This window comes from Pseudomonas sp. PvP100 (assembly GCF_017833055.1).
GTDB lineage: Bacteria > Pseudomonadota > Gammaproteobacteria > Pseudomonadales > Pseudomonadaceae > Aquipseudomonas > Aquipseudomonas syringae.
In genome coordinates this window covers 3,107,530-3,164,163 of the sequence record NZ_JAFIBO010000001.1, presented here as the reverse complement: position 1 = coordinate 3,164,163, position 56,634 = coordinate 3,107,530, and the positions used below count along the sequence as shown (strand labels likewise).

The window sequence follows — 56,634 nt, the reverse complement described above, 5'->3', positions numbered from 1 at the left end:
GACTACACGACGCAGGTGCTCATCGATGAAGACCTTCTCGCGATCGAATACGTCTATTTCGCCATGTGTCACTTCCCCGTGCACCAGCAGCAGCATGCCGACTTCGGCCATGGCTTCGAGGGCAGGGAAGATCTTGTCGATGCTGGTGACACCGGAATCGGAGTTGGTGGTCGCGCCGGCCGGATACAGCTTGGCCGCGTACACGAAGCCACTGGCCTTGGCGGTGCGGATGTCGTCGGGCGTGGTCTGGTCGGTGAGGTACAGCACCATCAACGGCTCGAAGCGGCTGCTGGCCGGGCGTGCAGCCAGAATGCGCTGGCGATAGGCATCGGCTTGCTGCGCGTTGCGTACCGGAGGCACGAGGTTGGGCATGATGATTGCGCGGCCAAAAGTTCGCGCTACGTCAGCAACGGTATGAGGCAAGACAGCTCCGTCACGGAGGTGAATATGCCAGTCGTCGGGACGCAGGAGGGTCAGGCGGTCAGACATTGGGGATTCCAGGCGGGTCAAACTCGCTGGGAATGCTACCGGAAAAGACTCTCTCAGGCATCCGCTATCAAGTTTTGCATGAAGTTACCGATAGCTCCCTTGTCAGTCGGTAATTTTCTGTTTCGCGTTCATTTCCAGTGGAGCCTCCCGTGCGCCAGCGATATTTAGCCCTGCTCAGCATGTTTGCCAGCCTCCCGGCGATGGCTATCAGTTTCCAGACGCGTCTGGAGAGCATCGAGTGGAAGGTCGAAGGTGATCAGTTCGAATGCCGCCTGACTCAACCGATCACCGACTTCGGTGCCGGTGAGTTCGTGCGCCGTGCGGGCGAGCAGGCGACGTTTCGCCTCAAGGCTTCATACAACATGCTCGGTAACGGCACTGCGACGCTGCTGGCCGCTGCTGCACCGTGGCAACCGGGCCGCGGCGATATCAATCTGGGGTCTGTGCGCGTCAGCAATGGCGATATTCCCTTCAATACCTCTCAGGCTCAGGCCGGACGTCTGATCAGCGGTCTGATGGACGGGCGCAGTCCGCTCATTCGCCACTACACCCGGGACGGCGGCCAGATGGAAGTGCGTCTGCTGCCGGTCAAGTTCAGCAAGGCCTTCAGCGATTACCAGGCATGCACTGCCAAGCTGCTGCCGATGAACTTCGATCAGATCAAACAGGCTGAGGTGGGTTTCCCGGGTGGCGGTATAGAGCTGGATGCCCGCGCCAAGGCGCGTCTGGACAACATGGTCGCCTATTTGAAGGCCGACCCGACCGTGAATCGTATCGAACTGGACGGTCATTCGGATAACAGCGGCAATCGCCTGACCAACCGTGACCTGTCCCGCCGTCGCGCGCTGGCGGTCATGGATTACTTCAAGGCGCAAGGTATACCCGAGCAGCAAATCACCCTGCGCTTTCATGGCGAGCGCTACCCGCTGGCGCCCAACACCAATGAAGCCAACCGTGCGCGCAACCGTCGGGTGAACGTGCACCTTGAGCGTGTTGCGCCCGATGAGCGCCCGGTGCCGGTTGCGTCTGCCAGCGCAGCGCACACTTCTTAAAGCCTGTAAAAAACATCTGTCAGACGTCGCCTTGTCGTCACAAGCTGTCGCGCCCCTGTAAATTTGCCGGTTTGAACGGTAGAATCAGCGGTTTTCCGTACAACCCGGTGGAGTGATGGCATGGCGGACGTAAACAAGGTAGTTCTCGCGTATTCCGGTGGTCTGGATACTTCGGTAATCCTCAAGTGGCTGCAAGATACGTACAACTGCGAAGTGGTGACCTTTACCGCTGACCTGGGTCAGGGTGAAGAAGTCGAGCCGGCACGCGCCAAGGCGCAGGCCATGGGCGTGAAAGAAATCTACATCGATGACCTGCGCGAAGAGTTCGTGCGCGATTTCGTCTTCCCGATGTTCCGTGCCAACACCGTCTATGAAGGCGAGTACCTGCTGGGTACCTCCATCGCCCGTCCGTTGATCGCCAAGCGTCTGATCGAGATCGCCAACGAAACCGGCGCTGACGCCATTTCCCACGGTGCAACCGGCAAAGGTAACGACCAGGTACGTTTCGAGCTGGGTGCCTATGCGCTCAAGCCAGGCGTCAAGGTCATCGCTCCGTGGCGCGAATGGGATCTGCTGTCGCGCGAGAAGCTGATGGACTACGCCGAAAAGCACAACATTCCCATCGAGCGTCACGGCAAGAAGAAATCTCCGTACTCCATGGACGCCAACCTGCTGCACATCTCTTATGAAGGCGGCGTGCTGGAAGACACCTGGACCGAGCACGAAGAAGACATGTGGCGCTGGACCAAGTCCCCCGAGGACGCGCCAAACGTTGCGACCTACCTTGAGCTGACCTATCGCAATGGCGATATCGTTGCGCTGGACGGCGTCGAAATGACTCCAGCCACTGTGCTCGCGACCCTCAACCGAATCGGTGGCGAAAACGGTATCGGCCGTCTGGATATCGTTGAAAACCGTTATGTGGGCATGAAGTCCCGTGGCTGCTACGAGACGCCGGGTGGCACCATCATGCTGCGTGCTCACCGCGCCATCGAATCGATCACTCTGGACCGCGAAGTCGCCCACCTCAAGGACGAACTCATGGCCAAATATGCCAGCCTGATTTACACAGGTTACTGGTGGAGCCCGGAGCGTCTGATGCTGCAGCAGATGATCGACGCGTCCCAGGCTCACGTGAATGGCGTTGTGCGCCTGAAGTTGTACAAGGGCAATGTGATCGTCACCGGCCGCAAGTCGGATGATTCGCTGTTCGACGCCAACATTGCGACGTTCGAAGATGACGCAGGTGCCTACGATCAGGCCGATGCAGCGGGCTTCATCAAGCTCAACGCATTGCGCATGCGGATTGCAGCCAACAAGGGTCGCAAGCTGTTCTGATACAGCAAGTTGTTCGACAAGTGCAGCCCGTTCAGGGCTGCACTTCAAATACTATCGACAGGGTCATTCTTTCCAGGCGTCATGTAAAAAGACGTCGAGGCAGTGAAGTCATCGTGGTTGATAGGCAGGGTATATGTGCTATGCAAGGTAGCCGTACACCTGGAGAGCAATGCCTGTTTTACCATGCATTTCAGCGTGCAGCCTTCGCCAGAAGCATCAAGTATTTAGTCTTTGAAAATCTTCTTACAGTGATCACTGGTAAAATGCGTATTTGTTTTGGTGTTTTCCTACAGTAGCTGTAGAAGTTCAGGGCAGGGAATAACAGCGTTTTCCGTCGGCCAGCTGAAACGTATCGCACACTGTTTGTTTTTTTGCGTAATTATTCAGAGTCAGTCGCTCTCCTGTCGTGGCCGGAATTCAAACCGGTATGCCTTGCCGATGCTGAGTACCTGGCGAAGGCTAAGATCGAGTATCCGGGCAATCTCGGACGCGGTATAGCCCAATGCCGAGTAGTGCATGGCGTGACCTGCAACGACGTCATCGATGTCCGTAACGTCATCAAGGGCCTCGCTGCGTGGGACGATCAAGGGCTGGCTGAGGTTGATGGTCACGCCATGTTCTGTGGCCAGTCGGCGAACATCCCTTTTATTCATCCGCAATGAATACTGTAGCGCGGTAAAACCGGCCCCCTTGCCCGCCAGATACCTCAGTTGCTGCACTTTACCAGCGACTTCAAGCCTCTGTTCTGCCGCACGTTTTGTACGCGGTGATGACGGGGCGGCTAATTCAGCGGTCTCTCCTTCTGGAATGACTGCAATAACACCACCACGGGCAATAAAGGCTTCCACTGCGGTAGTGAGATCAGACGCGGTGGGCATTGATGACCGCGTACGAGCGTATTTAGTGTTCATGGTACATCCCTTTTGAACATGGTTATACACAGGGCCTACTCGAAAGAGTTGCCAGGAGCCCTGAGCGTTTCCAGAAAGCAGCGATGCCGGATCGGCTAGATACCCAGTGCGCTATTTCATCCGGCCGCGCACTATATGAAGCCTGCTTGAACGCACCGTTGAGGGAGTGCGCAAGTGCAGTACGCAGCAGCAGGAAGTCATATAGCTGCGCGTATTCAAAGGCAGTAATTAATAAAAGTTGCTGTTAAAAAAGTAACGACTGGTAATAAATTTTGCAAGAGGAAAATGGTTGGGTGCATGAATTGATTGAGTGAATTTTATAATGTCTTACGAGTTGTAAAGTTGCGTCTGCTAATCGTGTAGTCCATTTCCTATTCGAAAGAACGTGTCTGGCTTTGAAATAAAAAATGGTATTTGCTACTTGTCGAAAGAGCTAATTATGGTCTTGAATAATGTAGGGTTATGCTATGGTGTATGTAAGATTTTGCGACACTGAAAGGATGGGTCTTGTTAGATATAGCCATGTCAATGATAGGTTCGTAGAGGTGTGGCACTTTGAGGTTGTGTGTTTGTTTGTAGGATTTTTCTTGGCATTCTGTGAGGGTTTTCCTTAAATAAATATTTGTACGAAATTCTGTAAATAATGTGTAATTTTTAAACCTTGTTTACGTATGTAGCGTGTGGGATGTATCCAGTGGTCTTTGGACCTGTGTGTACAGGGCAGGGCATCCGCATGCAGAGACTTTCAGTCGCCCTGCTAGAGGGGCGTTATGTGCAGGTGTCGCTTTCCGGGCGGCAGACTGATGGCCATGGGCTGTGACAGCAGTCGGGCGCTACCGGGGGCGGGGATCGACCTGTTTTTTAAATGATTCAGCTAAAAGGAATTGGTTTAAGTAGCTGGCGATAAGCCATGTATCGAGTCGGTTCGTGACACTGATGCAGGAATGCTCTGGCAATACGGTTAACAGGTGCAACAGGGTCACATTTTTGAATGTAAGAGTTCGGCGGCCGCCTGTTGTACGCATTTATCTACTGATGCTGCGATGCTTGTGCTGCGGCGATCAGCAACAATATTCACCAGGTTCCGAAAAGGAAGGCTCTGTGAGAATTAATAAAAAATGTACGTTCCTGCCAAGTATTGTAGGAAGTTTCTGCTGTAATTGTAGGAATGGTCTTTGGCTGTCAGTCCACAAGGGTGAGCGCCATGCAAAGCAGTAAACGACTAAGTTATTGTGCTGGCTCTGAAAATTCGAATAGCGAAAAATGGACTGCCCATGAATAAAGTGCTGATCGTGGATGATCATCCCGTCATTCGCCTTGCTGTACGCATGCTGATGGAGCGTCATGGCTATGAGGTCATCGCGGAGACTGACAACGGTGTGGATGCGCTGCAACTGGCGCGTGAGCACCTCCCGGATATCGTCATTCTTGATATCGGTATCCCCAAGCTCGACGGGCTGGAGGTAATCGCCCGTCTGTCAGCCATGACGTTGCCATTCAAGGTTCTGATCCTCACCTCTCAGGCGCCGGGCCACTTCTCCATGCGCTGCATGCAGGCCGGGGCCGCCGGCTATGTCTGCAAGCAGCAGGATCTGACCGAGCTTCTAAGTGCGATCAAGGCGGTACTGTCAGGGTACAGCTACTTTCCCAACCAGGCGTTGCACACTGTTCGCTCCAGTATGGGCAACGCGAGTGAGTCGGACATGGTTGACCGACTTTCTGGCAGGGAGATGATGGTTTTGCAGCAGTTGGCCCGAGGCAAGACCAACAAGGAAATTGCAGACGGCATGTTTCTGAGCAACAAGACCGTCAGCACCTATAAAACGCGTTTGTTGCTCAAGCTCAACGCACATTCTCTGGTCGATCTGATCGAGCTCGCGCAGCGTAACGGGCTGGTATGAATAGGGCACTGTTTAAAAGGGGGCGTGGTTGATACCCGGTCGTGCAGGTCGGCCATCGAACATTCATTTTCCGTATTGATCACGTATTGAAGCCTCTTCTGGAGAGGCTTCAAATGCCCTGATCGAGCAAGTCAGTGCGATTTCACGGCTGTCTAGAAATCGAAGTCGTAATCAGCCAACTGCTTCTGCAAACGCCGCTCTTCAAGCAGGTTGTCGATGGTGCGTCGTTTGCTCAGGTTGGTCTTCGCCGGCTCGACAGTCACTGGTTCTGTGTCGTCCGTGTCGACGGAGACGAGGTCGTCGTCTACGTCCAGTTGTTCGTTGTCAGTGCTCATGAAGTCGACTCCAGGGCTTGTGCTCTCTGGCGCTTCTTATATCGACAATCCAAAGGTGGGTAAAAAAGATTTTTTCAATCGGCAAGGCAGCAATGATCTGTATGGCTCAATCGTCGGATGTTTTTGCCTTGTAATCGCACAGATCTTCTATACGGCAACTGCCGCACCGCGGTTTACGGGCCTGGCAAACGTAGCGCCCGTGCAGAATCAGCCAGTGATGAGCGTCGAGCAGGTAGTTTTTCGGCACAAATTTCATCAGTTGCCTTTCCACCTCCACTACATTTTTCCCTGGCGCGATGCCTGTGCGGTTGCTGACGCGGAAGATATGCGTATCTACCGCCATCGCGATCTGGCGGAAAGCGGTGTTGAGCACCACGTTGGCGGTTTTGCGCCCGACGCCCGGCAGCGCCTCGAGTGCTTCCCGGGTTTGCGGTACTTCACCGTTGTGCAGCTCCACCAGCATGCGGCAGGTTTCAATCACGTTTTTGGCTTTGCTGTTGTAGAGGCCGATTGTCTTGATGTACTCGGAGAGCCCCTCTACACCCAGTTCGTAAATGGCCTGTGGTGTGTTGGCTACCGGGTAAAGCCTGGCAGTCGCCTTGTTGACGCTTACGTCGGTGGCCTGGGCGGAAAGGATGACGGCTATCAACAGTTCAAAAGGCGTGGTGTAAGCCAATTCGGTTTTTGGGTCCGGATTGTCCTCATGCAGCCTGCGAAAGATTTCCTGGCGTTTTGCGGCATTCATGGGCGGAGCTTTTCCTCGGAATTAGCCTGTGCGGGGGGTGGCAGAAGTGCTGCAAGTGTCTGCTCGGCAGCTTCGTATTCGCGCTGCAATTCCACAAGCCTGGCGGCCTGCTCCGCAATGGGGGGGTGACCAAACGCCTTGAGCGACTTGTTGAGTTGCGCGCGGCTCATGGCCAGCGCAATTCGGGCTTTTTTCAAGGCCTCATCCGGTCCGGCAGGCTTGTCGTTCCGGGCGAGTGCAACGGCGGATCGAGGCAACACGTCCCGAGCGGATTCAACGCGCTGCGACCGCGCAAGGCGCTCTGCCAGCCGCTTTTGCTGCTCCCGGTGTAGGCGTGCATTTCGTGCCTCGAAACGCATTCGGGCATGACTACGCTTGCGCTGCCGCGCCTCCTGCAGCTCAGGGGTAGGGGCCAGACCGCCGACGATGGGCGTGACCGTTGCCAGTGGCAGCGGATGCATTTCAATACAATCCACCGGGCACGGCGCAACGCACAGATCACAGCCTGTGCACTCATCGATAATCACGGTGTGCATCAGCCTGGATGCGCCGAGAATGGCATCCACGGGGCAGGCCTGAATGCATTTGGTACAACCGATGCACTCTGCTTCGCGAATGAAGGCAACCTGTGCAGGTGCAGTGCCGCGTTGCATATCCAGTGTCAGGGCCGGAACAGACAGCAGTTCGGCCAGCTGGGCTATCGTTTCGTCGCCGCCCGGGGGGCACTTGTTGATGGCTTCGCCGCCAGCGATGCCTTCGGCGTAGGGCTTGCAGCCGGGATGGCCGCACTTGCCGCACTGAGTCTGCGGCAGAAGGGCGTCGATACTGCGGATGAGGTCCACGTCGGGAAGCAGGCGAATCAATTCAGTCATGGTCTTGCCAGGTGACCAACAGGTGTTCTGTCTATCCGGAGAGCAGCATTATCGGACAGCTCAGGGAGCTTGCGAATGCGTAAAGGCCCGGTATCTGCCTGATGGCAGGATACCGGGCCTTGCGTTTTTTACTTGATGCGCTGGCCTGGCTTGGCACCGCTGTCGGGGCTGAGCAGATAGATCTCCTCACCGCCGGGGCCTGCCGCCATCACCATGCCCTGCGAAATGCCGAAACGCATTTTTCGCGGCTTGAGGTTGGCGATCATCATGGTCAGACGGCCTTCGAGTTCGGACGGGGTCGGGTAGGCGCTCTTGATGCCGGAAAAGACATTGCGCTGCTCGTCGCCGATGTCCAGAGTCAGGCGCAGCAGCTTGTCGGCACCCTCCACGTGTTCGGCCTTGAGAATCAGCGCGACGCGCAGGTCGATGGCGGCAAAGGCGTCAAAGTCGATTTCCGCCGACAGCGGGTCTTTGGCGAGTTCGCCATTACCGGCAGGCGCGGTGTCCGCCGACGAGTCGGTAGCGGTCAGGTCTTCCTTGGAGGCAGTGGCCATGGCCTCGACCTTGACCGGGTCGATACGGGTCATCAGCGCCGAGAAAGGGTTGAGCTGATGATTGGTCAGCAAGATCTTGTGGTCTTCCCAGGTCAGTGGTTCGACGTTGAGGAATTTTTCTGCATCGGCGGCCAGATTGGGCAGGACCGGCTTGAGGAAAATCACCAGTTGGCGGAACAGGTTGATGCCCAGCGCACAGACGGCCTGGACTTCATCCTGCCTGCCTTCCTGTTTGGCCAGCGCCCATGGCGCCTTTTCCGCGATGTAGGCATTGGCACGGTCCGCCAGGGCCATGGTCTCGCGCATGGCGCGGGCGAAGTCGCGGGCTTCGTAGGCATCGGCAATGCTGGGTGCAGCCGCCAGAAACGCGTCGGTCAGCTCGGGCGCGGCATTGGCTTCGACCATCACACCGGCGTTGCCCTTGTGAATGAACCCGGCGCAACGGCTGGCAATGTTAACAACCTTGCCGATCAGGTCGGAGTTGACCTTTTGCACGAAGTCTTCGAGGTTCAGATCGAGGTCGTCGACGCCACGGCCCAGCTTGGATGCGTAGTAATAGCGCAGGTACTCGGGCGGCAGGTGGTCGAGGTAGGTGCGCGCCTTGATAAAGGTGCCACGCGATTTCGACATTTTCTGGCCATTGACGGTCAGGTAGCCGTGGACGTTGATGCCGGTCGGTGTGCGCAAGTCAGCGCCTTCCAGCATGGCAGGCCAGAACAGCGCGTGGAAGTTGACGATGTCCTTGCCGATGAAGTGATAGAGCTCGGTGGTCGCGCCCTTTCCCCAGTACGCATCGAAGTCCAGGTCTGGACGACGCGCACACAGGTTCTTGAAGCTGGCCATGTAGCCGATCGGCGCATCAAGCCATACGTAGAAGTATTTGCCTGGCTCGTCGGGAATTTCAAAGCCGAAATAGGGCGCATCGCGGGAGATGTCCCACTGCTGCAGGCCACTGTCCAGCCATTCGGCGATCTTGTTGGCAACCGCATCCTGCAGGGTTCCGCTGCGCGTCCAGCGCTTGAGCATGGCGTCGAATGCGGGAAGGTCGAAGAAGAAGTGCTTCGAGTCCTTGAGCACCGGCGTGGCACCGGAAATCGCCGACTTGGGGTCTTTCAGATCCGTCGGGGCATAGGTAGCGCCGCACTTTTCACAGTTGTCGCCGTACTGATCCTCGGCCGCGCATTTCGGGCAGGTGCCCTTGATGAAGCGGTCGGCCAGGAACATTTTCTTTTCCGGGTCGAAGTACTGGGTAACCGAGCGCGTCGCGATATGACCCGCATCGCGCAGACGCTTGTAGATCATGCTCGACAGTTCGCGGTTCTCGTCAGAGTGCGTCGAGTGGAAATTATCGAAGTCCACCAGGAAGTCGGCAAAGTCGGCGCTGTGTTCGGCCTTGACGTTGGCGATCAGTTGCTCTGGCGTAATGCCTTCCTTTTCGGCGCGCAGCATGATTGCCGAGCCATGGGCGTCGTCCGCGCAGACATAAATGCATTGATTGCCGCGGTGCTTCTGAAAACGCACCCACATGTCGGTCTGGATGTACTCGAGCATGTGGCCAAGGTGAATGGAACCATTGGCATAGGGCAGGGCGCTGGTAACGAGAATCTTGCGTGGCTCGGACATGGGGCTCGGCTACTTGAAGTGAAACGGAGACCGGCCACTATAAAGGTCTGAACGATTTTTTTCACCCGTGCGGTTGTGGGAATGCTCCTGAATGGTTGGGTGCGGTTCAGTGAAATCATGTGGGCTGCTGGCAGAACAGGTACGATAGTCGGCTGTTCCAGTCAGTCTTTTTACGGAGTAAGCCCATGAGCGCAGTCAATCGCGCAGCGGTGGAGACGATTCTTCGCCAGTACACCGACCCCTATCTGAATCAGGATCCGGTCACTGCCGGTTGCGTCCGGTCCATCGATATTCAGGGGGCACAGGTCAGCGTGCAACTCGAATTGGGCTATGCCGCCGACCTGTTCAAGAACGGCTGGGCGCACGTGCTGAAAACCGCCATCGAGAATCTGGACGGCGTCAGTTCGGCCACCGTTGCCATCAGCAGCGTGATCAGCGCGCACAAGGCCCAGAGCCAGATTCCGGGGCTTGCCAATGTGAAAAACATTGTCGCCGTCGCGTCCGGCAAGGGCGGTGTCGGCAAGTCCACGACCGCCGCCAACCTGGCCTTGGCACTGTCTCGCGAGGGCGCTCGCGTCGGTATTCTCGATGCCGATATCTATGGGCCGAGCCAAGGGGTGATGTTCGGTATTCCCGAAGGCACGCGGCCGAAGATCAAGGACCAGAAGTGGTTCGTGCCGGTCGAGGCGCATGGCATCGAGGTGATGTCGATGGCCTTTCTGACCGACGACAACACGCCGATGGTCTGGCGCGGACCGATGGTGTCGGGGGCTTTGCTGCAATTGGTCACGCAGACTGCCTGGAATGACCTGGACTATCTGGTCATCGACATGCCGCCCGGCACCGGTGATATCCAGTTGACGCTCGCGCAGAAAGTCCCGGTGGCGGGGGCCGTGATTGTCACCACGCCACAGGATCTGGCTTTGCTGGATGCGAAAAAGGGTGTCGAGATGTTCCGCAAGGTCAACATTCCGGTACTGGGCGTGGTGGAAAACATGGCGGTGCACATCTGCTCCAACTGCGGCCATGCCGAGCATCTGTTCGGTGAAGGTGGCGGCGCGAAGCTGGCGACGCAGTATGATGTCGAGCTGCTGGCGTCACTGCCGCTGTCGATGCTGATTCGCGAGCAGGCAGATGGCGGCAAGCCTACGGCGATTGCCGAGCCGGATAGTCAGATTGCGATGGTGTATCAGGAGCTGGCACGTCACGTCGGTGCGCGGATCGTGTTGCAGGAAGCTGCAAGTCCAGCCATGCCGACGATTTCGGTAAGCGACGACTGATTGGATGGTGATGATCGGGCGGGGGAGGTGCTGTGCTTCTCTCGTTCTGGTCAGGCGTGCAGCGGGTGTTCAGCCAGCGAGAGGTCAAAAGGCGGGCAATAAAAAACCCCGCTTTTGAGGGCGGGGTTTTTAAGCGAATCAGTACAAGTTAGATAACTTGAACTTCTTCAGCTTGCATGCCTTTCTGACCGCGGGTAGCGATGAAAGAAACCTGTTGGCCTTCTTTCAGGCTTTTGAAGCCGTCGGATTGGATAGCTTTGAAGTGCACGAACAGGTCGTCACCGGATTGTGGAGTGATGAAGCCGAAGCCTTTTTCATCGTTGAACCACTTAACGGTACCAGTTTGGCGATTGGACATAGTATATCTCCTTGGACAAAGTTAACTGCGGCGTAGGAAGAGCCCTGGCCGAGACTGAGTGCAAAGAGCTGGAAAATTCATGGAGATGGTTGGATCGAAATTCAACATCGTGTAGAGATTCTCAGTGACACAAGCAACACAGTGACGCCACCTTAACCCTTTTTTCCGAACGTGCCAATGGTCTGTTGATGATTATTTCCATTCGCAGCGAAACAGCCCGGCCGGTCACGCGAACTCGCGATCTGTTGCCTTTGAACCCTCGGCCTCAGCCCGGTAAGATGCCGGATATCTTTTTCACCTCGCTATTCAGGACACCGCCATGAGCATCAAATCGGACAAGTGGATTCGCCGCATGGCGCAGGAACACGGGATGATCGAGCCCTTCGTAGAGCGCCAGGTACGTGGCGAAGGCGCTGATCGGGTGATCTCTTTCGGGGTGTCCAGTTATGGCTACGACGTGCGTTGCGCCGACGAATTCAAGGTCTTCACCAACATCAATTCGGCCACGGTCGATCCGAAAAACTTCGATGAAAAAAGCTTCGTCGATATCAAGAGCGACGTGTGCATCATCCCGCCCAACTCGTTTGCACTGGCGCGCACCGTCGAATATTTCCGCATTCCGCGTAACGTTCTGACCATCTGCCTGGGCAAGAGCACCTACGCGCGCTGCGGCATCATCGTCAATGTCACGCCGCTCGAGCCTGAGTGGGAAGGCCATGTAACGCTGGAGTTTTCCAACACCACCACGCTGCCGGCCAAGATCTACGCCAACGAAGGCGTGGCGCAGATGCTGTTCCTTGAGTCCGATGAGGAGTGTGAAGTGTCCTATAAGGATCGGGGTGGCAAGTACCAGGGGCAGCGTGGCGTCACCCTGCCGCGTACCTGATTTGCGCTCCAGCTGACTAGTGGAATTGAATTAATACTCTATTACGCACTCTATCTGTTCACATGCTTTCGCATAATTCATTACGTGCGAAAGCCTTTGATCTGGAGTGCCCTATGAAGACTACTTTCAAAATCTCTGAACAGGTTCAATCTCCGCTTAACGAGATCGGGTTGCTCGCCTGGTCGTTGATGGCTCATTCCGATCTCAGCCCGGAGCTGAACATGGTCGGTGGCGGGATCCCGGGTGATCCAGGCCGCGATACTCCGTTTCAGCCAACCGAGCCAGGCGGGCCTACTGTTCCTGACGAGCCGCCACCTGCACCTGTGGCCTGATTATCAGAAAACTGCCTGCTGTTCTCGTGAGCAGCGGGCAGTTTTGTATGTGGCGACCGGCGACGCTACGCCACTCGCCACACGGCATCACCGCCGGTCACGTAGATCGTACTGTCCGGTGCGGGGCGAATCTGAAAACCGCCCGTGAACTCGCCGAAGGCTGGCAGCAGACTGACTTGCCGGCCGAGGTAAAAGCACGCCAGCCGCAAGCTTTGCCGGCCGCGCCCGTGTAGTCGATACACCGGGTGAACGTGCCCGGCCAGTACGTGCAGGTCAGGGTGCGGATCGGGCTCGTGCTGCAGGGCAAATGGCCCGAGTGCCAAGGGCTCGGGGACCACATCAATGCCCAGAGAGGCGGGCGGATCGCCGGCTCGTTTGTCATGGTTGCCGCGGATCAGTGTGATGCGTAGTGTCGAACGCTCTGCCCGCCATTGTTGCAGCGTCGCCAGCGTGCTGACCGCGTGAGATTCCGGCGCGTGCAGGAAATCGCCCATAAAGATCAGATGATCGCAGGGATAGGCATCCAAAAGGCTGTCCAGGCGGCGCAGATTCGCCTGTGTAGTGCCGTGCGGCACCGGTTGGCCGAGCTTGCGATAGGCGGCCGCCTTGCCAAAGTGCGCATCGGCGATCAGCAAGGATCGTTCGGCGGGGTAGTAGATGGCCTTGTCGGCCAGCAGCCACAGCTCCTCTCCTGCCAGCGTGACAGCCAGATACGGGTTCATTGTTCAGGCTCCGGGCCAGCGGCTTTCTCCAGGTCGCGGACCATGCGCGCGATGCGGTCGGCAAGTTTCTCCGAACTGAGGCTTTCGCGAAAGCGTTCGACCAGCAACGGAAAGGCCAGCGGGGTCGCGCGTTTTATTGCGTGCAGGTCCAGCGTGCGGCTGTTGATCTGGCGCAACGTCAGTTCCAGACGTTGCAGGTCCAGTTCCTGACGCAGGACTTCCTGTTCGGCCTGGGTCAGCAGCATGTTGTCAGCGTCGTATTGCTTGAACACCTCGAAGAACAGCCCGCTGGATGCCTGCAACTGACGATTGCTCTTGGCCGCGCCAGGGTAGCCGGAAAACACCAGCCCGGAGATGCGCGCGATTTCCCTAAAGCGCCGCAGGGCCAGTTCGCCAGCGTTCAGGCTGGCGATAATATCGGCTAACAGCTCCGTTTCGCTGAACAGTTCAGCCTGCAATGTCTGCGCCCAGTCGATCTCGCTGGCGCTGAGCAGCTCCAGCCCGTAGTCGTTGACGGCGATGGAAAAGGTCAGCGGCTGATGCCGGCTCAGGCGCCAGGCCAGCAGGCTGCCCAGCCCCAGATGCACGTGGCGGCCGGCGAACGGGTAGAGGAACAGGTGCCAGCCTTCCCGGGACCTGAGTGTTTCGGCCAGCAATGTGTCGCGTCGTGGCAGCCCTGACCACTGCTGCTGCACTTCCAGCAGGGGTTTGATCGCGCGCATTTCCGGGCTGTTGAATTCGCCCCGCGCAGCGGCATCGAACTTCTCCACCACGGCATCCGCCAGTTCGCTGGACAGGGGCATTCGACCGCCATTCCAGCGTGGTACGGCGGCTTTCTTGCCGGTTGCGCGCTTGACGTAGGCCGTCATGTTTTCCACTCGAACCAACTCCAATAAGCGTCCGCCGAACAGAAAACCATCACCGGGTTTGAGTCGGGCGATGAAGCCTTCTTCAACGCTGCCCAGCGAGCCACCACCGCCGCCTTTTTTCCAGTATTTCAGGTTGACGGTGGCCTCGCTGACGATGGTCCCCACGCTCATGCGGTGGCGTCTTGCAAGACGCGCATCGGGGACACGCCAGACGCCGTCCTCGTCGGGTTCGGCACGGCGGTAATCAGGGTAGGCGGTCAGCGAGTGGCCGCCGTTGCGGACAAACGCCAGCGCCCATTGCCATTGCTCGTCGCTGAGGTCGTGGTAAGCCCAGGCGCTGCGTACTTCGGCCAGCAGCTCATCGGGACGGAAGCCACCGCCCAGGGCGATGCTGACCAGGTGCTGGACCAGCACGTCCAGCGGCTGGTGTGGGGATTCGCGGGGCTCGATCATCCGAGCTTCGACGGCGTCATGGGCGGCAGCGGCTTCGACCAGCTCCAGGCTGTGGGTCGGCACCAATGTCACGCGCGAAGGGCGACCCGGTGCGTGGCCCGAGCGCCCGGCGCGCTGCATCAGGCGTGCGACACCTTTGGGCGAGCCGATTTGCAACACGCGCTCGACCGGCAGAAAGTCCACGCCCAGGTCCAGGCTGGAGGTACACACCACGGCCTTGAGTGCGCCTTCCTTCAACGCGCGCTCGACCCAGTCGCGGACCTCTCGGGCCAGCGACCCATGGTGCAGGGCAATCAGCCCGGCCCAGTCGGGGCGGGCTTCCAGTAACGCCTGATACCAGATTTCCGACTGCGCCCGGGTGTTGGTGAACACCAGACAGCTTGCGCTGCTTTCCACCTCGGCCACGACCTGCGGCAACATGCGCAGGCCCATGTGCCCGGCCCACGGGAAGCGTTCGATGGACGGCGGCAACAGCGTATCGACCTGCAAGTCCTTGACGATCTTGCCTTGCACGGTCACGCCGCCGTCGCCGATCAGTACCTGCTGCGCGTGTTGCTGATTACCCAGCGTCGCGGAAATGCCCCACACGATCAGTTGCGGATTCCAGCGCCTCAGGCGGGCAAGGGCCAGTTGCAACTGCACGCCGCGCTTGTTGCCGATCAGCTCGTGCCATTCGTCCACCACCACCATCTTCAGTGTCGACAAGGCGACCTGAGCGTCGGCACGGGTCAGCAGCAGCGTCAGGCTTTCAGGGGTGGTGATCAAGGCAGAGGGCAGCCGCCGACTCTGCCGGGCGCGTTCGCTGCCGCTGGTATCGCCGGTGCGCAAGCCGACCGACCACGGGATGTCCAGTTCGGCCAGTGGCGCCTCAAGGGCGCGGGCGGTATCGGCGGCCAGGGCGCGCATGGGCGTGATCCACAGGACACTCAGCGGTTCGGCAGGCGGTTTGCGTTTGCGGGGTTTGTTGTCAGCGGTGAGCGTATTGGCTTTGGCGAAGCGGTTGAGCGCGGCGAACCATACGGCGTAGGTCTTGCCCGAGCCGGTGCTGGCATGCAGCAAACCGGACTCGCCATTCTTCACCGCCGCCCAGACCTCTTTCTGGAACGCAAAGGGCTTCCAGCCTCGGGCGAGAAACCATCGTCGAGCGAAATCGGTGGGTCTGCTCATCCGTTTGAGTGTGCTCTGAGTGGCGTTAAGTCAGAGACAGCAGAGAAAGGGTAATAGTTTTAAATGGTTATGTGGCTGATCGTTCCTGGATTGCCTATCGTGCCGATACCAGGGATACCACCATGACTATCGTGCCGATGCTCCGCGTCGGCATGCCGTTCTGGACGCTCTGCGTCCTCTTGATGACGTAGAGCGTCTTCCACGCTTGAGCGTGGGAACGAGATTTGAGGGGGATCGAGACGTGTGTACGCAGCAATCCGTGCTACTTCAGATTGCCGCTCAAGAACTGCTGCAAACGCTCGCTTTTCGGGTTGTTGAGGACTTCGTCCGGGTGGCCGGATTCTTCGATCTGGCCCTGGTGCAGGAACACAACCTGGCTCGCCACCTTGCGCGCGAAACCCATTTCGTGGGTGACCAGAATCATCGTCCGGCCTTCTTCAGCCAGGCCCTGAATGACCTTCAGCACTTCACCGACCAGCTCCGGGTCCAGCGCGGATGTCGGTTCGTCGAAAAGCATGATTTCCGGCTCCATCGCCAGCGCACGGGCGATGGCCACGCGCTGTTGCTGGCCACCGGAAAGAAACGCGGGGTACTGATCGGCGACACGCTCAGGCAGGCCGACCTTTTCCAGGTATTTGCGCGCGCGAGCTTCGGCTTCGGCCTTGGGCACGCCCAGGACCCGGCGCGGCGCCATGGTGATGTTTTCCAGCACGGTCATGTGCGCCCACAGGTTGAAGTGCTGAAACACCATCGCTAGCCGCGTACGGATACGCTGCAGCTCATCCGGGTCGGCAACGCGCATACCGTCCTTGTCGCTGACCATGCGTACTTGCTTGCCATCCAGGCTCATCGCCCCGTCACTGGGCTGTTCGAGAAAGTTGATGCAGCGCAAAAAGGTGCTCTTGCCGGAGCCACTGGCGCCGATCAGACAGATGACGTCACCGCTGCTGGCCTTGAGCGATACGCCTTTGAGCACGTGATTGTCGCCATAGCTTTTGTGCAGGCCATCGATGGTCAGTTTGTACATGACAGGTCCTCAAGGAGAAAGTAGATAGCCGCTGCGATAGGCATGGGTGCCGGCGATGTGCGCAATGACCATGCCGGCAGTCGCCATGCGGCGCAGGGAACGCGCATACAGCAGGCCTGCGTTGAGGGCATGGATGCAGGTCACGGTGTCGCTGATCGGGTCGATGACCTCGGCAATCAGTTGGCCGGCCTCGACGTGTTCGCCGGGCATCGCGCAGAACACCAGCAGGCCGCCGACCGGCGTAGCCACCGGTTCGACCGCTGCCAGTGGCGTAGCGGGGTAGAGCAGTTCGGGCAGCGGCTGCAGATCGCCGTCAATCATGCCGGCATCGATCAGGTAATGAATGATCGCCTGGCAGTCGCGGCTGGCCAGCGCATGGTTGACATCGCCTTGCCCGCGCAGCTCCAGGGTCACCGAAAAGCTGCCCATGGGAATCGGAAAGCGCTCGCCAAAGCGTTGCTGCAATTGCCACCAGACCAGCGTGAAGCACTCATCGAACGACTGCCCGCCTGAGTCAGTCGCCAGCAGGCTGGCTTGCGCGCCCAGGTAGCGTGATAACGGTTCGACTTTCGGCCAGGCTTCGGGCGTGGTGTACAGGTGCTCGACCGACTCGAAATCACAGTGCAGGTCCAGCACCATGTCGGCATCGCAGGCCAGGCGCTGCAGGGTCAGGCGCAACGAATGCAGTTGTGTGGTCGCCGGTACGGCATTCAGCGCCGCCAGCAGGCTGTCCCTGACCAGCGCGCAGTTGTGCTCTGCGTCGTTAGTCAGTCGGGCTTCAATGTCATCACCGACCTGAGTGCAGAGGTCGCTGAACCCGCGATTGAAGTTCTGGCCGCTTTCCTGCTCGTAGCGGCCCAGCGGGGTGTCCATCAGTACCTGTTCCAGACCGATCGGGTTGGCGACGGGCACCACAACGATTTCGCCCAGCAGTCGCCCGGCGTTTTCCAGTTCGGCCAGACGCTGCTTCAGGTACCAGGCCACCAGCATGCCCGGTAGCTCGTCGGCATGCAGCGACGCCTGAATATAGACTTTGCCGGCGCCGTTTTGCGGCCCGTAATGAAAGCTGTGGATTTGCCGGCCAGTGCCGGGCACTGGCGACAGCAAGTCATGGGTGTGATGGCGCATGTTCAGTCCTGATTAATGGGCCGGGCCGAGAAAGGCCAGCCAGCGGCGTTCGGCAAGGCGGAACAGCCCGACCAGAATGAACGTCACGGTCAGGTACATGACGGCGGCGATACCGAAGGACTGGAAGGTCATGAAAGTGGCGGAGTTGGCATCCCGCGCGACTTTCAGGATGTCCGGCACCGTGGCGGTAAAGGCCACGGTGGTCGAGTGCAGCATCAGGATCACTTCGTTGCTGTAATACGGCAGAGAGCGGCGCAGCACCGACGGCATGATCACGTAGGCGTAAAGCTTCCAGCCGGTCAGGCCGTAGGCCTTGGCCGCTTCGACTTCGCCGTGGGCCATGCTGCGGATCGCCCCGGCAAAGATCTCCGTGGTGTAGGCGCAGGTGTTCAGGGTGAAGGCCAGGATCGTGCAGTTCATCGCATCGCGAAAGAACGCATCGAGCATCGGCTGTTCACGCACCGCGGCAAGGCTGTAAATGCCGGTGTAGCAGATCAGCAGCTGTATATAGAGAGGCGTACCGCGAAACAGGTAGGTGTAGAACTGCACCGGCCAGCGCACCCAGCGTTTTCCCGACACCCGCGCAATCGACAGCGGGATCGACACGCAGAAGCCGATGACGATGGAGGCGCTGAGCAGCCACATGGTCATCGCCAGGCCGGTCACGTTGACGCCATCTGTATAAAGGAAGGGTTTCCAGTATTCCTGCAGCAATTCGATCATCGCTGTGCCTCCCGGCTGCCTGCGGCGTAATACCGCTCAGCCCAACGCAGGGCGAAGTTCGAGGCGCTGGTGATCAGCAGGTAAATCAGTGCCGCCAGCACCAGAAAGTAGAACAGCTGATAGGTGCTCTTGCCCGCATCCTGTGACGCCTTGACCAGATCAGCCAGGCCGATGATCGATACCAGCGCAGTCGCCTTGAGCAGAACCTGCCAGTTATTGCCGATCCCCGGCAGCGCGTAACGCATCATCTGCGGGAACACCACGTAACGAAAGCGCTGGCCGCGTTTCAATCCATAGGCCGTCGCCGCTTCCACCTGACCGCGAGGCACGGACAGAATCGCGCCGCGAAAGGTCTCGGTGAAGTACGCACCATAGATGAAGCCCAGGGTGATGACGCCTGCGCCAAACGGGTTGATCTCGATGTATTCCCATTCCATCGCGTCGGTCAGCATGGTGAGCCAGGTTTGCAGGCTGTAGAAAATCAGCAGCATCAACACCAGGTCCGGAACACCACGGATCAGTGTCGTGTAAATTTGCGCCGGCACGCGCAGCAGCGCGGAGCTCGACAGTTTGGCGCTGGCCCCGATCAGTCCGAGCAAAATGCTCAGAGCAAGCGACAGCACAGCCAGTTTGACGGTCATCCAGGTGCCTTCCAGCAACAGCGGGCCAAAGCCCTTCAGGCTGAATGCCGAGAGTCCCAGGTTTTGCATGAGTGCATCGAGCATGGATAGGCCTTGTTACCAACAAAAACGCCCACCGATCGGGCGACAAATGATCGCCGAAATCGATGGGCGTCGGGGTGTTATTTACCGCTGTAGAGGTTCAGGTCGCCAAAGTGTTTTTTCTGGATTTCAGCGTAGGTGCCGTCTTTATGCATCGCCTCGATGCCTTTATCCAGCAGCGCCTTGAGTTCCTTGTTGCCCTGGGCAATGCCGATGGCGGTTTTGGCTGGCAGCAGTTCGCTGTCGATAGGCTTGCTGACTTCGTAGTCAGCACCGGCCGGCGATTTCAGGAAGCCCAGTTCGGCCTGCAGCATGTCTTGGATCGAGGCGTCGAGACGACCGGAGGTCAGGTCGGAGTAAACCTGGTCCTGGTTGGCATAGGCCTTGGTGGAAATACCTGCCTTGTCCAGTACGGCCTTGGCGTAGGCTTCCTGGATGGTGCCTTGCTCATAGCCCACGGTCTTGCCTTTCAGGCTGGCCGGGTCGGCGGTAAAGCCTGCACCCTTCTTGAACACCAGCGAGGTCGGGCCGGAGAACAGTTCGTTGGAGAAGTCGATGACTTTTTCGCGAGCAGGGGTCACGGTCATCGAGGAAATGACGCCGTCGAATTTGCGTGCCTTGAGGCCGGGGATCATGCCGTCGAAGTCGCTTTCTACCCATTTGCAGGTGACTTTCAGCTCTTTGCAGATCGCATTGCCCAGATCGATATCGAAGCCGACCAGGCTGCCATCGGCCGCTTTTGATTCGAACGGTGCGTAAGATGGATCGACGCCAAAGCGCAGTTCCTTGTATTCCTTGGCCATGGTGTTACCGGCGGCGATGCACAGAGCCAGTGCAGAAAGAGTCAGCCATGCTTTTTTCATTGTTCAGTCCTTAAAACCTTAAATGGGGCGTTGGGAATACGCGAAGCGTGCTACCGGCAAGTGCCAGATAGGCATTGGGTAGCAATTTCCGAACCAGAGGAACGAACGTGCGTTTGAAATGTAAGGCGTTGTCGCTATTTCGTATAAACGGCTGGCAATTGGCCGCCCATGCGCGCTTACAGGGTTGGTGTTCATCGCCCGGTACTACGCAGGGAGCTTTGTCAGGTGAGACAGAGCGGAAGATTGGTAACGAATCAGGAAGTTTCCTACAAACGATCAGGATGATTTGCCTGTTGGTGTTTCAAAAAGGTGCACGGTATTTGCCATGCGCCCTTTTGGTGCTCTAGTTCAGCAGGTCTTGCAGCGTCGCCAGACTGTCGGCTTCGGCGACCGGCTTGTCCTGCCGCCAGCGCAGCATCCGCGGGAAACGCACCGCGATGCCGCTCTTGTGACGCTTGGACAGGGCGATACCTTCAAAGCCCAGCTCGAACACCAGCGTCGGAGTGACGCTGCTGACCGGCCCGAATTTCTCCACCGTTGTCTTGCGAACGATGGCGTCGACCTTGCGCATTTCTTCATCGGTCAGCCCCGAGTAGGCCTTGGCGAATGGCACCAACGTGCGCTCACTGGCTTCGGGCGGGCCGTCCCAGACTGCAAAGGTGTAGTCGCTGTACAGACTGGCGCGTCGTCCGTGACCGCGTTGCGCGTAAATCAGCACGGCGTCGACGCTGAACGGGTCGATTTTCCATTTCCACCACACCCCCATGTCCTTGGTGCGACCGACGCCGTATAGCGAGTCGCGAGCCTTGAGCATCATGCCCTCTACGCCCAGGCTGCGCGAGGCTTCGCGCTGGGTGGCCAGGTCGAGCCAATCCTTGCCGGTGAGCACCGGGGAGGGCATCAGCACCTCGCTCTGGCAGGTTTCGATCAGAGCTTCCAGGCGCGAGCGGCGTTCATGTTGCGGGCGACTGCGCCAGTCATCGCCTTGCCACTCCAGCAGGTCATAGGCCAGCACCACGACCGGAACGTCGGCAAGAATCTTTTTGCCCAGCGTCTTTCGGCCTATGCGCTGTTGCAGCAGGGCGAACGGCTGAACCGAAGGCGCAGCCACAGGCGCATCGCTGTTCAAGGCAAACTCCGCATCGGCATCGGGGTTCGCATCGGGGGCTTTCCAGACCACGATTTCGCCGTCGATCACCGTGCCGTCCGGCAGGCACTGCACCAGGCTGTGCAACTCCGGAAAACGGTCGGTTACCAGCTCCTCGCCGCGCGACCAGATCCACAAGCGCCCGTCACGTTTGACCAGTTGCGCGCGAATACCGTCCCACTTCCATTCCACCTGCCAGTTCTGCGCCGGACCGAGCAACGCCTCGAACTGATCGGCGGGCTGTTGCAGCGAGTGGGCGAGAAAAAACGGGTAGGGCTGGCCGCCGCGTTGGGCGTGCTCATCTTCGGATTCATGCGCGATCAGCTTCAAATAGCGCTCGGCGCTGGGCCGGTGCGACAGGTCGGTGTAGCCCACCAGTCGTTGTGCGACACGTTTGCTGTCGATGTCTGCCAGCGCCGCCAGCGCACGGGTGACCAGCAGCTTGGACACGCCGACGCGGAAGCTGCCGGTGATCAGCTTGATGCAGACCATCAGGCTGCTGCGGTCCAGCTGCGACCAGAACAGCGGCAGCCGCTCGGCGAGTTCTTCAGGCGGCAGACCGCGCAATGGCAACAGCTTGTCTTCCATCCAGGTGGCCAGGCCTTCGTCATTACTGTGGTCGGCCTGGGGCAGCAACAGCGACAGGGTTTCCGCCAGGTCACCGACTGCCTGATAGCTCTCTTCGAACAGCCATTCCGGCAGACTTGCCAGGGTCATTGCCTGTTCGCGCAGTACACGGGTAGGCACCAACTGTCGTGGGCGTCCGCCTGACAGAAAGTACACTGCCCAGGCTGCGTCCTCTGCTGCCGCCTTTTCGAAGTAGTCGCGCATTGCGGCGAGTTTGGCGTTGCTTGACGTGGTCGCGTCCAGCTGTGCGTAGAGTTCAGCAAAGGCTTTCATGATTGAGCCTCACCCGTGCCTGCCGCCTCGGGTTCGCTGGTTGCCGGGTTGCTGTCCTCTTCATCACCGTATTCGGTGCTGAAGCCCTGCGCGTCCAGGCCCAGTTCTCGCAGGTAGCGCACCAGTATGCCGACCGAGCCGTGGGTCACCATGACGCGTTCGGCGCCGGTCTGTTCAACAGCCCATAGCAAGCCTGGCCAGTCGGCGTGATCGGACAGCACAAAACCGCGATCCACACCGCGCCGGCGTCGTGTGCCGCGCAGCATCATCCAGCCGCTGGCAAACGCATCGCTGTATTCGCCGAAGCGCTTCATCCAGCTGCTGCCACCTGCCGAAGGCGGTGCCAGAATCAACGCCTGACGCAGCGCGGGATCGGTCTTTTTGAAATCGCCGGCGTACTGGGTTTCCGGGATGTAGATGCCGCCTTCACGATACACACGGTTCAGCGGCTCTACGGCGCCGTGTACCAGTATCGGCCCGATCTGCGCGTCAATGCCGTGCAGGATGCGCTGGGCCTTGCCGAACGAGTAGGCGAACAGCACGCTGGCCTTGCCCTGGGCTGCATTGGCACGCCACCACTGGTTGATACCTTCGAAGATCTGCGCCTGCGGCGCCCAGCGATAGATCGGCAGGCCGAAGGTCGATTCGGTGATAAACGTATGGCAGCGCACCGGCTCGAAGGCCGCACAAGTCCCGTCCGGCTCGACTTTGTAGTCGCCGGAAGCTACCCAGACCTCGCCTTGGTACTCCAGTCGCACCTGCGCCGACCCCAGCACATGCCCGGCCGGATGCAGGCTCAGCTTCACGCCGTGATGGGTGATGGTTTCGCCGTATTCCAGGGTCTGCAGGTTGATGTCCTGCCCGAGGCGCGAACGCAAAATACCCTCGCCACTGGCCGCCGACAGGTAATGCTCATTGCCGGTACGGGCATGGTCGCCATGCGCATGGGTGATGACGGCGCGTTCGACAGGACGCCATGGATCGATATAGAAATCACCAGGTGGGCAGTACAAACCTTCGGGGCGAGCAACGACAAGATCCATGGGGCAACCGTATGGATGGGCTTGTTAGCTATGAGCCGGGAAGGATCTGGAAGTTCGGGGAGTTTGCGTGAGCGCTCCGGAGCGTGAGGCGCGACAGCAGGTGAATCAGGGCTCGACTCAAGGTCATCTTTTCGCCTCTGACTATCGTTCCCGTGCTCCGCGTGGGAATGCAGTTCGTGACGCTCCGCGTCACACATGGGTTCTGCGATGTCAGGTGGATTGAGGTTCGGCTCAAGTCACCTTTTCGCCCCTCGGCGAGTTACTTTGATGGGGCCAAAGTAACCAAACCCCCTGGCTCCGTTTCCGGCCCGACTTCGTCGGGTTCCTTCGCCCTGTCACTGATCCGGGGGTCGCCGCACCGGGCCATCCATGGCCCGGTGCGGCTAGCCTGGCGTCCTGCCAGGCTACCCCCGGATCAGCGCCAGGACTCAGCCGTCACTTACGTCGCACTCTGCGTCGTCAGTGCCATCGCGACATAAAAGCGCTTTTATGCACGATGGTGTTTCTTCCGGACATTGATGACTCAAGCCGAACCCCAATCTACCTGACAAAGAAAAACCGCTGCGTCCGGTTTTCGGCGCTTACTTGCCCGGTGTCAGCGTCAGGCGTTGCTTGCCGTAGCCCTTTTCGTAGTTCTGTTGTTGCACCGGAATCGACTGGTACTGACCTTTCTGCCACGGCTCGATACTGTTGGCGTAATACGGGCTGGCCGGGTTGCCGGATTGGCCTGTGCTGATCAGGCCGGTCATCGGTTCGACCAGGCTGAAGTCGACAATCATGCGCAGACCGGGGGCCATGCGGGCGTCGAAGCCCTTGCCCCACTCGAAGCCGGACACGTTCAGCGTCGTGTGATCACCACCCGCTGGTGTGGCGCTACGGTTGAACTCGCCGCCACCCAACTGCTTGGCCAGCGGGCTGGTCGAGACCCAGTTGTCACGGTGCAGTTTGCCCCATTGCCAGGCCTTGTGATCGCTGCCCAACAGGCTGTCGCCACTGGTGATGGCAGCCGCCAGACTGCGCGCGAGGATGGCCGGTTTGTCTTCCTTCTGCGGGGTTTTAACGTCATCCCAATACGGACTGTCATCGCGCCCCAACAGGTGGTCGGCCTGTGGTGAGTAGGATGAGCTGGCATTGGCCACCAGTGCCTGCCAGGCAGGGCTGGTTTCCGGACCCAATTCATCGAGGAAAATCTGCTTGGCGCTTTCCTGCAGAAACAGCTCGTACAGCGCCGCATCGGCCGAGGTAGCACTGAGCTTGCCATCGAACGCCATCAGGCGCGTGAACGCTTCGCGGGCCTTGTTGCGATCGGCTTCGGGCAGGGCATCGATGGCCTGCTTGAGCGGCTTGCTCATGCCCGGCGCCTGGAACATGGTCTTGAGCTTGGCGGCGAACGTGGTGGTCTGGTCGTATTGCATGGCGATGGTGCTGCGCAGGTCCTGCTTGCCACCGTTGGCCAGCTCGGCAATCCGCTCGGCGCGCTCCGGGTAGCCCCACGAGTTGGAGAGCTGCATGCCGTAGCCTTTCGGGATCGTGCGCTGGTTGGCCGCTGCAAGCCAGCCTTGGCGCGGGTCCTGATCATAAGGGTGGAGCATCGAGTCGGCGAAACCGTCCCAGTCGTACTTGCCATCCCAACCCGGCGAAGGCAGCAGACCCTGGCCTTCACGCCGGTTCGGGAAGCGGCCGGTGACCTGCCAGCCAATGTTCGAGGCGTCGGCAAAGATCATGTTCAGAGTGATCGCCCGAATCTCGCGGCTGGTATCGAAGGCTTTCTCGACGTTAGGCGCACGGGACAGATCGAAGAATGCATCCAGGCTCTTGTCGTCCTTGAAGTTCGGAACTTGCAGCGCCAGGCTCAAACCGTTGCCGGGCGGGGTTGCAGAGGCGTTGAGCAGCGCGCCGTGGCGGGTTTCGTACACGGTTTCACGCAGCGGGCTGCCGCCCTTGACCAGAAAGGTTTCTTGATGCGCCGCCGCTGGCAGCCATTTGCCGTCAGCCATATAAGAGACGCGGTTGCCTTCGCGCTTGATCTTCTCCAGAAACAGGTCTTGGTTGTCGCCCTTGACGTTGCTCATGCTCCACGCCAGCTTGCCGTTGAAACCGCTGAGCACCAGCGGCATACCGGCGATGGTGACGCCGGACACCTGGTATTTCGGTGCGCGGATCTGCACGAAGCTCCAGGCAGAATTGAGCCCGGCAGGCAGCTGCATGTCACTGGCCAGCAGACTTTTGCCGTTGCGACTGCGTTGTGGCGCGATGGCCCAGTTGCTGGAGGCCGCAACGCCGAGCATGTTCAGGTCCGAGAGCTGCAGGGCGATCCTGTTCAGATCGCTCAGGCCGGTGACCTGATTGTTGAGGTTCAGGCCCTTGAGCTTGTCGGCTTCGGCAAATGGTAATTCTTCGTCAGGGTAGGTCGGCAACAGCCAGGCGAGTTTGTCCGCGCTGACTTTCTGCGCCAGAACCAGAGCCGACAGCTCTTCCTGCAGGTTTACCGACAGGCTGAAATTGAGCAGGCTGAAGATCAGCGCCGAGTCTTCCGGCTTCCAGTATTCCGGCTTGTAGCCCGAACTGGCGATCTCGGCAGGCAGCTTGTCGCGATAACGGAACAGGTAGGCGTTCACGCCGCGTGCATAGACATCGAAGAAACGTTTCAAGCGTGGCGACGCGGCGTTGTACAGGTCGCTGGCGTTCTGCTTGAGGTTGACCGAGCGCATCAGGCGGTCGACGCCCAGTGCATCCGCGCCGGCCATTTCCGACAAGCGGCCCTGTGCTAGCAGACGCATGCCGAGCATCTGACCGATTCGATCACCGGCATGAACGTAGCCGAGCGTGAACAGCGCATCGTGATAGCTGCTGCTTTCTATCAGCGGCATGCCCATCGTGTTGCGGCGCACCGAAACATTTTGCGCCAGCCCTTTGAGCGGGAACGTCCCGGAAACAGGCAGCACGGTCTCGGGATCGCCGCTGCCCAACTGGCAGCCGGCAAGGCTCAGGAAGCTCGCCGCAGCGGCGGCAGCGCCGAATCGGGGTAGAAAATGACGAAGGGCTGGCGAGGCCATGGGCAAGCTCCTGGAGGGGTAACGTACAAAAGCCGCTACGTTAGAGAGCAGCCCGCCAGCGCGCAAGCGGGAAGGGCGAGTTTATTTCAGGATTTTGCAGAAGTGACCAGACGGCTCTTGTGCCATTGCTCAGCGCAGGCACAAGAGTCGCCATTTGAGTCCAAGGGGACTCAAGGCTTCGACGGGTTGATCTTCTCGACCAGCGCATACGCGCGCTGGGTCGCTTCGCGACCGGCGATGCTGTCGAACCAGCGCTTGAGGTGCGGGAAGTCGTCCAGGTTCTGCTGTTGATAGGTGTGCGGCACGATCCAAGGGTAGATCGCCATGTCGGCGATGCTGTACTCGTCACCCGCCACAAACTGGCGATTGGCCAGACGCTTGTTCAGTACGTCATACAGTCGTGCGGTTTCTTTGACGTAGCGCTCGATCGCGTAGGGGATCTTTTCCTTGGCGAAACGATTGAAGTGATGATTCTGACCCGCCATCGGACCGAGCCCGCCCATTTGCCAGAACAGCCATTGCGACACTTCCTGGCGACCACGTAGATCCTGCGGGATGAATTGCCCGGTCTTCTCGGCGAGGTACAGCAGAATGGCGCCCGACTCGAACAGGCTCAGCGGTGCGCCGCCGTCAGCAGGCTGGTGATCGACAATGGCCGGGATGCGGTTGTTAGGGGCGATTTTCAGGAATTCGGCTTTGAATTGCTCGTCTTTGCCGATGTTCACCGGAAAGATCGTGTAGGGCAGACCTGCCTCTTCCAGAAACAGCGTGATTTTGTGCCCGTTGGGCGTGGTCCAGTAATGCAGGTCGATCATTGAGCGCTCCATGTGGGTGACCGAAACCCCATGTTTTACCTTGCTCACCTGCCGCCTACAAATGAAAACGGCCTGCAATGCAGGCCGTCGTCCATAATGCTCCGCGCCTTACGCGCCGTGGCATTTCTTGAATTTCTTGTCGCTGCCGCACGGGCAAGGATCGTTACGACCGACATCTTTAAGGGTATTGCGCACCGGTTCCTGGTGAGCGTGACCGCAGTCTGGACCGTGTACATGGCCGTGCTGGTGGTCGTGGTGATCGTGGTCATGGTTGCAATCGGGGCCATGCACATGGGCTTGCTGGTTCATCGGTTTTACTCCGCAATTAAATCTGGCGCGCATTATCCCGCAAATCACGGCCAAGCAGTATCGGCATATTGGGATTCGCACAGCGCCAGTTTTTAAGTATGCTTAGTCTAAGTTGAGCATTTTTCAGTATTCTTTATTACCGTGTGCGGAGCCGATTCATGACCCGACAGGAACGTATCGCCAGGGCAATCGCCACCAGCGGCCTGAAGAAAGGTGAGATTGCCGCCCAGTGCGGCGTGGCCAACTCTGCCGTTACCCAATGGATCAGTGGGGAAAGCAAAAGCCTGCGGCCGGAAAATCTTTACGCACTGGCCAGGGCCACGGGCTTTAGTGCCGAATGGCTGGCGATTGGCGAGGGGCCGGAACAGGCGCCTGCCTTCGACGCCAACGTTGCGCTGATCGATCAGCCGAAAATGTCCTTCCGCTATCCGGTGATCAGCTGGGTGTCGGCGGGCTCCTGGGAAGAGGCGGTTCAGCCTTATCCCGACGGCTTTTCCGACCGCTATGAAATCTCCGACTACGACTCCAAGGGGCCGGCGTTCTGGCTGGAGGTCAAGGGCGATTCGATGACCGCGCCCACCGGCGTCAGTGTGCCGGAAGGAATGATGATTCTGGTGGACACGGAGGCTGATGTGCAGCCCGGCAAGCTGGTGATCGCCAAGCTACCCGCCAGCAACGAGGCGACGTTCAAGAAGCTGGTCGAGGACGGTGGCACACGCTACCTGAAGCCCCTGAACCCGGCGTACAAAATGATCGAATGCGGTGCCGACTGTCGCATTATCGGCGTAGCGGTGAGGATGACTGGCAGGCTGTAAGCCTCGCGTGACAAGGCTTGCAGGCTTTTTCGCCAAAGATGCTCGGCAGGAAACGTCCTACGAAATGCTTGCGAGGTTCATACAGCTGGAATACTGTATTTATATACAGTTATGCCTCGGAGGCTATCATGGCTGGCAATGATACTGGATCGACAGGCAGGTCTTCCTACGAACAGATCGGCAAGCGCATTCAACGGCTGGTCTCCGCGCCGAATGTTCAAAAGACCCAGTGGGTCATCGTCGCTCGTCGTGATGATGAGCCCGTGGACAGCTGGAACGTGGTGCTGCAGGAAATCGAAGAAACCGAAGGCATCGAGATTGACCGTCAGCCAGACGGTTCGGTAAGGATTGGCTGGCAGCGCTACATCGATAACTGACCTTAAGCCTCTGATGCTCGCCCGGTGGCGCGGCGGGTTGGTGGCATACGTTTGCTTGCGATTTTAAGCATGCTTAATTTTTCCGGTTTTCTAACGGTGCCGGTGCCTCGGCAATCCGCGGCAGGCCCCCCCAGTGCGTGAATTTTCTGTGTTCGTGAACGGCTGTATTTCTTGAACGGAGTCAGAAGCGATGGATATCTTGAATGGTTTGGCAGACCGAGGCGAGTGGCTGGTAGCCGGTCTGGTGGGTGCGATCATTTCTGGCTGGTGGCATAAGGCAGGTCTGCTCGACTGGCGTGCCTGGCTGGTTTTTCTGGTGACCGGCGTGGCCTGTGCAGTATTCCTCACCGGCATCGCCAGTGATTACCTTGGCGTGGCAGATCCGCGCAACACTACGGGGGTTGGGTTTCTGCTGGGATCGTTCGGCGGTGCGCTGATCAGTGCCGTCAACCGGGCATTGTGGGCCGCGGACATCTGGAAGTTTCTTCTTGAGCTGATCAAGGGCAAGCTGGGCGGATAGGCTGAATGATTAACGGCGCTGGATCAGGTCTTCCGGCAGCACGTCGCCTGAAGTGCCGATGCGCACGTTGTGCCTGAACACGATGCCGGTCTTGAGCTTGCCGTCCAGCTGATAATGAACCGGCTCATCAGGCTTTTTCAGCAGTTGAGCGATGTACCGTGCGTAGCGCCAGAGGTTGGTGCGAATCGGCACAACAAAGGTTTTGCGGCTATTACCGTCGACGACAAACCAGTCGCTGAACGTGTCATCGACAAGGACCATGTCATTGAGGGTGATCTTGTACTTCAGGCCACGTACCAGCAAGCTGTCTTCGTTGGGGTTATCGACTTCGAAGTACAGCTTGAAATCCTGCTGTGTCAGCCTCGCCTTGACCACCTGGACCTTCAGCAAATGCACTTCCGGTTCCTGAGTGCGGTCAAAACTCAGGAGCGAGCATCCGCTGAGCCCGGACAGGATCAACGCAAGGCTTATGATTCTTGTAATGTGCGCCTGAAAAAACATGGATGTGCTCCCTTTGACGCCTGAGTCTACCAACTCGACGTTCAACGGCAACGCGCTTATTGCGCTGTCTGACGCTTCGCCATACTTTTACTGACGTGCATATCGGTGTCTTCTTCCATGAATCTCTACGAAATTGTCTTCAGTGCCGAACTGGTCGCCGGAGCACAACCCGAGAAGGTAAGGGCTAACCTTGGCAAGCTGTTCAATGCAGATGCCGAACGTCTGGACCTCCTGTTCTCGGGACGCCGACTGGTTCTGAAAAACAATCTCGACGCAGCAACGGCAGAGAAATATCGCGCCACCCTCGAGCGCGCGGGTGCTCTGGTGCGTGTGCTGGAAATGAATACACCACTGCCTATGGAAGAGGTCGAACTGGCGCCGCCGCCGGACGCACCGAACTGGTTGCGCAAGACCCCGGTCAGTCCGGGGCGTTTGCAGATCAAACCGCGCGACGCTTATATGGCGGCTTTTGTGGACGTCGATGCGCCGGATTACTCGGTCGCAGAAGCGGGCGTCGAGTTGCTGCCCGACAAGCCTCAGCCTGTTGCGCCGCTGCTGGATCTCTCGCATTTGAGCCTGGCCCCGGTGGGCAGCGACATGGGACAGGTCGAAAAACCCGAGTCGCAGGAGGCGCCCGATACGTCGCACCTGAAGATCATCCCGGAGTGACGCGCTGCGAGTCTGCTGAATCCTGAAACGGAATTATTTTCAATCAGCCCTGTTACTTTCGAGCGCTCGTCCGGCTAACAGGCATTGAGAAGTATTCCATCAGGAGTTGCCCGATGTCCCGTTCGTTAGACACCCTTCTGCGTCCCAGTCTGTTGGCCGTGGCGATCGCCCTGTGCACGCCTCTGACCAGCCCGCTGTCGATGGCGGCGCAGCAGGCCAGCCTGGTTGCCTACGATCTACCCGCAGGCCCGATGGCGACCACGCTGAATCAGATATCCAGCCAGGGTGGTCTGGCACTGAGTCTTGACCCGGCGTTGGTCGCTGGCAAAACCAGCTCGGCGGTGAAAGGCAATTTCGACGCGGCGACGGCCTTGCGCGAGGCCCTGCGTGGCAGCGGCCTGCAACTGGTGCAGAGCAGTGCCGGGACGTACACGCTGATGGCCATGGAACAGAGCGCCTTGAACCTGTCGGACGTGAACATCAACGCCAACAGCACGCCCCTCGAAGGTTCGGAGGCAGCAGGTTATCGCAGCGAGAACGTCAGCAGCGTCGGCGCGCTGGGTGGCATGCGGCTGCAGGACACGCCTTATTCCATAAGCGTCACGCCTCAGGCACTGCTAAAAAACATCCAGGCGACCTCGCTGGACGATGTCATCAAGCACAACCCGTTCACCCAGATGTACTCGCCGACCAGCGCCGGTTATGCCAGTGCCGTCAATATTCGTGGTTTCAGCAGCGCGGGCAGCCTGAACATCGCCAATGATGGCCTGCGGTTCACCAACGGTGCCGACGGCAGCAACTACATGGAAGAGATGGAGCAACTGGAAGTCATCACCGGTCTGACCGGCTTCCTGTATGGTCCAGCCTCGCCGGGCGGGCTGGTCAACTACGTGCTCAAGCGCCCGACCTATCAACGCTACAACAGCGTCACCCTGGGCAATGCCGGGGGTGAGAATTACTACCTGCATGGTGACTTCGGCGGGCCGATCGACAGCGAGGGCAAGTTCGCCTATCGCCTTAATGTGCTGACCCAGGATGGTGAAACGGCTGTCGATCTGAACAAGCGTCGTCGCGAGATGATTTCCCTGGCACTGGACTGGAACGTGTCCGACGACCTGCTGGTACAGTTCGACGCCTCGCACAAGAAGACCGAAATTCGCGGCCTGACCAGTTACTGGTATTTCGGCGACCAGTCCCTGCGCCCCAGCGCGGCATCGCTGGACAACGACAAGCTCTACAGCCAGAAGTGGTCGTTTTCCGATTACGAGTCCGACAAGGCCGGTGTGCGCGCCAAGTGGCGTTTGAACGACACCTTCACCTTGCGCGCGGCCTTCGCGGCCCAGCAGTACACCTCGGAGAACACCTACACCGGGCCGACGGTCTACAGCGCGGGCCTTTACTCGCAGCCGCTGTATGCCTTCGCTCCGATTGAAACCGAAGAAAAGACCGGCTCGCTGTTCCTCGATGTGGCGTTCGATACCGGCTTCATCGGTCACAAGGTCACCGTGGGCTATCAGGGCAATACCTCGCGCCAGAAGCAGTACGAGGATCACATTCCGTACACGCCCGATCAGCCGGGCCCGCAATACACCTCGCCGGTGGGCACGATACCGTTGGACCAGACGCCTCAGGTTGGCAAGCCTGCGTACTCCATCGGGCATGGCGACCAGCGCCTGGCCAACAGCTCGGAAAGCAACAACGTCCTGATCGGTGACGTCATCACCTTCAACGAGCAGTGGTCGGCGATCCTGGGTGTGACCAACACGCAGATCAAAACCTACGCCAACGAGTTCGTCTACGCCAAGGCGTTCGGTTCCGCCGAAACCGAGACCACCTACAACGAGAGCAAGACTTCGCCGAACATCTCGCTGGTCTATAAACCGCTGCCGTGGCTGACCACCTACGCCACGTATATAGAAGGCCTGCAATCGGGCGGCGTCGCGCCTAGCGGGACCGCCAATGCCGGCCAGGCGTTTGCGCCTGAAATCAGTGAGCAATACGAAATCGGTGCCAAGGCGACGCTGGGTGAAACCCTGTTGACCCTGGCGCTGTTCAACATCGAGAAGCCTAACGGTTACACCACTGCCTCGAACATCTACGTTGTGGACGGACGTCAGGAGAACAACGGCCTGGAATTCAGCGTCACCGGCAAGGTCATCCCGGAACTGACCGTAGTTGGCGGATTTACCTTGCTCGACCCGAAAATCAAGAAAACCGGCGTCGCAGCGGATGAAGGTAACGTCCCGACCAACGTCGCCAAGCAACTGGCCAAGGTTTATGCCGAATACGACATCAACCCTATACCAGGCCTGGCCATGACCGGCGGGGCGTTCTACACCGGCAAGCAATACACCGATCAAAGCAACGAAAACGACCTGCCGTCCTTCACCACCTTCGACGCCGGAGCCCGCTACCGCCTGCGCCTTGCAGAAAACGACCTGACCCTGCGCGTCAACGTCAGCAACCTGACCAACAAAGAATACTGGCTCAACAGCAGCTACCTGGGCGACCCACGCACCGTCGCGTTCTCGGCACAATTGGAGTTTTAAGGCGAGCCCAATCCACCTGATAACGCAGACCGCTGTGTGACGCAGAGCGTCACGAACTGCAATCCCACGCGGAGCGTGAGGAACGATAGTCATCAGGCTACGGGCCGTGCCTTTAGCCAAATTGCTCTGAAGCGCTTTTCAAACGCGATGGTACTGACGACGCAGAGTGCGACGTAAGTGACGGCTGAGTCCTGGTGCTGATCCGGGGGTAGCCTGGCAGGACGCCAGGCTAGCCGCACCGGACCATGGATGGTCCGTTGCGGCGACCCCCGGATCAGTGCCAGGGCGAAGGAACCCGACGAAGTCGGGCCGGAAACGGAGCTAAGGACTTTGCTCACTTTGGTCCCTCAAAGTGAGTCGCCGAGGGGCGAAAAGTTGACCTGAGTCGAACCTCAATCTACCTGACATCACAGAACAGCCGTGTGACGCAGAGCGTCACGAACTGCATTCCCACGCGGGAACGATAGTCAACCGCGGAGTTCTCGACGTTCAAGCAAAGAGCCGCGACTCAGTCCACATAAGCCGAGCAGCACTTCTTGAACTTCTGCTCACTGCCACACGGACACGCATCATTACGCCCAGCCTTCAACGGCACGGTTGAATCGATAAAATACCAGCGCCCCTGATTCTGCACGAACGACGAACGCTCCTTATGACTGTGCTCACCATTGCCATCATGCCAGCGAGCGGTAAAAGTCACGAACGCATGCTCCGGCTTGCCGCCGAACACCTCCGAGCTTTCTACCTCCAGCCCCAACCAAGTGCTCTGCGCACTCCACTGAGCGATAGCCTCACGGTCCAGCCCGCCTTGCTGCACCGGCAGAGTGGTCTGGACCAGATAGTCAGTCAGCCCCAGCACATAGGCGCTATAACGCGAGCGCATCAGCTTTTCCGCGCCTGGCGCAGGCTGACCTGCGTGATAGCGACCGCAGCAGGCCAGCAACAGATCGCCGCTGCCGCAGGGGCAAATGGCACTACTCATAGGTCACCACCAATACTTTCCAAAATTCTCCGGGTTGGCCCAGTACTTCGCGTTCAGCCAGTCGGGCACCTGTTTGTACTCACGCAAGTCGTACGTAAACAGGTTCAGCACCTGCTCGTCGCGGGCGAAGCGTTCGCTGGACTGTAGCGCCAGCGAGAAAAAATCCGTCTCCTGCCAACCGCAGGCCTGCAAGTCGGCGAGCACCGCGATGCGGCTGGCGTTGAGGTTGCGGATGCCACCCAACAATTCCAGGCCGGTGCGCTTGGGGATGTGTTCGAGACAATCGACCACCAGCGCCAGATCGAAACGTTGCGCGGCCAGATGAGCAGGCAGCGCACCGGGTTCGGCCAGCGCGACCTCGGTCTGCGGGTGGGCCTCCTGAAAGGCTTGCAACGCCGGAAACTCCTGAGCGCCGATCAACAGCAGGCGCTGCGGCGCATAGCGATCGAGAAGGGCAGCCAGCGCTTGTTGGGGCGTACGGTTCGAGTAGCCGACGGTCATTGAAAGTCCTCTGGTTAGCTGACAAGACTAGCCTGCCCGGCGAGGTCTGGAAAGCGTCGTTCACGGGCTTTCAGGTGCAGCGACCGGGTTATTAAGTCATTTGGCAGATACTTAGATTATAAAGTTACTTGCAAGCTGTTTTCAGACGCATTAGGATCCGCAACGCAAATTGGATCCCAAGAGTGGCTGCATGGACGCGACGTATAAACACCTACTATGTAACTCACTTGTATTCTCTGCGATGCCTTGATAAAGGCGTGGTATGTGCTGTGTGTCCAGCGGACACGCAGAATATTCTGGCCATGGGCTATTAGACGTGCAATGTTCATTATTATGGACCGTCTTTCTGTGCGCCTTGAATACGTAAAGCGATGATATTGCCCGGACCATTGGGTGCGTGTCAGTGACCGCTGTTAAAAAACACCGGCTGTTTAGCTGCCGCCTCTGGCAATAGGCAAGGTCACTTGTTTGACGTCATTTTTTATTTTACGCAATCGTTGTTTGACCTATCGATCAGCTTTCGCTCGCGGTTCTGGCCGTCGGTCATTTGTTTGTTGTGATACGGATAATACGATTCAGCAGGGCGCTGAATATTAAATATCATTAAGCCATTAATGATTAACATGGAGAGAAGCAACCGATGATATCCACCGCTGAGATGCTAAAGACGCTTGAAAGCACTGTTGATACCTGCCTGGAAGCAGAATTCAAAAAAGACACCGTCATGGGCGAGTTCCATAAAGGCGACTGGTTCAATGAGTCTTACTACAAGCGTCATATTCTGGAGTGCGTGATCCGCATTCACATGAACAACGAACTGGACGCACGTGCTGTACAGGTTGCGGCAGTCGACAACATTTCCGCCGCCAAACAATTGTCTTACTATTTGTATGATGAGTTCGGCCACGACGAAATGTTCGGTCAGGACCTCATCACGTACGGCTATTCTCCTTCCGACGTTCAGGCGCAGTTCGCCTTCCCGGAAACCTGGAAACTCATGGGTTACCTGAACTTTTGCGTCAGCAAGTTCGGTCCTTTGTCCTCGATCACCTGGGACTGGTTCCTCGAATACTACGGCGACAAATACAGCTCGTTCATCACCCAGAAGGCCAGTGCCAGCATGGGCCAGCCAGCGGTCAGCGGAGCGGCTTCTCACGTGGCTTTCGACGAAGCCGAGGACCACAGCGGCATGATGAACAACATGCTGGCGTCGGTTATCAAGGACGAGAAGGATCTGCAAAAGGCTGTCGTTCATATCAAGGCATTCATACCGATGGTCGGTGAGTACTTCCAGGCCCTGCGTGCAGCAACGCTTTAATACACCTTACTCAAGGTCGGTGTAATGGCAATCTACAGTGTGCGTATTGGAGACCAGACTTACACCGCCGAGAGTCAGCAACCCCTTACCGATGCCCTTCCTCATGAAGCGTTGGTAAGGGGGTGTCTCAAAGGGGTGTGCAGAGTGTGCAAGTGCACACTTGTTTCGGGGCGCGTTCTGGAACAGGGAAAAGTCGTTGCCTTGAATGAAGCCTTTCTGCCATGCGTCAGTCGTGCTGAAACGGATATTGATATCCGTGTTGCGATCAGCACCTTTCATAAGGCCAGGCTGAAAAGCAAACGGATGCTGTCCGGGCAAATAATGGAAGTCGTGCTTGAGGTCAAAAAGGTTTTCTATAACGCCAAGTCGGTCATCAGTTTGAAATATCCCGAGGGTTCAGCGGTGCGCAGTTATTCTGTGGTGACCTTGGGTGGCAAGGATTACGACAGCCTGACCTGCCATGTGAAATTGCGTGAGGGTGGCCTGTTCTCGGGGTTATTGTTGCAGTGGCCAGTGGGCGAACCGCTGGAATATTCAATTGCAAGTCCTGCCTTGCCGGTCTATGAACAGTCCCTGAGTCGTTTGAATGTCGTGAGTGGTGGAAGTGGAATGGGCGCGGCATTGAGTCGTGCGCAGGAACTGGTAGCGAAGTACGGTATTCGTGAAGTTGCCATTTACGCCGTCAATCGTGCAGGCCTCAGCGATTATCACGCAGGGTGTATAGAGATGTTCCGCAAAACGGTTGAATGCGACGTTCACGTGACCAACTTTCCTTTTTCCGAATGGACCCACCCTGACTTTGCCATTGGCGAACACTTGATGCACGACACGCTCACCATCGGCGTCGGGTCGGATGGGGTGATCGGCAAGTTAAAGAACCTTCCCTTGTGTGAACTTGAAAGTTTTGGATAGTCGGAGACTGAGCCATGTCCATCGTTGTCATTGATCCTGTTTCATCCGGTATTAACTATATCAATGCGGCGCAGCAACTGGGCGTCGGTGTCTATGTGTTTTCCTGTGACGGTGGCGAGCAGGAGCTCAACGCTGAGTTGCGGGCCAAGGTACGTCAGGTCATCAAAATCGACACCGGTGATTTTGAGGCACAGCTGAAGAAAATCAATGAGTTGGGAGACGTCCGCGCCGTTCTTCCCGGTGTGGAGTACGCCGTGCCCATGGCCGCGCGCCTGGGGGCAGCGTCAGGCACAACGCATCTGCACGACAGTGCAGTAGAGAAAGTGCGCAACAAATTCAATTTCCGCAGCCGGCTGACTGAGGCGGGGTTGAGCACGATCGGCTTTTTCCTTCTGGATGCCCACGCGCCGGTAGCTGTGCCGGAGGGCTTCAGCTTTCCGGCGGTGGTCAAGCCGATCGATATGGCGGGCAGTATCGGTGTGCGCAAGCTCTACAACCATCAAGAGTTGATTGAAGCGGTGGAGACATTTCGTCAATCACTGCCCGACGACATCGGCTTTACTGCCAGTGGCCAGCTGATTGTCGAAGCGTACATTCCCGGCACTGAATACAGTGTCGAAGGCATCGTGCGCAGCGATGGCAGCGTCACCCTTGCGTCCATCACGGAGAAACTGCTCGGCTCGGAGCCGTACTTTGTCGAAGTCGGTCACATCGTGGGCCAAGGCTATGAAGAAGGATTTCGCAGGGTACTGACCGACTATTCGCTGGCGGTGCTTGAGGCCATAAAGCTGAACGTCGGGCCGTTCCACCTGGAGTTGCGTGTAACGCCACAAGGCCAGCCGGTAGCGGTTGAACTGGCGGCCCGTCTTCCAGGCGACAATATCGTCGAGTTGATCAGGCGTGCCAGCGGCATTGACCTTGCCAAAGAGACACTGTGTGAGTACCTGGACATCGACAGTCGGGCCGTGCCACGTGCGAACGGCGTCAGTGCCATCGCCTTCATCCCCCGAGGCGACAAGAGCGAATTTACCGAGCTGCAAGGGCTCTCCGACATTTTCGACAGTCCGTATTACCTTTCGCATCAGGTCTATTACCGATCCGGCGACGCTCTTGGCTCGGATCAGGACTGGACCTCAAGAATCGGCTACGTCATGTTCGGCGGTACCGACGAGGCGCTTGTAAGAAGCCTAGTCGGGCGGGTACACACAGAGGTTGGAATCGTATGAAGCATGTCCTGATCATCAACCGCTATGACGACGAGCTTTCGGACTACCGCAACTACATCGATCACTCGCAGGTCGATGTCTCCTACATATCACTGGCAGGGCACTCGCGGCTGATTGATCCGCAGGTCAGCGCCAACGTAGTCGAAGTCAGCGCACTGGACGCCGATCTGATACTTCAGGAAGCGCGGGCCATTCATCGTCGTCAGCCTGTCGATTTCGTGATCGCCTTTTCGGAATACGATCTGGACGCCGCTGCGCTGGTGCGTACCGAATTCAACATACCCGGTGCCAAGGTCGCCGATAACCTGCTGTGCCGTAACAAGGCGAGCATGAAGGAAGCATTGACCGGTTCTTCGGTTCGTTATCCTCAGTATCGGAATGTAGCGTCGCGTGGCGGCGTCGAAGCCTTCTGTCATGAGCACGGCTTTCCGGTCATCCTCAAGCCCCAGGTTGGCGCAGCCTCGGACGGCGTGGTGAAGATCGAGCGCCTGGAAGATATACCCGACCTGCCGGATTTCAATGGCTACGAAGTCGAAGAGTACATAGAAGGCGATATCTATCATGTCGACGCGATACTGGCGGCTGACAGCATGCCGTACTTCAAAGTGTCGAAGTACCTGAACACCTGCCTGGACTTTCGCAATGGCCTGCCGCTCGGCTCGGTCACGGTCGATGACCGGGCATTCATCGCGCGAGTGCGTGCGTTCACCGAAGAAGTCTGCCTGCGCCTCAACCTGCACAACCAGGCCATTCACCTGGAGATCATCGAACGTCGTGGCGAGCTCGTATTTCTGGAGATCGGCGGTCGAGTCGGTGGCGGTGAGATTCCGTTTGTCGCGTTGCGCAGCGAGGGAATCGACCTGTATGAGCTCTGGACCCGCGCCGCGCTGGAAGTGGCTATCGCTCCGGTAGACACCCGAATCACCGGTTTTCTGATGATGCCCAATCCGTTCCCCGGCGGGTTCACCTTCGATCCGCTGATGGAGCTCTCCCATCCGCTGCTGACCTATAGCAGCGTGCAGTCCCAGGGCGATTCAAATGCGTTCAGCTACGAGGATATCCCCGCCAGATTGCACTTCGCCGCCGACAGCCAGGCTGCGATAGAGCAGGCCATTGTGCAGTGCATGAGTATTTTGCAGACGTCGATTCGCGCAACCTGATTTCTGGAACCCTGAATGAAAGTGCTCCTGCAGCTTCCCTCTGTCGTGCAGCCTGTTTCCATGTCGATATTCATGGAATCGCAGCACCCGTATTCGCTTCGGCAGGCAGATGCCGATGTCATGGCTCTGGCCAGCTCTTTCAATGCAGCGGGTTTCCCGACCGTTTTCCTGTCCGATGCGCTGTTCAGCGAAGACGGTCCGCATGTGGCCATCGAGGATATGCGGCAGTTGGCAAGGCGGGCGTTGCGCTTTGCCGATAATGTCGAACACGGGCGCCAGCAGCTTGCTCACCAGCAATTGCTCCGCTGCAGTCGGCAGGAGTTGGCCGAGATCATCATCAACCAGCCCGATCTACGGCTGCATTACGATGACGAGTTGGGCCGGATCAGTCCGGACGCTACCTACGAGAGCTACCGTATTCAACCGCTGTACGGGCTTCTGTTTCCGCGGGACCACTTCATGAACGTCGGCGGGCAGCCGGTTTTCGGGCGTCTGAAGCGTCAGGACAGGGCGCGCGAGGTTGACGTGGTGAAGCAGGTGGTCGCTGCCCATGGTCACGTTCCTGTCGAACTCGATCAGGTGCTCGAGGGCGGTGATTATCTGGAAAACGAACACATATCCTTGATCAACACCGGCTTTCGTACCGAGGCCCCGGTGCTCGAGTTCTTGCTGGCTTCAAGCTTGCTCAAGGGCGAGGTTGTGCTGGCGGTGCAGGACATATGGCGTAATCCCGAACAGTTTCACCTGGATCACTACGCCTGCCTGCTGCGTGACACTCTGCTGATCGACGCGAAAAGAGCGGACGCAGCCGACCGCTCCCTGGTCAGCGTTTATCGGCGCACGTCATCGGGCTGGCAACTGACCGACAAGGACCTGACGTTTCGCCAGGCAGCACAGGTTGCGGGTATCGAGCTGATACGGCTGGACGACGAAATGATGGCGGCATGGTGCGCAAATGCATTTTCATTGGGCAACCATGTCTGGATCGATCAAAACGCACCGGTGCGCCTGCTTGATCAGTTGGCTGAGCTCGACTGTCATGTCCTGCTGATCGCCTTTACAGAGCATCAAAAGCAGTTCGGCGGCATTCATTGCGCCACTCAACTCCTATAACTTCGAGGGACCGTCATGAAGGTGGGTAATAAGGCGTTTTTGCCTGTTCTGGCACTGATCATAAGTACCATCGGTGTGGCCTCCGCCATTGCGTTCGTCAAGCTCAGTGAAGTGGATGCCACGTCTACCCTGATGCTGCGAATGTTCATGGCGGGCGGTATGGCTTCTGCGCTGGCCGCCTGGCCAGCAGGTAAAAACACTGAGACCGGGACTGTCGGTACGGCGCGCAGCCGGCGGGCGATGCTCTGGCTGCTGGTGCTGTCGGGCGTGGTGTCGTGTGTGGATCTGCTGTCCAATCACTGGGCGGTCAAGCTGACCAGCATGGCCAACACGTCGGTCCTGATGAACCTGTCCCCGGTGTTTGTGGCGCTGCTGTCCTATCTGTTCATGAAGGAAAAAATCGGCGTCTATCAAGTGTTGGCGCTGACCCTGAGTATCGGCGGGGCTTGTCTGCTGGTGTTTGACGGCAGTGCCAGCGTGGCGTTTTCCAGCCAGAGCGTGACTGGCGACCTGCTGGCCCTGAACTCCGCGCTTTTCTATGCGATCTACCTGATCCTGATCAAGTCGCTGCGCGACTGCTTCACGTCTCGCAAGATCATTATCTGGAATAGCTTTACCTGTGCAGTGCTGTTACTGCCCATCGCTTTGCTCACCAGTGCGAAGATTCTGCCGGACACCGTGCAGGGCTGGGTGGTCATTGCGTTGCTCGCGCTGATCAGCCAGCTTCTGGGCCATGGCCTGATGGCGTATGCACTCAGGCACGTCGATGTAGTACTGGCCTCTGTTTCGGCACTGGCCCGTCCGGTGGTGGCGATTCTGATCGGGTTCTTCTTTTTCGATGAGCAGCTCACGTTGGTTCAATGGGTTGGCGTCGCTGCGGTATTGGTGGGTGTCTGGTGGTACAAGCGTCCGGTGCCGGTGGTACGTCCAGTCGTCCAGGCCAAGACTCCCAGCGAGGCCTGACAGGCTCGATACACACCAAAAAGCCCTGCACCCTTGTGACAGGGCTTTCTGGTGTCCGCTAACCTTGATTGCAGCATTGCCGCACACAATAATTGTCCAGCGTCGAGATCATTCCGGATCTTTCTCAATACACCGCTGGCATATTCGGCGTACAGCACGTCTACTGTGCGGCGACGAAAAGCATGCGAAGACTGCAATTTCGTAACGGATCATGACAAGGGGTGGGCGGGCAATGAAGGTGTTTTGGGGGCTGGGGAAGATATTGATGCTGGGCTTTTGGCTGGTGGTGCTGGTCAACGCGGCGATTGAGGCGCCCAGCCCGTTTGGCGTGATGATCGACATGGCCGGCGCGGTGCTGTTATTGACTCATTTGCTGGAGCTGATTCTGTTCAACGGCAGCCTGCGCGGTCGCCGGCATCCGTGGCGCGACCGGGGCAAAATCATCCTGTTTGGCATCTTTCATGTTCAATCCATCGGCCGTTCGGTCAGGGGGCACACTCATGCGTAAGCTCGTTCTGCTGGCGGCGTTGTTCAGCCCTCTGGCCATGGCTCAGGCAATTATCGTCGCTCCACACTCGTTGATGCGTCTGCCTGGCAACAGCAGCGTTCTGCAGGTCGAGCGCCTTGAAGTGTCCGACTACGGCACTCTGCTGATTCCGGCCGGTATCGATGATGTGAAGATTGGCGAGCTGGTACTGGGGCACGAAGCGCGAATTGCCATCGTCCCTGGTGTGCAGTCGTTCAACATGGTCGTGCTGCACGGTGAGTTCGGCACCGGCAGCCAGATCACCGCACGGGGTGCGCCGGGTACTTTCGAGAAACCGGCACGGCCAGGGCGCAACCTGACCCTGCGCCTGCAGAGCCTGGATGCCGAAGAACTGTCGATTGACGCCCGCGGTGGCGCAGGCAGCCCAGGCTATGCCGGGCTGGATGGCGGCTCGGGCGAAGCCCCGGGCTGTACCTGGGGCCAGGCCGGGCGTGGTTATAACGGCGACAGCGGCGGCAATGGCCACGATGGCGCTGCGGGCGCGCAGGTTCGTCTTGAACTGCCACAGAGCTATCCGGCCGAACGCATCAAGGTGAATGTCGCGGGCGGCGCGGCGGGCAAAGGTGGCGAAGGCGGCAAGGCAGGGAAGGGCGGTGCGTCGAAAGGCTGTGTTGTCTACCGCGCTGAAGGCGGCAAGTCTGGCAGACAGGGTGAGCCAGGTCTGCCAGGTGCTCCGGGACCGGCAGGCGCGTTGATCCTGCAACGTCTGTAGTCTGCGAGAGCCTGTCCGGATCAGGTGCAAGGCCATGATCCGGACAGTCGCGACCCGCTTCACTCACATTATTGCGGTACGCCTTTTTCCCAATTCTTCCAGTCGCCGACAATCGCCTGCACCAGCGGGTTGCCGGTGCGGTAGAGGTTTTCCAGCGCCGGGACGAAGGCACCCTGATCGGCATACTTGAGCAAGTTGTCCACCTCGCTGTAACCCGGATACGGACGATCGAAGTCGGAGCCCGCGCGGACGACAGCTAAGCGATTGACATCGACCTTGCCTGCCTTGCTCGCTCGCAACAGAGCCTCGTAGGTGGAGTTATCCTCTTGCTGGGTGGTGCAATACTCGCCCTTACCGTCGGTCAGCAGCTTGGTCCAGACTTCCGCACGCTCGCTCAGACGCGTCCCGGAAAACCAGGTATTACCTGCCAGCGTGTCGCACTGCGTGACCTGCGGCGGCTGGTTGGCAGGCGCATAAGGGTATTTGACGCGCCAGGCCGCGGATTCCTTGCTTTCGCTGAGTGTCACCTTGTGCGACAGGGCAAACGCCTTGGCCTGCAGCTTGGGGTTGAGCTCGAAGACTTCGGTCTTGTAATCCAGCGGCGGCTTCTCGTTCGGGCCCTTGGTGTTGATGCCCAGATAACCGGTCGGCCATTCCTTGGGCACATCGCGGGAGTCGATTTCCCACTGAGTGCCGAACTCCACCAGATAATGCGCCCAGGCAGTGGTGCCGAGTGTGCCGCGGTGCGGGTTGATGCCGGCAATGCCCGCGACAATGAAGTAAGTCTTGCGCAGGTCGAATTGCGGCGACAGGGCCAGCACCAGGGTCGATGCCGCAGCGTTGGTCTGGCCCATGCCGGTGACCAGCAGGCAGACGTCCTGGTCATTGCAGCGGATGGCCGGGTACTCGGCGGCAAGGCCAGGCACCTGGATTTCCTTGGTCAGATGCAGCCGATCGATCCAGTTCTGTGCTTCGGGCGCAAACATGGCGACCAGCATGACCTTGGGCGTGACCGGTGCCACCGGCGCGGTAGCCGCCCAGACAGCAGGGCTGAGCAGCGCCAGCGTGGCGCACAGTGTGTTGCGAGTGGTGTGTTTCATGAAAACTCCTGTCGTCATAATAAGGTTCAGAATTGGTAACCCACGCCTGCGTAGTAGCCCCAGCCATCAGAGCGCGCGCGGAAGTTGCCATCGCCGAAGTTCAGCTCGCTGCCGTCCTGCCAGTTGCCGCCATTGTGGAAGTAGCGGCCAACCAGGGTGAAGCGCAGATGCGTGAAGGCGTAAAGCAGCACATTGGTGGCGACCGTGGAGTTGCCGGTGCGTGCCGGATCGTTCTTGAGGTCCGAGCCGAAATCGAAGTTGGTGAAGCCGATGTAGGTCAGCGAGGCGCCGTTGTCGAAGGTGCTGATCGGTACGATGTATTTGAGCTGGGCACGATAGCCGTCCCACGAATATTCGTTGCTGGCACCGTAGTTCTCCCACTGGTAGCGGCCATAGAAGTTGGCCGACAGATTGACCCGCGAGTGGGTATCGATGTCAGTGCCCAGGCCGCTGTACAGGGTGTTGGCCCGGTTCGCTGTATTGCTGCCGTGGTCGTAGATCCAGTCGAAGGCGACGTACCATTCCTTGAACGGCCCGATGGCCAGACTGCGCCCGGCAAGGTAGTCGATCGAGACGCGTGGCTCGTGCTCCATGAACAGCGGCGAGCCATGGTCCCAGACACCTTTGTCATTATCATTGCCGATGCCGAGGATCTTCGGTACGTCGACATAGCCGTACAGCTCGAACGGCCCTTTGCGGCCGAAGTATTCGTACTCCAGGTAGATGTCATCGTTGGGCTTGGGGCCGAAGCTGATGTCCTTGCTGCCGATCAGCGTCAGGTCCTGATTGAACCAGTCTGAAAAATACGCGCCTTTACCTTCCTTGGGCGAGGCGGGCGGGCTGAGTGCTTCGCCTTGCGCCGAGTCTTCGGCCGCGGCGGGCTGTGCCAGGACGCTGGTACAGGGCAGCGCCGCGGCGGCGGCGAACAGCAGTGGCATAAGGAATCTTGAGGGCGTTGCAGGTCGAGTGAATGGCGGCTGTGGCATTGAAGCTCCTTTTCGTGGGCGCGTACTGCTGATCGCAAGCGTTTGCACAGCCCATGCCAAACTGTTTCAAGATGTTGAATGCCTTGGATATCAGGCACAGAAGATGACCGATCGGGCAGGAAAACGCCCGCAAGCTGTGCGCGGTGTCACCGCCAGTGCCCCGCGATGTTCCGTTTTGCCTCAAAGGCCCGGACGCGCCGCCGCCAGCATGACCACGGCCAGACCGATAATCAGGTTGATGCCGACCAGGCGGCGGATATTGCCCAATGCCGCCGCGCCCTCGGCCCACTGCTCGGCTTCCACGGCACGACGCAGCTCCGGCAGTTGCAATGACTGGATACGCAAAAACAGCGCAACCATGACGACGTACAGGCCCATCATGATTTGCACATAACGCGGCGCGGTTTCAAAGCCGGTGAAGTTGAGCTGAATCATGCCGATGCCGGTTATCGGCAGCAGCACCACCGCAGCCCAGACCCAGGCGAAGAAGCGCGGAAACACCTGGACCCACACTTTCAGGCGAGAAGGGCCTTCAAGTGCTGCAATGACTGCTGGGCGCAACACCATCCAGGCGAAAAACATGCCGCCAACCCACACCAGGGCAGCCAGCAGATGCAATGTATAGACAGTAGAAAAAGCGGTCATCGCACACTCCGTTCTGCGCGGATGGATTTAGCGCGCTATGATAGCGCCCACTCAGAACTACTGAAAATTTATCCAGCCTTTTTAGCCGTGCCCCCGAACCGAAGCCAATGATCAGTACCGAACTCAAAACCCAGATCCAGGGCGCTTACTCGCGTTTCCTCGAAGCCAAGAGCCTCAAGCCACGCTATGGCCAGCGATTGATGATCGCTGAAGTCGCCAAGGTGCTGGGGGACATTGACACCGATGAAGAGGGCCGTCGTTCGGGCGATCCAGCGGTAGTGGCCGTCGAAGCCGGAACGGGTACCGGCAAGACCGTGGCCTATGCCATCGCCTCGATTCCCACCGCCAAGGCGGCAGGCAAGCGGCTGGTGATCGCCACCGCGACCGTCGCCCTGCAGGAGCAGATCGTCTACAAGGACCTGCCGGACCTGATGCGCAACAGCGGTCTGAATTTTACCTTCGCCCTGGCCAAGGGGCGCGGGCGTTACATGTGCCTGTCCAAGCTCGACGCACTGCTGCAGGAAAGTGACGCGACCAACGCGACCGCGCAGCTGTTCGAGGAAGAAGGCTTCAAGATCGAAGTCGATGAGGCCAGTCAGAAGCTTTTCACCAGCATGTTGCAGAAGCTGGCGGGCAACAAGTGGGACGGCGATCGCGACAGCTGGCCGCAGGAACTCGCCGATCAGGACTGGGCGCGTCTGACCACCGATCACAGCCAGTGCACCAACCGGCACTGCCCCAACTTTCAGCAGTGCGCCTTCTATAAGGCGCGTGAAGGCATGGGCAAGGTCGATGTGATCGTCACCAACCACGACATGGTGCTGGCCGACCTGGCACTGGGCGGTGGTGCGGTGCTGCCGGACCCGCGTGACACCTTGTATGTATTCGACGAGGGGCATCACCTGCCGGACAAGGCCATCGGCCACTTTGCCCACTACACCCGATTGAAATCGACCGCCGACTGGCTGGAACAGACCGCCAAGAACCTCGCCAAGCTGCTGGCCCAGCATCCGCTGCCCGGCGATCTGGGCAAGCTGATCGAGCAGGTGCCGGAGCTGGCCCGCGAAATCAAAGGCCATCAGCAGTTCATGTTCGGTGCCTGCGAGCAACTGGCGGATTTCCGCGCCGGTGAAGACATGCAGGGCCGCGAGCGTCCACGTCACCGCTTTGTCGGCGGCGTGATTCCCGAGCACATCCGCGAAATGGGCATCGAGCTCAAGAAGGGCTTCGCGCGCCTTGACGACCTGTTCACGCGCCTGACCGAGCTGCTCAAGGAAGGCATGGACGGTGAGGTCAACATCGGCATCGCCAGCCATCAGGCCGAAGAATGGTATCCGCTGTTCGGCAGCCTGCTGGCCCGCGCGCATGGCAACTGGGAATTGTGGACCGCCTTCACCGCCGAAGACCCGGAAGACAGCCCGCCAATGGCGCGCTGGCTGACCCTGGCCGACAGCGGTGCAATGTTCGATATCGAGGTCAATGCCAGCCCGATCCTGGCGGCGGAAATGCTGCGCCGCAACTTGTGGAACATCGCCTACGGCGCGCTGGTCACCTCGGCGACGCTTACCGCGCTGGGCAAATTCGACCGCTATCGCATGCGTGCCGGGCTGCCCAAAGGGGCGGTGACCGCCGTGGTGCCAAGCCCGTTCCATCACGCCGATGCCGGTGTGCTTCGTGTACCGGACCTCAAGGCCGACCCGCGTGACTCGGTGGCGCATACCGCCGCGATCATCCGCGACCTGCCCGGTCTGGTGGAGGGTTCGCGAGGCACGCTGGTGCTGTATTCGTCGCGCAAGCAGATGCAGGATGTCTTCGACGGCCTGGATCGTGATTGGCGCAAGCAGGTGTTCATTCAGGGCAACCTGTCCAAACAGGAGACCCTCAACAAGCACAAGGCACGCGTCGACAGCGGCGAGTCCAGCGTACTGTTCGGGCTGGCCAGCTTCGCCGAGGGTGTGGATTTGCCCGGCGCCTACTGCGAACACGTGGTCATCGCCAAGATCCCGTTCGCAGTGCCGGATGACCCGGTCGAGGCTGCGCTGGCCGAGTGGATCGAAGCGCGTGGCGGTAACCCGTTCATGGAGATCGCCGTGCCCGACGCCTCGTTGCGTCTGGTGCAGGCCTGTGGTCGCTTGCTGCGTACCGAAGAGGACCGCGGCACCATCACGCTGCTGGACCGCCGCATGGTCACCCAGCGCTATGGCAAGGCGATTCTCAATGCGCTGCCACCGTTCCGTCGGGAAATAACGTGAGCCAAAGATGAAGAGCGTTTCACATCTGTTCCCAAACCGCTCGATCGCTGAAACAATACGGCCCGTTTAGCCTGTCGCCAGGCTCATGTTGTCAGTCAGGAGTCAGCCGTTGCAGATCCAGGGTCATTACGAACTTCAATTCGAAGCAGTACGTGAAGCCTTTGCGGCGCTCTTTGACGACCCTCAGGAGCGCGGCGCCGCCTTGTGCATTCAGGTTGGTGGCCAGACCGTCATCGATCTGTGGGCGGGCACTGCCGACAAGGACGGTGCCGAGGCGTGGCACACCGACACTATTCTCAACCTGTTCTCCTGCACCAAGACCTTCACCAGCGTGGCGGTTCTGCAACTGGTCGAAGAGGGCAAGTTGAAGCTGGACGAACCCGTGGCCAGGCTTTGGCCCGAATTCGCCGCGGCGGGCAAGGCCTCCATCACGCTTCGCCAATTGCTCTGCCATCAGGCCGGGCTGCCCGCGTTGCGTGAGCCGTTGCCGGCCGAAGCGCTTTACCAGTGGGACACCATGACCGCCGCCCTGGCAGCCGAAGAACCCTGGTGGACACCGGGTCAGGGGCATGGTTATGCGGCGATCACCTATGGCTGGCTGGTGGGCGAGATGCTGCGCCGCGCCGATGGTCGAGGCCCTGGGGAGTCCATTGCTGCGCGTATCGCCCGCCCGCTGGGGCTGGATTTTCATGTTGGGCTGCCGGATGACCAGTTTCATCGCGTGGCCCATATCGCGCGCGGCAAAGGCAATGCCGGTGACGACGCTGCCCAACGCGTGCTGCAGGCGACGATGCGCGAGCCGGCTTCGATCACTGCCAAGGCGTTCACCAACCCGCCGTCGATCATGACCAGCACCAACAGGCCGGAGTGGCGCCGCATGCAGCAACCGGCGGCCAACGGCCACGGCAATGCACGCAGTCTCGCCGGTTTCTATAACGGTCTGCTCGATGGCAGCCTGCTTGAAGCCGACATGCTCAATGAGCTGACTCGGGAACACAGCCTCGGTCAGGACAAGACATTACTGACCTCGACCCGTCTGGGGCTGGGCTGCATGCTCGATCAGCCGGGCGTTGCCAACGCGACCTACGGCCTGGGGCCTAAAGCCTTTGGCCATCCGGGGGCGGGCGGCTCGGTAGGGTTCGCCGATCCTGATGACGAGGTTGCCTTTGGCTTCGTTAACAACACCTTGGGGCCCTACATTCTGATGGACCCACGTGCGCAGAAACTGGTCGGGGTTCTGCGTGAGTGTTTGCAGTAAGTATCGGCTATAAGTGCTTGTTTCATACCGACTGTCAGTTAAATGGCTGTAACAGGAACCGTACGACGGTTTCTTTTTCCAACTGCATCTTTATGCATGTTATACCGGCGTAGTTACGTCCTTCTGTCTGATCAAAACCGTTGCGGGTTACCCATGTCGTCTAATAAAAGCCTCGTTCTCGCCCTGTGCATCGCCGTGACCGGCTGTGCCCAAACCCCACAATCCGACTCTGCTGCAACCGGAGGCCATTGGTGGCAGTTCGGTTCCGGCAGCGACTCCGCTGACGCAGGCACCGCTGCCAAGGCTCCGGCACCGAGCCCGGCACCCGCTCCGGTTGCCAAGGCTGCGGCCACGCCGGCACCTGCGGCAGGTGCTGAAAACAGCGCGCCGTGGTACTGGCCGTTCGGTTCGAACGATAACGCGCAGGCCAAACCTGATGCCGTGGCCGACAAGCCGGCAGCCAAGCCCGCTGCGCCGGCGCTGGTTGCCAAATCGGAGACCGACACCAAGTGGTGGTGGCCGTTTGGCAACGACTCCTCCAAGGACGAGCCGAAAGCGCTGGCGATGCCTGATCCGAAAGTGACCCAGGCCTGGCTGGACGAGTACGAGCCGCGCCTGCGCGCTGCAATCAAGGACAGCCCGTTCCAGCTGGAGCGTCGCGAAGACCTGCTGGCAATCACCGCGCCAGTCGACAGCTCGTTCAACCCTGACCGTCCGGCCATGCTGCTGCCGAACACGCTGGGTCCGATCACCCGTCTGGCCAAGGTGGTCGAAGGCGATCAGAAAACTGCCGTGCTGATTCTCGGTCATGCCGACACTTCGGGTCCTACCGAAGCCAACCAGAAGATCAGCCAGGAACGTGCGCAATCGGTTGCCGCTATTTTCCGTCTCAGTGGCCTGGAGCGTAACCGTCTGAGCCAGCGTGGCATGGGTGCCGTGATGCCGCGCGCTGCCAACGACAGCCTGCAGGGCCGTGCGCTCAACCGCCGGGTCGAGATTCTCATGACGCCGCAGTACACCATGCGCGCGCTGATGAGCCGCTACGCACTGCCGCCAGTGGCGCCGACCATGGTCGCTACCCAGGACGTCAAGCCGGTTGCCCCGCCACTTGCCGCCGCACCTGCCAAGAAAGCCGCTGCGAAGAAAGACACCGCCAAGAAAGCTGCACCGGCCAAAGCCAGCACCGCCAAGAAGGCCGCGCCAGCCAAGACCACCGCAGCAGCTAAAAAACCAGCAGCGACCAAGGCCAAGGCGCCCGCCAAGAAAGATGACAGCCAGGCCAGTAACTGAGGCCTGGTTACCTCACGACTTTCGTCTCCACGCTCCGCGCTTTGCGTTGTGCACAAGTCCTGAATAGCCTGAAAAACAAGGCTTTCAGGCTTCTGCCCGGAGGGCGTGGGAGCGAACTTGTTCGCGAAAAGGCCGGTACAGTCTGCGAAACGTATCGTCTGAATCACCGTCTTCGCGAACAAGTTCGCTCCCACGGCCTTCGGCCAGAATCAAAAACGAATGTGTGATAACGGCGAGCGCCGAGCCTCGTAACGAGAGTTAGCTAACGTTCATGATATCTGCGCAGGAATGAAACCATGACTCAGACCCTGGCCGACATGCGCCGTGATTACACGCGCGACGGGTTGACCGAAGCGCAATCGCCGGACGAGCCCTTTGCACTCTTTCATGCATGGTTTGCCGACGCGGTGAACACTGAGCAGCCGCCTGTCGAGGCTAACGCCATGACACTGGCGACGGTTGATGAGCAAGGACGTCCACATTGCCGCGTCTTGCTGCTCAAGGGCCTGGACACTCAGGGGTTCACGTTTTTCACTAACTACGAAAGCGCCAAGGGCCAGCAGATCGCTGCACGTCCATTTGCCGCGATGACCTTCTTCTGGCCGACACTGGAGCGCCAGGTGCGTATCGAGGGTCGGGTGGAGAAAGTCTCTGCGCAAGAATCCGACGCTTATTACCAGGTGCGCCCTCTGGGCAGCCGTCTGGGTGCATGGGCCTCGCCACAGAGTCGCGTGATCGCGGATCGCGACGAACTGGAAGGCCTGATCAGACAGACGGAACAACGCTTCGCAGACACCCAGCCACATTGCCCCGAGCACTGGGGTGGCTACCGTCTTTTGCCCGAGCGGATCGAGTTCTGGCAGGGCCGCTCCAGTCGACTTCACGACCGTTTGAACTATCGTTTGATAGACGACAGATGGACACGCGAGCGCCTTGCACCCTGATTGAATTATTCGTTTGGCCAATCGTCTGAGCGTTATACGGGTTACGGCTGTATGAGGCCTGAATCAATTTAATTTGCAGGCTCGGGGCCGTGACAGCACCTTTGTCGGGTAGTCTAATGGCCACTGATTCCTCTGGAGATTCCTTTTATGCGCAAGTCTGCTCTTCTGGTTGCTTCGTTCACTGCCATGGCTCTGACGCTGGGCGGCTGTACCTCGAATCTGACCGGTGATTCCTATTCCCGTGATGAGGCCAGGACCGTACAGACAGTTCGCATGGGGACGATCGAATCCTTGCGTCCGGTCAAGATCGAGGGCACCAAGACCCCGATCGGCGGCGCGGCGGGTGCCGTTGTTGGTGGTGTGGGTGGCAGCGCTATCGGTGGGGGTCGCGGCAGTATCGTGGCAGCGGTGATCGGCGCAGTGGCCGGTGGTCTGCTGGGTTCGGCGACCGAGGAAGGCCTGACCCGTACGCAAGGTGTCGAAATCACCGTGCGTGAGGATGACGGCAGCATGCGTGCCTACGTGCAGCAGGTTCAGGAAAACGAGATTTTCCGGGTCGGCGAGCGCGTGCGCATCATGAGCGTCAACGGCACCAGCCGCGTTACCCACTGATCTGCAACACCGCACAGCAAAACCCCGAGCCGCAATGCTCGGGGTTTTTTATTGCCAAGCGTGAATGCTCCCACAAGGCTTATGTACAACGATAGTCAGACTGGGCTCAGCCCTCGATCCCCAGCATGTCGCGCACCAGCGCTTCGGCCACCCGAATGCCGTCCACACCAGCCGAGAGAATCCCGCCCGCATAGCCAGCGCCTTCACCCGCCGGGTAAAGGCCTTTGGTATTGAGGCTTTGCAGAGTCGGCCCGCGGGTGATGCGCAGCGGTGCCGAGGTGCGGGTTTCGATGCCGGTCAGCACAGCGTCGTGCAGTGAGAAGCCTTTGATCTGCTTGTCGAACGCAGGCAACGCTTCACGAATCGCTTCGATGGCAAAGGCGGGCAGGGCCTCGGCAAGGTCCACCAGCTTCACCCCCGGCTTGTAGGACGGTTCAACGCTGCCCAGAGCCGTCGAGGCCCTGCCTGCGATGAAGTCGCCAACCAGTTGCGCAGGCGCTTCGTAGCTGCTGCCGCCGAGCAGATAGGCGTGAGATTCCAGACGCTCCTGCAACTCGATACCGGCCAGCGGGCTGCCAGGGTAGTCCTGTTCCGGCGAGATACCGACCACGATGCCCGAGTTGGCATTGCGCTCGTTGCGTGAGTATTGGCTCATACCGTTGGTGACCACTCGGCCTGGCTCTGACGTCGCTGCCACGACCGTGCCGCCAGGACACATGCAGAAGCTGTAGACCGAGCGACCGTTGCTGGCGTGGTGCACCAGCTTGTAATCGGCTGCGCCGAGCTTCGGGTGACCGGCGTACTTGCCCAGTCGTGCGCGGTCGATCAACGATTGCGGATGTTCGATGCGGAAGCCCACCGAGAACGGCTTGGCTTCCATGAACACGCCACGGCCGTGCAGCATGCGGAAGGTGTCACGGGCACTGTGGCCCAGCGCCAGAATCACATGCCGCGACTCGAGCTGTTCGCCGCTGTGGAGCTGCACACCCAGCAATTGGCCGTTCTCGATCATCACGTCGGTCACGCGCTGCTGGAAGCGCACTTCGCCGCCCAGCGCTTCGATCTGATGGCGCATGTTCTCGACCACGCCCGTCAGGCGGAACGTGCCGATATGCGGCTTGCTGACATAGAGGATTTCTTCCGGGGCGCCGGCTTTCACGAATTCGTGCAGCACTTTGCGGCCGATGAATTTCGGGTCCTTGATCTGGCTGTAAAGCTTGCCGTCGGAAAAGGTCCCGGCACCGCCCTCGCCAAACTGTACGTTGGACTCGGGGCTGAGGACGTTTTTGCGCCACAGCGCCCAGGTGTCCTTGGTGCGCTGGCGAACTTCGGTGCCGCGCTCGAGGATGATCGGCTTGAAGCCCATCTGCGCGAGCAGCAGCCCGGCAAAGATACCGCAGGGTCCGAAACCCACGACGATCGGGCGCTCTGTCAGCCCCTCGGGAGCGTGACCGACGACTTTGTAGCTGACATCAGGTGCCGGGCCGACGTGGCGGTCATCGGCCAGCTTGCGCAACAGTGCTTCTTCATCCTTGACCTGGAAGTCGATGGTGTAGATGAAGCACAGCTCGGAAGACTTTTTGCGCGCGTCGTAGCTGCGCTTGAAGAGGGTAAAGTCCAGCAGTTCGCCGCTGTCGATACCCAGGTGCTTCAAGAGCGCAACGCGCAGGTCTTCTTCCGGATGATCGATCGGCAGCTTGAGTTCGGTGATTCGTAACATTAAGGGGTCCAGTTTTCGGGCCGCAGGTTCAGCCCGACAGCACTACAAGAACCGGCGATTATAAGCGCTGAACCCCTTTGGCGGCGAGCCTGAGCGATCAGTCGTCGCGTGAACCGCCGTAATAACCGCAGCCACGCTGGGCCTGGCCGTTTATGCGCAGTTCTGCAGTGAGGTGTTGCACCGAGCCGTCGACGCTGTCGACGCAGCGCTGTGGCGCAACCCAGATCTCGATGCGCTGATTGTTGGCCTCGCTGCTGACGCTGAAACTGCCGTCCGGCAGCTTCTCTTCCACGTAGGGCAGCGCCAGTGGCGCAACGCCTTCGCGTTCCAGAACCATGCCCTTGCCGCTGACATTGACGTTCCAGGCGGGCTTGTTGCCATTGACGTGCAATGTCAGGCGTTTGAAATTGAGGTCTTCACAGGCCTGGCCGGGACGTTCAACGCGGTACAGCTGATGCAGGTCCAGCTGACCGTCACTGTTGGCCGCCTTGCTCGCGGCAAAGCTGCCGCGCAGATCGGCAAACACCGTGCCTTTGCTGTCCGCCAGCGAGGCCGCTTCCTGCAGAATGCCGGTATTGCCGCGATCCTTGACCACGTAGCGACGCTGTTCGTTACACGGCTTGAACAGCAACTGGCCGTTTTCCCCGGTCAGGTCGCCCTGCATACGGAGCATGCCCACCGTGGAGACCTTCGGTTCCTCGGTCTGTTTACCGAGCAATTGACACCCGGCAAACAATGGTAGAAGAGCAAATACGAGGACGGAACGGGCAGCGAACATGATGTGGTCTCCAGACAGGTGCCGCCACGTTACTCAGACTGGAGGTGCATCACAAGGGTCGGGATGCTTATCGCGCGAGCAGTGGCTTTGACTATCGTGCAGGTTTGACGCTGACCGTAGGAGCGAACTTGTTCGCGAAAGGGCCGTTTTGTTCGACGAAAATATGTCGTTTAAACGAACGCCTTCGCGAACAAGCGAAGCGTCGCCCGATTCGCGCCTGCAAAACCGTTTCGGCCTCTCGGGACGTTATGTGAGCTTACCCGCCCAGATACGCGTCCCGCACTTTCGGATCGACCAGCAGTTCTTCACCTGTGCCTTGCATGACCACGCGGCCGTTTTCCAGTACGTAGGCGCGGTCGGCGACTTTCAGGGCCTGGTTGGCGTTCTGTTCGACCAGAAACACCGTCACGCCATCGCGGCGCAGCTGTTCGACGATCTCGAAAATCTGCTGGATGATGATCGGCGCCAGACCCAGTGAAGGCTCGTCCAGCAATAGCAACTTGGGCTTGCTCATCAGTGCACGACCAATGGCCAGCATCTGCTGTTCGCCGCCGGACATGGTGCCGCCGCGCTGATTGAAGCGTTCCTTGAGGCGTGGAAAGAGGTGCAGGACCTTGTCCATCTGTTCCTGATAATCCTCTTTTTCCGTGAAGAAACCGCCCATCGCCAGGTTCTCTTCAACGGTCAGACGCGCAAACACCCGGCGGCCCTCCGGCACCACGGCAATGCTCTTGCGCATGATGATCGACGACTCCAGCCCGACCAGTTCCTCGCCCATGTAGCGAATACTGCCGCTTTGGGCGCGCGGTGAGCCGCACAGGGTCATCAGCAGGGTGGACTTGCCCGCGCCGTTGGCGCCGATCAGGGTGACAATTTCACCCTGGCGTACTTCCACGTTGACGCTGTGCAGCGCCTGGATCTTGCCGTAGAAGGTGGAAACGTTTTCGAACTGCAGCATTTACGCTTCCCCCAGGTAGGCTTTGATCACATCAGGATTGTCACGAATCTGTTCCGGCGTGCCATCGGCCAGAGGCGTGCCCTGATTGATCACCACGATGTGGTCGGAAATGCTCATCACCAGTTTCATGTCGTGCTCGATCAACAGCACCGTCGCGTTGTGCTCGCTGCGCAACACGCCGATCAGTGCTTTCAGATCATCGGTTTCCCTGGGGTTCAGACCCGCTGCCGGTTCGTCGAGCATCAGAATGCGCGGACGCGTCATCATGCAGCGGGCGATTTCCAGGCGGCGTTGCTGACCGTAGGCCAGCGTCCCGGCAGGGCGGTTGGCGAATTCCCTGAGGTTGACCGCCTCCAGCCAATGCTCGGCGTAGTCCATGGCCTCACGTTCGCTGCGGCGGAACGCGGGCGTCTTGAACAGGCCGGACAGGAAGTTGGTATTCAAATGCCGGTGCTGGGCAACCAACAGGTTTTCCACGGCGGTCATTTCCTTGAACAGGCGCACGTTCTGGAACGTACGCACCACACCCTTGCGCGCGATCTGGTGGCCAGCCAGGCCCTGGATCGGCTCACCGTCCAGCAGAATCGTGCCTGCGCTCGGCCGGTAGAAACCGGTCAGGCAGTTGAAAACTGTCGTCTTGCCGGCGCCATTGGGGCCGATCATCGACACAACCTGCCCCTGATTGACGGTCAGGGCAACGCCATTGACCGCCAGCAGGCCGCCAAAACGCATGCTCAAGCCAGTGGCTTGCAGTAATGGGCGGCTCATTTAGGCAGCTCCGCTTTCAATTTCATTTCGGGGCGCTGCATCGGCAGGAAGCCTTGTGGACGCCAGATCATCATCAGCACCATCAGCGCGCCGAACATCAGCATGCGGTAGTCACTGAACTCACGCATCAGCTCAGGCAACAGGATCATTACGATCGCCGCCAGAATCACGCCCAGTTGCGAGCCCATGCCACCCAGCACCACGATGGCGAGGATGATTGCCGACTCGATGAAAGTGAACGACTCCGGAGTGATCAGACCCTGACGTGCAGCAAAGAAGCTGCCCGCGAAACCTGCGAACGCAGCGCCAAGGGTGAAGGCCGAGAGCTTGATCACGGTCGGGTTCAGACCCAGTGCGCGGCAGGCGATTTCGTCTTCGCGCAAGGCTTCCCAGGCCCGTCCGATCGGCATGCGCAGCAGGCGATTGATGACGAACAACGCCGCCAGCGCCAGCAGCAGGGCGATCAGGTAGAGAAAGATGACCTTGTTGATCGAGTTGTACGGCAGGCCGAAGAACTCGTGGAAGGTCTGCATGCCCTCAGCGGCCTTGCGCTCGAAGGTCAGACCGAAGAGGGTCGGCTTTTCGATGTTGCTGATGCCGTTCGGACCACCAGTGATATCAGTCAGGTTGCGCAGGAAGATACGGATGATCTCGCCGAACCCCAGCGTCACGATGGCCAGGTAGTCGCCGCGCAGACGCAACACCGGAAAGCCCAGCAGGAATCCGAACAGCGCCGCCATCAGTCCCGCGATCGGCAGGCAGATCCAGAAGCCGAGCCCGTAGTAGTGCGACAGCAGGGCATAGCTGTAAGCCCCGACCGCATAGAAACCGACATAAC

General features: G+C 59.0%; 54 protein-coding genes (2 of these 54 cut by a window edge). 24 read left to right on the top strand and 30 right to left on the bottom strand.

Going from position 1 to position 56,634, the window contains the following annotated elements; all coding sequences use genetic code 11:
- Positions 1–489, bottom strand: the 5' portion of a protein-coding gene (gene pyrC, locus JOE39_RS13410; protein WP_210077241.1) for a dihydroorotase. Its footprint begins 555 nt before the window's first position; only the first 489 of its 1,044 coding nucleotides appear in the window; its start codon is at positions 487–489; the stop codon falls past the left edge of the window.
- Positions 490–638: 149 nt separating this feature from the next.
- On the opposite strand from pyrC, the gene JOE39_RS13405 reads away from it, so the two are divergent.
- Both JOE39_RS13405 and JOE39_RS13400 read left to right on the top strand, forming a co-directional pair.
- Positions 639–1,541: an OmpA family protein gene (locus JOE39_RS13405; RefSeq protein ID WP_003428804.1), complete on the top strand. Its 903-nt coding sequence runs from the start codon at positions 639–641 to the stop codon at positions 1,539–1,541.
- A gap of 120 nt (positions 1,542–1,661) precedes the next feature.
- Positions 1,662–2,879 (top strand): argininosuccinate synthase, encoded by a 1,218-nt coding sequence (locus JOE39_RS13400; protein WP_003412906.1) that lies wholly within the window; start codon positions 1,662–1,664, stop codon positions 2,877–2,879.
- Between the two features lie 389 nt (positions 2,880–3,268).
- Here the strand turns inward: JOE39_RS13400 and JOE39_RS13395 are convergent, their stop codons facing one another.
- Positions 3,269–3,790: a hypothetical protein gene (locus JOE39_RS13395; protein ID WP_010421071.1), complete on the bottom strand. Its 522-nt coding sequence runs from the start codon at positions 3,788–3,790 to the stop codon at positions 3,269–3,271.
- 1,274 nt (positions 3,791–5,064) lie between these two features.
- Between JOE39_RS13395 and JOE39_RS13390 the strand changes: the two genes are divergently transcribed.
- Positions 5,065–5,691 carry a response regulator transcription factor gene (locus JOE39_RS13390; RefSeq protein WP_002554843.1) on the top strand — a complete coding sequence of 209 codons (627 nt, stop codon included), beginning with the start codon at positions 5,065–5,067 and terminating at the stop codon, positions 5,689–5,691.
- A gap of 152 nt (positions 5,692–5,843) precedes the next feature.
- Here JOE39_RS13390 and JOE39_RS13385 read toward each other — a convergent pair whose 3' ends face one another.
- From JOE39_RS13385 to metG, 4 genes are all read right to left on the bottom strand, one after another.
- A complete protein-coding gene (locus JOE39_RS13385; RefSeq protein WP_003363588.1) occupies positions 5,844–6,026 on the bottom strand; it encodes a hypothetical protein in 183 nt (60 codons plus the stop codon).
- A gap of 106 nt (positions 6,027–6,132) precedes the next feature.
- Positions 6,133–6,771, bottom strand: coding sequence for an endonuclease III (gene nth / locus JOE39_RS13380; RefSeq protein ID WP_003363585.1), 639 nt, complete (start codon positions 6,769–6,771; stop codon positions 6,133–6,135).
- Positions 6,768–7,643, bottom strand: a complete 876-nt coding sequence (gene rsxB, locus JOE39_RS13375; RefSeq protein ID WP_010421077.1) for an electron transport complex subunit RsxB — start codon at positions 7,641–7,643, stop codon at positions 6,768–6,770. Before rsxB ends, nth begins: the two co-directional genes overlap by 4 nt.
- A 128-nt stretch (positions 7,644–7,771) precedes the next feature.
- Entirely contained in the window at positions 7,772–9,820 is a 2,049-nt protein-coding gene (gene metG, locus JOE39_RS13370) for a methionine--tRNA ligase (RefSeq protein WP_210077243.1), read from the bottom strand.
- 185 nt (positions 9,821–10,005) lie between these two features.
- On the opposite strand from metG, the gene apbC reads away from it, so the two are divergent.
- Positions 10,006–11,100, top strand: coding sequence for an iron-sulfur cluster carrier protein ApbC (gene apbC / locus JOE39_RS13365; RefSeq protein WP_024665461.1), 1,095 nt, complete (start codon positions 10,006–10,008; stop codon positions 11,098–11,100).
- A 148-nt stretch (positions 11,101–11,248) separates the two neighbouring features.
- Here apbC and JOE39_RS13360 read toward each other — a convergent pair whose 3' ends face one another.
- Entirely contained in the window at positions 11,249–11,458 is a 210-nt protein-coding gene (locus JOE39_RS13360; RefSeq protein ID WP_002554837.1) for a cold-shock protein, read from the bottom strand.
- A 319-nt stretch (positions 11,459–11,777) separates the two neighbouring features.
- Here JOE39_RS13360 and dcd point away from each other — a divergent pair, with 319 nt between their 5' ends.
- Positions 11,778–12,344 carry a dCTP deaminase gene (dcd, locus tag JOE39_RS13355; RefSeq protein ID WP_002554836.1) on the top strand — a complete coding sequence of 189 codons (567 nt, stop codon included), beginning with the start codon at positions 11,778–11,780 and terminating at the stop codon, positions 12,342–12,344.
- 113 nt (positions 12,345–12,457) lie between these two features.
- Positions 12,458–12,676 (top strand): hypothetical protein, encoded by a 219-nt coding sequence (locus JOE39_RS13350; RefSeq protein WP_004404179.1) that lies wholly within the window; start codon positions 12,458–12,460, stop codon positions 12,674–12,676.
- A gap of 65 nt (positions 12,677–12,741) precedes the next feature.
- Here the strand turns inward: JOE39_RS13350 and pdeM are convergent, their stop codons facing one another.
- From pdeM to JOE39_RS13290, 12 genes are all read right to left on the bottom strand, one after another.
- Entirely contained in the window at positions 12,742–13,398 is a 657-nt protein-coding gene (gene pdeM, locus JOE39_RS13345) for a ligase-associated DNA damage response endonuclease PdeM (RefSeq protein ID WP_210077245.1), read from the bottom strand.
- On the bottom strand, positions 13,395–15,887 hold the full coding sequence (locus JOE39_RS13340) for a ligase-associated DNA damage response DEXH box helicase (protein ID WP_210077247.1): 2,493 nt from the start codon (positions 15,885–15,887) through the stop codon (positions 13,395–13,397). The genes pdeM and JOE39_RS13340 overlap by 4 nt, the downstream gene beginning before the upstream one ends.
- A 262-nt stretch (positions 15,888–16,149) precedes the next feature.
- Complete coding sequence (locus JOE39_RS13335; RefSeq protein WP_003412889.1) at positions 16,150–16,914, bottom strand: ATP-binding cassette domain-containing protein; 765 nt, start codon at positions 16,912–16,914, stop codon at positions 16,150–16,152.
- A gap of 9 nt (positions 16,915–16,923) precedes the next feature.
- Entirely contained in the window at positions 16,924–18,042 is a 1,119-nt protein-coding gene (locus JOE39_RS13330) for a succinylglutamate desuccinylase/aspartoacylase family protein (RefSeq protein WP_032659816.1), read from the bottom strand.
- 12 nt (positions 18,043–18,054) lie between these two features.
- Positions 18,055–18,765 carry an ABC transporter permease gene (locus tag JOE39_RS13325; RefSeq protein WP_004404160.1) on the bottom strand — a complete coding sequence of 237 codons (711 nt, stop codon included), beginning with the start codon at positions 18,763–18,765 and terminating at the stop codon, positions 18,055–18,057.
- The gene (locus JOE39_RS13320) at positions 18,762–19,490 is read right to left on the bottom strand and encodes an ABC transporter permease (RefSeq protein WP_003363567.1); all 729 of its coding nucleotides are present in this window, start codon (positions 19,488–19,490) and stop codon (positions 18,762–18,764) included. The genes JOE39_RS13325 and JOE39_RS13320 overlap by 4 nt, the downstream gene beginning before the upstream one ends.
- Positions 19,491–19,567: 77 nt before the next feature.
- Positions 19,568–20,350 (bottom strand): transporter substrate-binding domain-containing protein, encoded by a 783-nt coding sequence (locus tag JOE39_RS13315; protein ID WP_003428785.1) that lies wholly within the window; start codon positions 20,348–20,350, stop codon positions 19,568–19,570.
- Between the two features lie 343 nt (positions 20,351–20,693).
- Positions 20,694–22,397: an ATP-dependent DNA ligase gene (locus JOE39_RS13310; protein WP_210077248.1), complete on the bottom strand. Its 1,704-nt coding sequence runs from the start codon at positions 22,395–22,397 to the stop codon at positions 20,694–20,696.
- On the bottom strand, positions 22,394–23,440 hold the full coding sequence (locus JOE39_RS13305; RefSeq protein ID WP_010436866.1) for a ligase-associated DNA damage response exonuclease: 1,047 nt from the start codon (positions 23,438–23,440) through the stop codon (positions 22,394–22,396). Before JOE39_RS13305 ends, JOE39_RS13310 begins: the two co-directional genes overlap by 4 nt.
- Positions 23,441–24,021: 581 nt before the next feature.
- Positions 24,022–26,496 (bottom strand): penicillin acylase family protein, encoded by a 2,475-nt coding sequence (locus JOE39_RS13300; protein WP_210077250.1) that lies wholly within the window; start codon positions 26,494–26,496, stop codon positions 24,022–24,024.
- 170 nt (positions 26,497–26,666) lie between these two features.
- Positions 26,667–27,311, bottom strand: coding sequence for a glutathione binding-like protein (locus JOE39_RS13295; RefSeq protein WP_210077252.1), 645 nt, complete (start codon positions 27,309–27,311; stop codon positions 26,667–26,669).
- A 108-nt stretch (positions 27,312–27,419) separates the two neighbouring features.
- Positions 27,420–27,620: an SEC-C metal-binding domain-containing protein gene (locus tag JOE39_RS13290; protein WP_003314401.1), complete on the bottom strand. Its 201-nt coding sequence runs from the start codon at positions 27,618–27,620 to the stop codon at positions 27,420–27,422.
- Positions 27,621–27,778: 158 nt separating this feature from the next.
- On the opposite strand from JOE39_RS13290, the gene JOE39_RS13285 reads away from it, so the two are divergent.
- The 3 genes from JOE39_RS13285 (at position 27,779) to JOE39_RS13275 (ending at position 29,332) form a co-directional block, all read left to right on the top strand.
- On the top strand, positions 27,779–28,435 hold the full coding sequence (locus JOE39_RS13285) for an XRE family transcriptional regulator (protein ID WP_210077253.1): 657 nt from the start codon (positions 27,779–27,781) through the stop codon (positions 28,433–28,435).
- A gap of 128 nt (positions 28,436–28,563) precedes the next feature.
- Positions 28,564–28,812 carry a DUF1654 domain-containing protein gene (locus tag JOE39_RS13280; RefSeq protein WP_003314405.1) on the top strand — a complete coding sequence of 83 codons (249 nt, stop codon included), beginning with the start codon at positions 28,564–28,566 and terminating at the stop codon, positions 28,810–28,812.
- Between the two features lie 190 nt (positions 28,813–29,002).
- The gene (locus JOE39_RS13275) at positions 29,003–29,332 is read left to right on the top strand and encodes a hypothetical protein (protein ID WP_003314406.1); all 330 of its coding nucleotides are present in this window, start codon (positions 29,003–29,005) and stop codon (positions 29,330–29,332) included.
- 9 nt (positions 29,333–29,341) lie between these two features.
- Here the strand turns inward: JOE39_RS13275 and JOE39_RS13270 are convergent, their stop codons facing one another.
- Entirely contained in the window at positions 29,342–29,833 is a 492-nt protein-coding gene (locus tag JOE39_RS13270) for an LEA type 2 family protein (RefSeq protein WP_003314407.1), read from the bottom strand.
- 117 nt (positions 29,834–29,950) lie between these two features.
- Here JOE39_RS13270 and JOE39_RS13265 point away from each other — a divergent pair, with 117 nt between their 5' ends.
- On the top strand, positions 29,951–30,502 hold the full coding sequence (locus JOE39_RS13265) for a hypothetical protein (protein ID WP_032659807.1): 552 nt from the start codon (positions 29,951–29,953) through the stop codon (positions 30,500–30,502).
- 113 nt (positions 30,503–30,615) lie between these two features.
- Complete coding sequence (locus JOE39_RS13260; RefSeq protein ID WP_210077255.1) at positions 30,616–33,051, top strand: TonB-dependent receptor; 2,436 nt, start codon at positions 30,616–30,618, stop codon at positions 33,049–33,051.
- Between the two features lie 508 nt (positions 33,052–33,559).
- Here the strand turns inward: JOE39_RS13260 and JOE39_RS13255 are convergent.
- Positions 33,560–34,033, bottom strand: coding sequence for a YchJ family protein (locus JOE39_RS13255; RefSeq protein WP_003314410.1), 474 nt, complete (start codon positions 34,031–34,033; stop codon positions 33,560–33,562).
- Between the two features lie 3 nt (positions 34,034–34,036).
- Entirely contained in the window at positions 34,037–34,534 is a 498-nt protein-coding gene (locus tag JOE39_RS13250) for a DUF6231 family protein (protein ID WP_032659801.1), read from the bottom strand.
- A gap of 640 nt (positions 34,535–35,174) precedes the next feature.
- Between JOE39_RS13250 and JOE39_RS13245 the strand changes: the two genes are divergently transcribed.
- The 8 genes from JOE39_RS13245 (at position 35,175) to JOE39_RS13210 (ending at position 42,485) form a co-directional block, all read left to right on the top strand.
- Positions 35,175–35,852, top strand: coding sequence for a hypothetical protein (locus JOE39_RS13245; protein ID WP_003314413.1), 678 nt, complete (start codon positions 35,175–35,177; stop codon positions 35,850–35,852).
- A gap of 24 nt (positions 35,853–35,876) precedes the next feature.
- Positions 35,877–36,764, top strand: coding sequence for a 2Fe-2S iron-sulfur cluster-binding protein (locus JOE39_RS13240; RefSeq protein WP_024960395.1), 888 nt, complete (start codon positions 35,877–35,879; stop codon positions 36,762–36,764).
- A gap of 14 nt (positions 36,765–36,778) precedes the next feature.
- Positions 36,779–37,990: an ATP-grasp domain-containing protein gene (locus JOE39_RS13235; protein ID WP_024665273.1), complete on the top strand. Its 1,212-nt coding sequence runs from the start codon at positions 36,779–36,781 to the stop codon at positions 37,988–37,990.
- The gene (locus tag JOE39_RS13230; protein ID WP_003393384.1) at positions 37,987–39,150 is read left to right on the top strand and encodes an ATP-grasp domain-containing protein; all 1,164 of its coding nucleotides are present in this window, start codon (positions 37,987–37,989) and stop codon (positions 39,148–39,150) included. Before JOE39_RS13235 ends, JOE39_RS13230 begins: the two co-directional genes overlap by 4 nt.
- A 15-nt stretch (positions 39,151–39,165) precedes the next feature.
- A complete protein-coding gene (locus JOE39_RS13225) occupies positions 39,166–40,263 on the top strand; it encodes an arginine deiminase family protein (RefSeq protein ID WP_010421229.1) in 1,098 nt (365 codons plus the stop codon).
- A gap of 15 nt (positions 40,264–40,278) precedes the next feature.
- A complete protein-coding gene (locus JOE39_RS13220) occupies positions 40,279–41,226 on the top strand; it encodes an EamA family transporter (RefSeq protein ID WP_010421231.1) in 948 nt (315 codons plus the stop codon).
- A gap of 232 nt (positions 41,227–41,458) precedes the next feature.
- Positions 41,459–41,734: a DUF1145 domain-containing protein gene (locus JOE39_RS13215; protein ID WP_003363526.1), complete on the top strand. Its 276-nt coding sequence runs from the start codon at positions 41,459–41,461 to the stop codon at positions 41,732–41,734.
- Complete coding sequence (locus tag JOE39_RS13210; protein WP_003393380.1) at positions 41,727–42,485, top strand: hypothetical protein; 759 nt, start codon at positions 41,727–41,729, stop codon at positions 42,483–42,485. Before JOE39_RS13215 ends, JOE39_RS13210 begins: the two co-directional genes overlap by 8 nt.
- Positions 42,486–42,553: 68 nt before the next feature.
- Here JOE39_RS13210 and JOE39_RS13205 read toward each other — a convergent pair whose 3' ends face one another.
- The 3 genes from JOE39_RS13205 to JOE39_RS13195 form a co-directional block, all read right to left on the bottom strand.
- On the bottom strand, positions 42,554–43,585 hold the full coding sequence (locus JOE39_RS13205; RefSeq protein ID WP_210077257.1) for a purine nucleoside permease: 1,032 nt from the start codon (positions 43,583–43,585) through the stop codon (positions 42,554–42,556).
- A gap of 26 nt (positions 43,586–43,611) precedes the next feature.
- Complete coding sequence (locus JOE39_RS13200; protein WP_004416479.1) at positions 43,612–44,571, bottom strand: nucleoside-specific channel-forming protein Tsx; 960 nt, start codon at positions 44,569–44,571, stop codon at positions 43,612–43,614.
- Between the two features lie 180 nt (positions 44,572–44,751).
- Complete coding sequence (locus JOE39_RS13195; protein WP_003314423.1) at positions 44,752–45,216, bottom strand: CopD family protein; 465 nt, start codon at positions 45,214–45,216, stop codon at positions 44,752–44,754.
- 107 nt (positions 45,217–45,323) lie between these two features.
- Between JOE39_RS13195 and dinG the strand changes: the two genes are divergently transcribed.
- The 5 genes from dinG to JOE39_RS13170 all read left to right on the top strand — a co-directional run bounded on the left by dinG (position 45,324) and on the right by JOE39_RS13170 (position 51,572).
- Positions 45,324–47,468 (top strand): ATP-dependent DNA helicase DinG, encoded by a 2,145-nt coding sequence (dinG, locus tag JOE39_RS13190; protein ID WP_210077259.1) that lies wholly within the window; start codon positions 45,324–45,326, stop codon positions 47,466–47,468.
- Between the two features lie 109 nt (positions 47,469–47,577).
- Positions 47,578–48,726, top strand: a complete 1,149-nt coding sequence (locus tag JOE39_RS13185; RefSeq protein WP_210077261.1) for a serine hydrolase domain-containing protein — start codon at positions 47,578–47,580, stop codon at positions 48,724–48,726.
- A gap of 153 nt (positions 48,727–48,879) precedes the next feature.
- Complete coding sequence (locus JOE39_RS13180; RefSeq protein ID WP_210077263.1) at positions 48,880–50,016, top strand: OmpA family protein; 1,137 nt, start codon at positions 48,880–48,882, stop codon at positions 50,014–50,016.
- Between the two features lie 296 nt (positions 50,017–50,312).
- Positions 50,313–50,960, top strand: a complete 648-nt coding sequence (gene pdxH, locus JOE39_RS13175) for a pyridoxamine 5'-phosphate oxidase (protein ID WP_003363512.1) — start codon at positions 50,313–50,315, stop codon at positions 50,958–50,960.
- A gap of 147 nt (positions 50,961–51,107) precedes the next feature.
- Positions 51,108–51,572 (top strand): glycine zipper 2TM domain-containing protein, encoded by a 465-nt coding sequence (locus JOE39_RS13170; RefSeq protein WP_003314430.1) that lies wholly within the window; start codon positions 51,108–51,110, stop codon positions 51,570–51,572.
- A 106-nt stretch (positions 51,573–51,678) separates the two neighbouring features.
- On the opposite strand, the gene JOE39_RS13165 is transcribed toward JOE39_RS13170, so the two are convergent.
- The 5 genes from JOE39_RS13165 to JOE39_RS13145 all read right to left on the bottom strand — a co-directional run.
- Entirely contained in the window at positions 51,679–53,292 is a 1,614-nt protein-coding gene (locus JOE39_RS13165; RefSeq protein ID WP_024661634.1) for an NAD(P)/FAD-dependent oxidoreductase, read from the bottom strand.
- Positions 53,293–53,389: 97 nt separating this feature from the next.
- Positions 53,390–54,070: a membrane protein gene (locus tag JOE39_RS13160; RefSeq protein WP_024649277.1), complete on the bottom strand. Its 681-nt coding sequence runs from the start codon at positions 54,068–54,070 to the stop codon at positions 53,390–53,392.
- A gap of 256 nt (positions 54,071–54,326) precedes the next feature.
- Complete coding sequence (locus tag JOE39_RS13155; RefSeq protein WP_003314433.1) at positions 54,327–55,028, bottom strand: ABC transporter ATP-binding protein; 702 nt, start codon at positions 55,026–55,028, stop codon at positions 54,327–54,329.
- Complete coding sequence (gene livG, locus JOE39_RS13150; protein ID WP_003314434.1) at positions 55,029–55,796, bottom strand: high-affinity branched-chain amino acid ABC transporter ATP-binding protein LivG; 768 nt, start codon at positions 55,794–55,796, stop codon at positions 55,029–55,031.
- A protein-coding gene (locus tag JOE39_RS13145; RefSeq protein WP_003393368.1) for a high-affinity branched-chain amino acid ABC transporter permease LivM crosses the window boundary here: on the bottom strand, positions 55,793–56,634 show its 3' portion. 424 nt of this gene lie beyond the right edge of the window; only the last 842 of its 1,266 coding nucleotides appear in the window; the start codon falls outside the window, past its right edge; it ends in the stop codon at positions 55,793–55,795. The genes livG and JOE39_RS13145 overlap by 4 nt, the downstream gene beginning before the upstream one ends.

Bases quoted from the DNA above. Each gene is read 5' to 3' on its own strand.
- JOE39_RS13400 (WP_003412906.1), top strand. From the start codon at position 1,662: ATGGCGGACGTAAACAAGGTAGTTCTCGCGTATTCCGGTGGTCTGGAT.
- JOE39_RS13395 (WP_010421071.1), bottom strand. From the start codon at position 3,790: ATGAACACTAAATACGCTCGTACGCGGTCATCAATGCCCACCGCGTCT.
- JOE39_RS13390 (WP_002554843.1), top strand. From the start codon at position 5,065: ATGAATAAAGTGCTGATCGTGGATGATCATCCCGTCATTCGCCTTGCT.
- JOE39_RS13385 (WP_003363588.1), bottom strand. From the start codon at position 6,026: ATGAGCACTGACAACGAACAACTGGACGTAGACGACGACCTCGTCTCC.
- nth (WP_003363585.1), bottom strand. From the start codon at position 6,771: ATGAATGCCGCAAAACGCCAGGAAATCTTTCGCAGGCTGCATGAGGAC.
- rsxB (WP_010421077.1), bottom strand. From the start codon at position 7,643: ATGACTGAATTGATTCGCCTGCTTCCCGACGTGGACCTCATCCGCAGT.
- metG (WP_210077243.1), bottom strand. From the start codon at position 9,820: ATGTCCGAGCCACGCAAGATTCTCGTTACCAGCGCCCTGCCCTATGCC.
- apbC (WP_024665461.1), top strand. From the start codon at position 10,006: ATGAGCGCAGTCAATCGCGCAGCGGTGGAGACGATTCTTCGCCAGTAC.
- JOE39_RS13360 (WP_002554837.1), bottom strand. From the start codon at position 11,458: ATGTCCAATCGCCAAACTGGTACCGTTAAGTGGTTCAACGATGAAAAA.
- dcd (WP_002554836.1), top strand. From the start codon at position 11,778: ATGAGCATCAAATCGGACAAGTGGATTCGCCGCATGGCGCAGGAACAC.
- JOE39_RS13350 (WP_004404179.1), top strand. From the start codon at position 12,458: ATGAAGACTACTTTCAAAATCTCTGAACAGGTTCAATCTCCGCTTAAC.
- pdeM (WP_210077245.1), bottom strand. From the start codon at position 13,398: ATGAACCCGTATCTGGCTGTCACGCTGGCAGGAGAGGAGCTGTGGCTG.
- JOE39_RS13340 (WP_210077247.1), bottom strand. From the start codon at position 15,887: ATGAGCAGACCCACCGATTTCGCTCGACGATGGTTTCTCGCCCGAGGC.
- JOE39_RS13335 (WP_003412889.1), bottom strand. From the start codon at position 16,914: ATGTACAAACTGACCATCGATGGCCTGCACAAAAGCTATGGCGACAAT.
- JOE39_RS13330 (WP_032659816.1), bottom strand. From the start codon at position 18,042: ATGCGCCATCACACCCATGACTTGCTGTCGCCAGTGCCCGGCACTGGC.
- JOE39_RS13325 (WP_004404160.1), bottom strand. From the start codon at position 18,765: ATGATCGAATTGCTGCAGGAATACTGGAAACCCTTCCTTTATACAGAT.
- JOE39_RS13320 (WP_003363567.1), bottom strand. From the start codon at position 19,490: ATGCTCGATGCACTCATGCAAAACCTGGGACTCTCGGCATTCAGCCTG.
- JOE39_RS13315 (WP_003428785.1), bottom strand. From the start codon at position 20,350: ATGAAAAAAGCATGGCTGACTCTTTCTGCACTGGCTCTGTGCATCGCC.
- JOE39_RS13310 (WP_210077248.1), bottom strand. From the start codon at position 22,397: ATGAAAGCCTTTGCTGAACTCTACGCACAGCTGGACGCGACCACGTCA.
- JOE39_RS13305 (WP_010436866.1), bottom strand. From the start codon at position 23,440: ATGGATCTTGTCGTTGCTCGCCCCGAAGGTTTGTACTGCCCACCTGGT.
- JOE39_RS13300 (WP_210077250.1), bottom strand. From the start codon at position 26,496: ATGGCCTCGCCAGCCCTTCGTCATTTTCTACCCCGATTCGGCGCTGCC.
- JOE39_RS13295 (WP_210077252.1), bottom strand. From the start codon at position 27,311: ATGATCGACCTGCATTACTGGACCACGCCCAACGGGCACAAAATCACG.
- JOE39_RS13290 (WP_003314401.1), bottom strand. From the start codon at position 27,620: ATGAACCAGCAAGCCCATGTGCATGGCCCCGATTGCAACCATGACCAC.
- JOE39_RS13285 (WP_210077253.1), top strand. From the start codon at position 27,779: ATGACCCGACAGGAACGTATCGCCAGGGCAATCGCCACCAGCGGCCTG.
- JOE39_RS13280 (WP_003314405.1), top strand. From the start codon at position 28,564: ATGGCTGGCAATGATACTGGATCGACAGGCAGGTCTTCCTACGAACAG.
- JOE39_RS13275 (WP_003314406.1), top strand. From the start codon at position 29,003: ATGGATATCTTGAATGGTTTGGCAGACCGAGGCGAGTGGCTGGTAGCC.
- JOE39_RS13270 (WP_003314407.1), bottom strand. From the start codon at position 29,833: ATGTTTTTTCAGGCGCACATTACAAGAATCATAAGCCTTGCGTTGATC.
- JOE39_RS13265 (WP_032659807.1), top strand. From the start codon at position 29,951: ATGAATCTCTACGAAATTGTCTTCAGTGCCGAACTGGTCGCCGGAGCA.
- JOE39_RS13260 (WP_210077255.1), top strand. From the start codon at position 30,616: ATGTCCCGTTCGTTAGACACCCTTCTGCGTCCCAGTCTGTTGGCCGTG.
- JOE39_RS13255 (WP_003314410.1), bottom strand. From the start codon at position 34,033: ATGAGTAGTGCCATTTGCCCCTGCGGCAGCGGCGATCTGTTGCTGGCC.
- JOE39_RS13250 (WP_032659801.1), bottom strand. From the start codon at position 34,534: ATGACCGTCGGCTACTCGAACCGTACGCCCCAACAAGCGCTGGCTGCC.
- JOE39_RS13245 (WP_003314413.1), top strand. From the start codon at position 35,175: ATGATATCCACCGCTGAGATGCTAAAGACGCTTGAAAGCACTGTTGAT.
- JOE39_RS13240 (WP_024960395.1), top strand. From the start codon at position 35,877: ATGGCAATCTACAGTGTGCGTATTGGAGACCAGACTTACACCGCCGAG.
- JOE39_RS13235 (WP_024665273.1), top strand. From the start codon at position 36,779: ATGTCCATCGTTGTCATTGATCCTGTTTCATCCGGTATTAACTATATC.
- JOE39_RS13230 (WP_003393384.1), top strand. From the start codon at position 37,987: ATGAAGCATGTCCTGATCATCAACCGCTATGACGACGAGCTTTCGGAC.
- JOE39_RS13225 (WP_010421229.1), top strand. From the start codon at position 39,166: ATGAAAGTGCTCCTGCAGCTTCCCTCTGTCGTGCAGCCTGTTTCCATG.
- JOE39_RS13220 (WP_010421231.1), top strand. From the start codon at position 40,279: ATGAAGGTGGGTAATAAGGCGTTTTTGCCTGTTCTGGCACTGATCATA.
- JOE39_RS13215 (WP_003363526.1), top strand. From the start codon at position 41,459: ATGAAGGTGTTTTGGGGGCTGGGGAAGATATTGATGCTGGGCTTTTGG.
- JOE39_RS13210 (WP_003393380.1), top strand. From the start codon at position 41,727: ATGCGTAAGCTCGTTCTGCTGGCGGCGTTGTTCAGCCCTCTGGCCATG.
- JOE39_RS13205 (WP_210077257.1), bottom strand. From the start codon at position 43,585: ATGAAACACACCACTCGCAACACACTGTGCGCCACGCTGGCGCTGCTC.
- JOE39_RS13200 (WP_004416479.1), bottom strand. From the start codon at position 44,571: ATGCCACAGCCGCCATTCACTCGACCTGCAACGCCCTCAAGATTCCTT.
- JOE39_RS13195 (WP_003314423.1), bottom strand. From the start codon at position 45,216: ATGACCGCTTTTTCTACTGTCTATACATTGCATCTGCTGGCTGCCCTG.
- dinG (WP_210077259.1), top strand. From the start codon at position 45,324: ATGATCAGTACCGAACTCAAAACCCAGATCCAGGGCGCTTACTCGCGT.
- JOE39_RS13180 (WP_210077263.1), top strand. From the start codon at position 48,880: ATGTCGTCTAATAAAAGCCTCGTTCTCGCCCTGTGCATCGCCGTGACC.
- pdxH (WP_003363512.1), top strand. From the start codon at position 50,313: ATGACTCAGACCCTGGCCGACATGCGCCGTGATTACACGCGCGACGGG.
- JOE39_RS13170 (WP_003314430.1), top strand. From the start codon at position 51,108: ATGCGCAAGTCTGCTCTTCTGGTTGCTTCGTTCACTGCCATGGCTCTG.
- JOE39_RS13165 (WP_024661634.1), bottom strand. From the start codon at position 53,292: ATGTTACGAATCACCGAACTCAAGCTGCCGATCGATCATCCGGAAGAA.
- JOE39_RS13160 (WP_024649277.1), bottom strand. From the start codon at position 54,070: ATGTTCGCTGCCCGTTCCGTCCTCGTATTTGCTCTTCTACCATTGTTT.
- JOE39_RS13155 (WP_003314433.1), bottom strand. From the start codon at position 55,028: ATGCTGCAGTTCGAAAACGTTTCCACCTTCTACGGCAAGATCCAGGCG.
- livG (WP_003314434.1), bottom strand. From the start codon at position 55,796: ATGAGCCGCCCATTACTGCAAGCCACTGGCTTGAGCATGCGTTTTGGC.